Below are 57,671 nucleotides of genomic sequence, written 5' to 3'. Positions count from 1 at the left end.
CATACACTTTGCTCTACTCCTTTCTGTATGTACGGTGGAGCCATTGCCGATACGGACGATATTAAACAAACACTTGAAAAATTTGCGTGTGATTTGGCTGAAAAACTTCAGGTTGATTATTTAGAACTGCGTTACCAAACAAAGCAGACAAGTGTCTTAATAGAAAAGTCACAGCATGGCTACTTCATCAAAGAATTACCTGTTACTGAAGATGAAATTCTACTTTCTATAAAGAAAAAGCAACGAGCAGTGATAAGACATTCATTAAAAAATGGATTATCAGTAACCGTAAACAAAGATATAGATTCTTTATACGAAATTTATTCCACCAGCGTCCGGAATTTGGGTACTCCTGTTTTTCCAAAAAAACTATTTAGTGCTTTGGTTGCTGAATTTGGAAACAATGTTGACGTTCTGACTGTTTATAAAGATGATATGCCTTTGTCTAGTGTGATGAGCTTTTACTATAAAAATACAGTTATGCCGTATTACGGTGGGGGATTGAGTGAGGCTAGAGCTTCCAAGAGTAATGATCACATGTATTTTCAACTAATGTGTCATGCAGTTAAAAAGGGGTGTTCAATTTTTGATTTTGGCCGCAGTAAAAATGATAGCGGAGCATTCAGTTATAAATCTACTTGGGGTATTGATCCATCTCCTTTGTATCATTACTATTATTTGGTGAAATCTAGAGAGTTACCTAATCTTAGCCCTAACAACCCTAAATACAAAACTTTTATACGTATGTGGCAAAAGCTACCTTTGCCAGTTAGTCAATTTATTGGCCCATTTTTATCTAAATATCTAGGATGATATAAGTTGAAAGAGCCTATTCTATTTCTTTGTCACCGAATTCCATTCCCTCCAAATAAGGGGGATAAAATTACCACATTTAATTTATTAATATTTTTGTCTAAACGCTATCAGATTCATCTTGGATGCTTTATTGACGATCCTTTTGATCGACAGTATATAAGCGAACTGAACAAATACTGTGAGTCTTTCAAAACTGTTGATATTTGCGCACGTAGTCAGAGTACTAGTGGCTTAAAGGCGATGTTATTTGGCAATGCTGTATCAACTGAACATTATCGAAGTTCTGATTTAGAACAATGGACAGATGAAACTATTAATAAATTCGATATAGATAAGTTATTTGTTTATTCATCAGGAGTTGCTCCCTTTATCGACAAAGATAAATACCGTCACAAAACTAGAATCTTAGATATGGCGGACATAGATTCAGATAAATGGCGTCAATATGCTGAAAATAAGCCTTGGTATACGCGTTGGATTTATTCAAGAGAATATCGAATATTAGCAAAATTTGAACAAAAAATACTTCAAGATTTTGAGGCGATAACTTTAATAACAGAAGAAGAAGCGGCTCTTTTTAAAAAGATGTCACCTGGTGATTTGCGTCAAAAAATTTACACTTTATCTAATGGGGTCGATACTGACTATTTTTCACCTGAAGCTAATTTTGATTTTACAGGTATAACAGACATTAAAAGCCCTTGCATTTGCTTCACTGGCGCTATGGATTATTGGGCCAACGAAGATGCGGTAGTTTGGTTTTGTAAAAGTGTATGGCCCTTAATAACAGATGAGTTTCCGAATTGTCATTTTTATATAGTCGGTGGGAAACCATCAAATAAGATAAAGCAGCTCGAATCTTTGCCAGGGGTTGTGGTGACAGGGCGTGTCGTTGATGTTAGGCCTTATATTGCCAACTCTATTTTGGCGGTAGCGCCACTGCGGATAGCTCGTGGTGTACAAAATAAGGTTCTTGAAGCAATGTCTATGGCTAAACCTGTTGTCATGACGAGTATGGGGCAGGAGGGGATTGCGATTCCTTCTGAGCAACAAGACTTAGTGCAAGATGACCCCATAGCAATGGCACACGCTATCCTGAATTTACTTAATGAAAAAGAAGTGAATTTTAGTGTTAATCGTGAGTGGATCGTCCATAGATATAGTTGGAATGGTGCGTTGGAAAAACTTCCAAATCTACTGGATTTAAAACCTGCTCATTAATATATCTACGAAATCATCTTCTCAAGGAATAGACGAAAAACCTTGATTATTAAAGGACGAATTAAATGATCGTGCGTTCTAGAGCTCCATTACGTATTGGTTTAGCTGGCGGTGGTACAGACGTTTCGCCATATAGTGACGTTTATGGTGGTTGTATTCTTAATGCCACAATAAATATGTATGCATATACTACTATCGAGACTCGTGACGACGGACGAGTTTACTTTGAAGCTTCGGATATAGAAAAATGTTATCAAAGCGAGGCAGTTAGTCAATTAACCCTCGATGCTGATCTTATATTGCACAAAGCGATTTATAATCGAATAGTTCGAGATTTTAATCAGAATAAACCACTTTCCTTAAGCGTGACTACTTATTCAGATGCGCCTCCAGGTAGTGGACTCGGCTCGTCTTCCACGATGGTCGTATCAATTTTAGCGGCCTATAGAGAGTTACTAAAGTTACCCTTGGGTGAATACGATTTGGCACATTTAGCTTTTGAAATTGAGCGTGAAGATTGTAAGTTATCCGGGGGCAAACAAGACCAGTATGCAGCGACGTTTGGTGGCGTTAACTTTATGGAATTCGATAAAGAGCGTGTTTTAGTCAATCCACTAAGAATTAGAACAGATATCTTGAATGAATTAGAGAGCCAAATTCTTTTATTTTTTACTGGTGTGTCAAGAGACTCAGGAAAGATAATAGATGATCAAATCCGTGCAGCGTCTAACAGTAAGGATGACAAGTCCCTAGAAGCTTTACACAAAGTTAAACAACATGCTTTTGAAATGAAAGAATGTTTGCTACGTAAAGATATTGAAGGTATGTCAAATATATTAAAACGCTCCTGGGCCGCTAAAAAGGGCACTTCAGATTCAATTTCGAATTCATACATAGAGACAATATCAATCTTAGCGCTAGAAAACGGAGCAAAGTCACTGAAGCTCTCCGGCGCGGGGGGAGGGGGGTTTATGATGCTTTTTGTTGAACCGAAACAAAAACTAAAATTAATGAAGCTGCTTAGTCAACACGCGTCAAATGGGCAGGTCAATCAATTTCAGTTTACTCAAATAGGAGTACAAGCTTGGACAGTTTAGGCTACATAAAAACACATTTTGAAAACTCTGTTGCTACTAAGAAAGCAATCTTAGAAGATCTAGACTTACAAAACAGAATTGTAGCAGCTGCGGAAATTTGTATTGCTGCTTTAAAAAATGGCAACAAAATCTTATTTGCTGGTAATGGAGGCAGCGCGGCCGACTCTCAACATTTAGCCGCTGAATTAGTCAGTAGGTTTAATTTTGATCGCCCTGGGCTTCCATCGATTGCACTTACTACAGATACTTCAATGTTAACAGCAATTGGTAATGATTATGGTTTTTTGCAATTGTTTGCCCGTCAAGTTCAAGCTAATGGCAGAGAAGGAGATGTTTTTATTGGAATTAGCACTTCGGGTAATTCTGCTAATATTTTAGAAGCAGTTAAAGTGGCTAAAGAGATGAAAATTGTCACGATTGCCTTGTGTGGTAATGCAGGGAAATTACCCGAAGTTTGCGATGTTATTTTAAATGTACCCTCTAAAAGTACACCTTTTATTCAAGAGTCGCATATTTCAATCGGTCATGTTCTTTGCGGTTTGATCGAAGAAGCTATGTTTGGACACTTGAAATAAATGGAAGCGATACTTTTAGCTGGTGGCTTAGGTACTAGGTTGCATGGTGTTACAGGAGATGCTTACCCTAAATCCCTCGCTGAGATAGCAGGGCGCCCATTTTTGCATTACGTAGTTAAATATTTAGAGAAACAAGGGATCACTCGTTTTATCTTTGCTGTCTCTCATCATTCTCAAATGATAATTGACAATATAAAAGCAAATTTTCCTAATTTAGACTGCGATTTTTCACACGAAGAACAGCCTTTAGGTACGGGGGGAGCGATTAAGTTAGCCTTGAACAAAGTAAAAGGCTCTCAAGTGCTGGTGGTAAATTCAGACTCATTTATGGAATTTTCATTGTCTGACTTTTTGTCTTTTTCAGAGGAGAACGATTCAAATTTAAGTATCGTTTGTACGGAAGTAAAAGACGTCAGTCGATTCGGAGCTGCGGACATTGATGACAATGCACAACTTATTAAGTTTTTTGAAAAAGGTAAACAAGGAGCTGGTTTTATTAATTCTGGTATTTACTTACTAAAAAAAAATCACCAATTACTCAGCAAGTTTTTCGGCAAGTTTAGTTTCGAAAATGAGATCTTGGCAAATGAAGATGTTCCCGTTTTTGCGATGAAAAATAAGGGATTATTTTTTGATATAGGAACCCCTAATGATTTTGAAGGTGCACAAACGTTAATAACTTCACATGGTCATCTTTTTATCAATTAGTTGAGCTTGGCAATCAAATTTAATAATGATGTATGGAAAATATGAAAATCGCCTCAAGTAAAATTTATCACCTATTTTTTCTGTCATTATTGATCGCTTGGTTCTGTGTGTATTTTAGTACTCTTAAAAGTATGGTTTCTGTCTGGCAAGGCTCCGAAACTTACACTTATTGTTTCTTAATTTTACCTATTGTCATCTATCTTATTTACGAAAAAAAACAAACATTATTTACTATTCCTTTAAAAAATTGCTTTTGGTTTCTTTTTCCTCTTTTTATCGGCCAATTTGGATTCTTACTTGCTGATTTAGCAAGTCTTGGAGTGGTTACACATTTAGCTGCTTATGGTTCATTAGTGTGTATTGTGGGCCTCGTTTATGGTTGGCAAATATTCAAGTTCCTTATTTTTCCATTAGCTTTTCTTATATTTGCAGTGCCGATGGGGGAGGAACTTGTTCCTTTCTTGCAAAAAGTCACTGCTGATATTAGTGTGTTTTTTGTGCGGCTCGTAGGCATTCCGGTCTACAGAGAAGGTTTATACATCTATATCCCGAATGGTACCTTTGTTGTTGCAGAGGCGTGTTCAGGAATTCGGTTTTTAATCTCTATGATTTCAATCGCTGCGCTTTATGCTTACTTATTTTACGTTAGTTTCTGGAGAAGAACTGCTTTTATAGTTTTCAGCATAATTTTGTCAATTGTCGCTAATGGAATTCGAGCTTTTGGCATTATTTATATTGGACATGTATCTAATATGACTCATGCAGTTGGGTTCGACCATTTAGTTTACGGATGGTTTTTCTTTGCATTCGTACTTATCTTGTTACTTTTTTTCGGGAATTTTTGGCGTGAAAATAATTCAAATAAATATGCAGAATCATCAGGCATTAATTTAACAAAGAGTATTAAGGTCCCTTCGTACTTACTGCTTATGTTTACCTTTTTACTATTGAGTCTTAAGCCTTTATATCAGTCATTTGTTATTGGAAAACTAGACTCAACATTTAATTTTAGACCGTACGTAAATCAATTAGCAACTCTTTCAGAATCTGAGCCGAGGAATATTGCCTCTTTTGAGCCACATTTCCCTTTTGCGGACAATCAATTTACTGTGATTTTGGCAGGTAAAAATGTCAATACTGAGATATTTGTGGCTCAATTTCAGACTGACAGCCAACAACAAGAACTAATTAGCAGTGTAAATCGCCTCTACAATATTGAAAAGTTTTCATTAATAGATAGCCATAAACTAACATTAACCATTTTAGATACGCAAGTGCCCGCAAGTGTTGTGTCTTTAGTAGCCGTAAGTGGATTAAAAAAGACTTTAATTTACTGGTACGAGGCAGAAGGTGTGATATCTAGCTCTTCTTTGGATATTAAGAAAGCCCAATTATTTACCAAGTTAAAAGGAGGCGTAGGAGCTGGAATGATTACTATTATCAATATTGATGGGGATAGACAGAATCTGAAAGAGTTAAAACACATTGTCGAAACTTTAGATATCTTTAGTAAATAAGGCAAGGAGGAAGTAAAAATTTGCTCAAGGGTTTTATAAATGGCTAAACAAAATATACTTGTTGCACATTTAATCTATCGCTTTGATGTGGGGGGGCTGGAGCGGGTGATGGTGAACTGTATCAATGCCATGACATCGCAAAATTTCCAACATGTAGTGATTGCCTTAACGAATGTCTCAGACTTTTCAAAACATTTAAAACCAAGTGTCAAAGTCTACCAACTTGATAAAAAATTAGGTAAGGATCTAAATAGTCATTGGCGTTTGTTAAAGTTATTGCGCAAGTTAAAGCCAGACATACTGCACACTTACAATTTAGCTGCTATTGAATATCATCCAATTGCTCGACTAGCAGGCGTTAAAGGGCATGTTCATGCAGAACATGGGCGTGAAATTTCCGACCCTCTTGGTTTAAATCCCAAACATAATGTATTGAGACGATTTGTTTCACCTTTTATTCATTTTTTTGTTCCAGTATCAACAGATTTAGAACTTTGGCTAAAGAATGTTGTAAATATTGACGAAAAAAAGGTAAGACTTATTCGTAATGGAATTAACACCGACAGCTTTTCAGTGGCGAAGCATGAATCAACCTGTTTGCATTTTATTCATATAGCTCGTTTTAACCCTGTAAAAGACCAAGCCAATCTACTTAGGGCTTTCGCAATATTGATCAATAAAACAGCTGCATCAGTTGGGCAAATCAGATTAACTCTAGTGGGTGATGGTGAGATAAAAAACTCTTTAAGTGATTTAGTTCATGAGCTTAACCTTGACAAATTCGTCATTTTTACGGGGGTGAGAACCGACATTGCAGAACTATTATCTGGCTCCGATATTTTTGTTTTATCTTCAATTGCCGAAGGTATTCCAATGACGGTGCTTGAGGCAATGGCATCAGGTTTAGCTATTGTTTCAACCAATGTAGGTGGATTGTCTGAGTTGGTTATCGATGGTAAAAATGGTTACTTGGTTGAAAAGCAGAACGCTGAATCATTGGCTTTGGCTATGAAAAAATATGTTGATGACAGAAGCTTGGTTAAGCTGCATGGGGATCGCGGGCTTAGCATTATCGAAAATCAATTTGAAGAATCTGCCGTAATCAAGGCGTATACAGGTTTATATCAAAAATCTCTGGGGTTATAAGTATGTGCGGAATTAGCGGCGTTTTTAGTTTCGATAATAGCTATATTATTGATGAGATTTTGTTGCAAAAAATGAATAACGCCCAAGCACACCGAGGCCCCAACGATCAGGGTTATCATATCGGTGACGGGGTTGGATTAGGGCACAGACGTTTATCGATTATCGATTTATCCGGTGGTCATCAACCTATATATAATGAAGACGATACTATTGCGGTTGTATTTAATGGCGAGATTTTTAATCATCATGAAATTGCTGATGAACTCAAAGCCAAGGGACATGTATTTAAAACTCACAGCGATACCGAAACTATTGTGCATGCTTGGGAAGAATGGGGTACAGACTGTATACACCAGTTTCGGGGCATGTTTGCTTTTATTCTGTGGGACAACAATAAAAAAGAATTATTTGTAGTACGAGATCGCTTAGGAATAAAACCACTACACTACAGTCAATTATCAGACGGCTCGGTTATTTTCGGCTCAGAATTAAAAGTACTAAGACAGCATCCGCTTTGTTCAAATGAAATTAATAATCAAGCAATAGAAGACTACCTTACATTTGGCTATGTGCCTGATCCTAAGACAATTTTGACTGACGTGCATAAATTGGCTGCAGGCTATTATTTGCACTTGAAACAAGGCGAGAACCAGCAAAATATTAAGCCAACCCAATATTGGGATTTACCTTGGCAGACTTCGCAAGAGTTATCCAAAGCAGAAATCGACAACGAACTAATAGGGCGCTTAAAAGAAGCGGTAAAAATCAGAATGGAAGCCGAAGTACCGTTAGGCTCGTTTCTATCAGGGGGAGTCGATTCTGGTGCAATTGTCGCTATGATGGCACAGCTGAGTGATAATCCTGTTACGACCTGTTCAATAGGTTTTGATGTCCCTGATTTTAATGAGACAGAATTCGCCCAACTCGTTGCTGAACGTTATAAAACCGTTCATCAGGTAGAAATTATAAATCATGAAGATTTCGGTTTAATAGATCAACTCATAGATATATATGACGAACCTTATGCCGATAGTTCAGCCTTACCAACCTATCGTGTTTGTGAATTAGCGAGAAAATACGTTACTGTTGCGCTTTCAGGCGATGGTGGAGATGAATTATTTGCGGGTTATCGCCGTTATCGTTTTCATATGGCCGAGCAAAAGTTACGCAGTAAAATACCTTTGGCTATTAGAAAGCCAGTATTTGGTTTATTAGGTAAACTTTATCCAAAACTTGATTGGGCTCCTCAATATTTGAGAGCGAAAACAACTTTGCAGTCTCTAGGCATGAGCAGCAGTGAAGCTTATTTAAATAGTATGAGTAAATTGCGAAGTGATGAACGTAATCGTCTGTACAGTGATAGTTTCAAAAGTAAGCTAAAAAATTATTCATCTAAAAGTGTTTTTGCTAAGGCTCTAGAGGGTAAAAGTTTCGATGACCCATTAAAAGAAATACAGTACTTAGATTACAAAACTTGGATCACGGGTGACATCAATACTAAGGTTGATAGAGCTAGTATGGCTCACGGTTTAGAAGTGAGGGTGCCGATTTTGGACCATAAATTTGTAGAATGGGCCTTTAAAATTCCCTCATCAAAAAATTTAGTTGGCTCAGAGGGTAAAGCTGAATTTAAAAAGCAATTAGAAGCTCATGTTCCACATGACAATCTCTATCGCAAGAAAATGGGGTTTAGTATTCCTCTGGCCGAATGGTTGCGTGGACCATTAAAAGAAAAAATGAAAAAATTGCTGTCATCTGAAGTATTTACAAGTACTAAAATTTTTAATCAAGATAAAATCAATGCGTTGATAAATGAGCATGTTTCAGAAAAATATGATCATTCAGCCTCTTTGTGGACTTTAATGATGTTAGGACAATTTATCGAACGAGAGAGACAACGATAAATTATAATATTTTACAGAATACGACAGTCGACGATGCTTGAAAATTAACTATTAGGCACATAAAGAAAAGTTTTGCTTTTCACCTACCAAACTTATTACTGAAATAAAATGCAATGATTCGAATCGGAAACACAATGATAATCGAAAAATTAAATAGAGTGTTTATGGTTTCACATAATCACCATAACACTATTGTCCCTATGGAAGGTTTAAGAGCATTTGCAACTTTTTTAGTATTTTTGGTTCATTTTGCAGCGCAGTCAGAACCTTGGGTTGCACCCGGATCCACATCCGATTTTATTTTTTATCTGAGGTTTATAGGTGCGACTGGCGTTGACTTCTTCTTTGTATTGAGTGGTTATTTAATTTATGGAATGTTAATTACAAAAAAACAAGATACTTTTTTATATTTAAAACGCAGGTTTATCCGAATTTATCCAACTTTCTTTGTAATGATGATTTTATACCTAGCTTTGGGGTTTGTGTTTTCGGCCGAGAGTAAATTACCAAAGGATAATGTAGATGCAATTTTCTTTGTGTTTTACAGCTTTATATTGTTGCCTGGTATTTTTGATATAGAACCAGTAATGACAGTAGCATGGACGTTAAGTTATGAAATGTTTTTTTATATTATTGCCCCCTTTGTTATAGGTGTTTTTAGATTACGTTCAGTTAATCCGGTGCAGAGATTATTTTTTTTATGCCTAATTGCTCTAGTAGGTTTTGTGTACGGCTTTGAACACGACTCGCATATAAGGTTATTAATGTTTGTATCGGGCATGGTTATTTTTGAATTAAGAAAACAAAAATTATTACTACCTAATATTAACGCTTTACTTTTATTACTATTAACTTTTTCAATGATGATTTTAGTTAGGTATATTTGGGATATGAAGTTTCAATGGTTTTTAACTCTAATTATGTTTTTTGCCTATGGATGGATTTGTTTGAACACGTTTAGAGAAACTAATTATGGGAGTGTTTTTTTTAGTAAGTTGCCATTTAGATGGTTGGGTAATATGAGTTACTCGTATTATCTAATTCATGGTTTAACACTCAAATTTTTATTTTTAATACTCAATCAAATTATCCCGGCTGACGATACTCAGACGTGGGTATTCTATGTAATGTTAGTACCTTTTTTTGTTGTCACCCTGTGCGTCTCAGCTTTTTTATTTTTGGTCATTGAAAAACCATTGTCATTTTCAAAAATTAGGAAGGCTTAGAAATATGAAACATAGTGTTAGTTGCAGCGACGTGATGGAGGGGTTGTATGCATTTGTTAACGATATCCAGTCTTTATCCCAATAATAATGATTTAAAACACGGTGTGTTTGTTGAAACCCGTTTGCGCCATTTGATTAAAGACTTTCCTGATGTAAAAGCGACGGTTATCGCCCCCGTACCTTGGTTTCCATTCAGTTCAAAAAAATTCGGTGAATATGCTAAATATGCTGGCGTAGTACAACAAGAAACTCGTCACGACATTGAAATATACCATCCCAAATACTTAGCTGTTCCCAAAATCGGCATGTATTTAACGCCAATTTTTATGCAGTGGGCAATTACGCGAAGCTTGAAAAAACTACAGCAGCAAGGTAAAAAGTTTGATTTAATCGACGGCCATTATTTTTATCCTGACGGTGTAGCGATAGCCAAAGTTGCTGAAGAATATAATTTACCTTTTACTTGCACCGCCCGTGGCACCGATATCAACTTGATACCGCAAATACCTAAAGCTCGTGTTATGATCCAAGCGGTTTTTAAAAAGGCGGCCCATATGATGACCGTATGCCAAGCATTAAAAGATGAGATGCTGACCATAGACGCGGCCCCTGAAAAAGTTACCGTATTACGCAATGGTGTTGACTTAAACTTATTTACTTCTTCAGATGAAAGCCAACAACAGCAACTAAAAACTGAGCTGGGTATTAGCGGAAAATTAGTGATGTCAGTAGGTTGGCTAATCGAACGCAAGGGCCATTACTTAGTGATTGATGCAATTAAAGATCTTGATAACACGGTATTGGCGATTGCGGGTAACGGCCCTGACTTAACTAAATTACAAAACCAAGTGCATAAGCTTGGCTTGCATGACAAAGTGATATTTTTAGGGGCTTTACCTCAACCACAATTAAACTTTTGGTTCAAAGCAACTGACGTGAGTGTATTAGCTTCTAGTCGCGAGGGATGGGCAAATGTATTGTTAGAATCAATGGCTTCGGGTACGCCAGTGGTTGCGACCCGTGTTTGGGGTACTCCTGAAGTAGTTACCTCAAGCGAGGCCGGTGTATTAGTTGAGCGCACATCTGAGTCAATTGCAAAAGGTATAAAAGATTTACTAGATAACCCTCCACAGCGTCAATCCACACGCCAATATGCTGAAAACTTTGATTGGTATGCTACATCCTTAGGCCAGTATGAAATATTTAAAACAGTATTAGAGAAATCGTGAAAATTCTTTATCACCATCGTATTGCTTCTAAAGATGGACAATATGTTCATGTTGAGGAAATTATTAAAGCGTTCAGAAAGCTTGGTCATGAAGTGGTTATTGTTGCCCCTAAAATAGCCGAGCATTCAGAATTTGGCAGTGACGGTGGATGGGTTGATGTACTAAAAGCCAAATTACCTGGTTGGTTTTATGAATGTTTAGAATTTTCTTACAGCTTTTATGCGTTTTTTAAATTAGCAAAAGCAATAATTAAACATAAGCCTGATTGCATTTATGAGCGCTGTAATATCTTTTTACTTGCGGGTATTTGGGCGAAAAAACTCTTCAAAATTCCCTTGCAACTAGAAGTTAACTCACCACTTTATAATGAACGCAAAAAATACGGCGGCATTTCCCTTGATTGGTTAGCTAAATGGTCTGAAAACTACGTATGGCGGAACGCTGATCGTGTATTACCGGTTACTAAAGTAATGGCCAGTTATATTAGAGCGGTTGGCGTACCTGCCGAGCGTATTACTGTGATCCCGAATGGTGTAGATATTGACATTTTTACGCCAAAAAATGCGGCTAATCGCGCACCAGAGTTTAAAGATAAATTAGTGGTCGGTTTTGTCGGTTTTTGCCGTGAATGGCACAAGCTCGATCAAGTATTAGATTTATTAGCGAAAGTTGAACAAGGCAACTTGTTCTTTTTAGTGGTTGGCGACGGCCCAGTAATTAATGATTTAAAAGTGCAAGCGGCTAGCTTAGGTATTGCTGACAAGTTTAAGTCGACCGGTTTAGTTAAGCGTGAAGAAATGCCTTATTGGCTTGATCAAATAGATATTGCGCTGCAACCGGCAGTAACGCCTTGGGCTTCACCATTAAAAATGATTGAATACCTCGCCAAAGGTTTAGCGATAGTCGCGCCAGATTCCGATAATATTCAAGAGTTGTTATCAAACAACAACAGCTGTTTATTTGCCGAAGACGACCTTGCCGGCATGATTGAACAAATTAAACGATTAATTGAAAGTGAAACTCTGCGCCAACAATTATCAGCCAATGCTTTTACAACCATCGAACTATTACAGTTATCTTGGCTGGGTAATGCTAGTAAGATTATTAATAATTTTGAACTATTAATAATTAACAAATAATAGATATCAGAATTCAGTGGATAATCATCAGGTGTTTCATAATGAAGATTTTACAACCAATAAGTAACTTAATCTCAAAAAAAACAGTGAAGCGAGTAGCAATATTTTCAATAATATTTTTTTTATTGATTATGTTTATTGCCCATGTTTTATTGCCTAATCGTTTTTCTGAACTTAAGTTATTAATTCATAAGTATACAGACTTAAATATTCGGCAAAATACAGGATTACACCAATACGCCTTAATAATTATACGCAAGGTAACATTTTTTTTACCTGAAATAACCAAGACAACAATCGTTCGTGATCCATTTCAGCTTGGAACAAAAGATAATTTTACTCAAGAACTACCAGTCGATTATTCACCAGATGAAATATATTTTGTCGCATCGGAAGATGAGCTACTTAAAACCTTACGTATTGCCAAAGCTGGAGCGATTATTACTATTGAGCCGGGTGAATATCATATTGTTGAAAAATATATCAAGCTTGGCAACGCTGGGGAAGTATATAAACCGATCATTTTAAGAGCTGCTAAATATGGCACAGTCACTTTAACATTAGGTACACAACAAGGGTTTTACGTTGATAAACCTTTTTGGGTGTTTGAAAACTTAATAATTAAAGGAGAGTGCTCTTTTGATGGTTGGTGTGACCATGCTTTTCACCTTGTTGGTGATGCCGATTACACCATTATTCGTAATAATTATGTAATGAATTTCAATGCACATATCAAAGGTAATGGTTTAGCTGTTAAAGGAGATAGTACGCAAAAAGCATTTCCTGATCATGTGCAAATTATTAATAACTCATTTGTGAATGAATGGAAGCGTAACACGATTAACTCAGTAACTCCGATTGATGTAGTAGGCGGTGATTATTGGTTAGTGAAAAATAATTTTATTGCCGATTTTGGTAAATATGGACGTAATGGTCATGGTGTTACTTATGGTGCTTTTTTAAAAGGCAGTGGACAGCATGGCATAATGGAAGAAAATTTAGTTGCTTGTGAATGGAAAGTTCCCCATACATCAACAACGGACATTCGTATTGGTTTATCACTTGGTGGTGGTGGTTCGGGGCAAAAATTTTGTGTTGATGGTGAATGCAAGTACGAACATACGCATGGCATTATCAGAAACAATATTATCCTCAACTGCTTAAATGACGTGGGTGTGTATATTAATAAGGGATTTGATAGTAAAATTTATGGCAATCATATTTATGGTTCTCTTGGAATTGATGTGCGTTTTAAAGAAAGCAGTGCAGAAATTTACAATAATTCGATGGATGGGCGAGTTAAGACAAGAGATGGCGCTACTCTAATTCACTACAATTAGAGTTCTATCGTTTATTAAAAATAAATCTGTTAAAAATGTAGCTAATATTCAATTGAATTTTTTAACGTTTACTTACCAAATAAATAGAGTTAACTAATGGGTTCATATTTCTTCTTATTCAATATTGTTGTCGCACTATTATTAGCGCGGTATTTCTCAAATTTAGAAGTGAATGATAATGATAAAAGAGAAAATAAAAATGCAAAAAATGTTTGAATAATGCGTGATTCTTTATTTTTACTCTGTTTTCCTTTTTTTATATATTATGGACTCAGAGCACCTGTAGTTGGACTATGTTTGTGGTTTTGGACATCTATGTACCCAATGCAAAATTGGTTGTATGGCTTTGGCTTGGATTTACGTATTAACTTAGTTTTTTCATTGATAACTATAGCAAGTTATTTTTTCATGAAAAATAAACCTGAATATAGAATTACTGGTTTATTTGTTTTGGTAGTGATGTTCTGCCTACAAAGCAGTTTGGGTTTAATGTTTTATTCAGTTTATGAGTTTCAATGGGAGAGTTTTAGTAACTTCGCTAAGGGAATAGTCTTCTTTTTATTTTGTACGTTGCTAATTCGAAAGAAACAACATTTTGAAGCTGTGTTAGCCTTTTTATGTTTAGCCCTATGTTTTTATGGCTTTATGGAAGCGCTTAAATATATTTCGACAGGAGGAGGGCACAAAATAATAGGGATACAAGGACCCTTGGGGGACAATAACAAAGTAGCTCTTGGCTTAAATATGTCAATACCGCTTATGTTATATATGGCTTCTGAAATAAAAAATATTCGTATAAAACAATTTTTTTGGACAATTATAATAGGCTGTATTATTGCAGTTTTAGCGACAGCCTCTAGAGGTGGTCTATTGGCTCTGCTATTTATGGGGGTCTATTATTGGTGGACTACGGGTAAGAAGTTTTCAATTATATTCGTTGTAATTATTGTGATAGCTATAGTCGCTCCATTGTTACCAGATGCTTGGTTTGAGCGGATGGATACTATCCAAAGTGCAGATAGCGATGGTTCTTTTTTATCTCGAGTCACCTTTTGGAAGATAAACTTTCTAGCAGCTCTGGATCACCCATTTACTGGAATGGGCTTCAATACAACAGCGATCCAGTCAATTTGGCAAGCATACGTACCTGATTTAGATAGTTTAAACTTTTTCTTTGAAACGCCAGTACCCGAGATAGGATTCGTGGCTCACAGCATATATTTTGAAGTCTTGGGTAATCAAGGATTATTGGGTTTTGTATTGTTCATTCTGATGTTGTTAACTGCAATTAGAAATATTAATCAAATGTTGACGCATTTTGAAAAAATAGAATGGGAATATCGCTTACTGAAAGCTATAAAAATATCACTATTGACTTTTTGTGTAGGTGGGGCTGCTTTAAACGCTGCTTATTTTGAATTACTTTATCTATTATTTGCCATGATTATTTGTTTAAAAATATCTGTTGATGTAAATAAACAACCAATTGGGCGAAGATTCGTAAAATAACATGCTAAATAAAGAAACATCGCTGTACTTAGATCTTATAAGGTTTTTAGCCGCATTCGTTGTACTTATTGTACACGCATTTGATATACGGCTTACCGGTGGTTTTTTATGGCAACTAAGTGGCTATGGCCAAACTGCAGTGATGGTTTTTTTTGTTATGTCTGGTTATGTAATTACTTATGTGGTCGATAATCGGGAAAAAAATGCCAGAGAGTATTTTTTAGCTCGGGCAGCCCGCTTATTTTCCGTAATTATCCCGGCTCTTATACTGACTTTGGTGCTTAACCAGTTAGGTACTTACTTAGTTACTGAAGATTACCAAGGCCCATGGAATGCCAATCAGCCTTATTATTTTTGGCGTTACCTTATTACGTTGTTTTTTTCACAAGGCATATGGCATGGTGGTCTGTCACCAACTAATAATGGAGCCTTTTGGTCTATTACGTTTGAAACAGTTTATTATATTCTGTTTGCTATTTTTGTCTTTGTCCCTAAGTTATCAACTAGGTTAGTTTTATTAACCCTTGTCGCTCTATTCGCTGGTCCAACGATTTTATTATTGTTTCCTATTTGGTTAATGGGGGTATTGGTTTATAAACTACATAAATGTGACCATAAAATTCCTGACTATATTGCAGTATTAATATTTTTTATAAGCTTTGCAATTATTATTTTTAGTGAAAGTTATAGGAATTATTTTGAATATGAAAATCAATGGCTCTCTAGAAATAATATAGTAGGTGATTATATTGATGGTGCTATGTTTGCGTTACATTTAATGTGCGCGCCACAAGTACTAAAGTATATCAAAACGCTCCTCCTATTTTTTGAAAAGCCAATTACCTTTTTCGCTAGTTTAACTTTTTGTTTGTATTTATTTCATTTGCCTATTGTTCGTTTTTTAGGTGTTATTTCTCCTTTTGATGACGTTAGTAGCTGGCAGCAAATATTCTATATTTATGGCGTTACTATGTTGATTGTGGTTATTTTAGGGCGACCTATCGAGCGGAATAAATATCTATTTAAAATATATTTAAAACGATATTTGAAATTTATTCGTATTGCTTAAGTATCGTGGGCTTGCCCTGGTGCTGGATAGCATAAACTAGGCTCTTCCTCGTTTATTTTATCCAGTATATGGAACATTAAAGAAATACACACCATGTTTGCAGATTAATGTATCACTTTGAGTGGATATCAATGTATCACCGTAATGTTTTTGTAGAGCCTATCGCTGACAGATGAAGGCACTAATTAAGAAAATTGATTATGACTATAATTTAGATATACAGGAATTAGAAACACCTGAAAATCATATTTATATGGTTGTAAAGTGGAGCCAAAGTTGGCTCTTAGTCATGTAACACAAATGAGTAAGAGCATTTCAGAAAGGAAGTTTATCAAGTTGTGCCCAGAAATACGCAAGCGTTACTTCTGGGGAGGTAAACTTTGGAATTAAAGTTATTTCGTTGAGGCTATTGGCAACGCCAAAAAAGAAACGACTACGAAGTATGCAGAATCAATTGATTGAGCTTGATAGCCAAGAAAAATGCTAGGCAGTTAGTGCTCATTTAAAACTCGGTCGCTTGCGGCCGATTCTTTTATCCGACACAATTAAAATAACTAATCGTTTTTTATAAAATTGTAACAGCTTAATATTGTAAATATTATCTAAGGCAAAATGAACACAATTAGTACGCTCAAACGTAGTTTAATCTGGTCATTCATTGGTAAATGGTCATTAAGGTTATTAGGCATTGTCTCTACACTAATCTTGGCGCGTTTATTAACTCCTGATGATTTTGGTCTTATTGCTACCGCTTCAATTATCACTGGTTTTTTTGAATTATTTGCACGCTTAGGTACAGATCAGTACATCATTCAAAAAGAAAATTTAACCAAAGACGACATTAACACCGCGTGGTCGTTACAATTCATCGTTAAGCTATTTGTTGCATTAATTATTGTTATATTTGCATCAACTGTTGCAGAATTTATGAATGAAAGTCGCTTAGAAAATGCTTTATACGTACTAGCGACAATCCCCATACTGGTTAGCTTAACTAATGTCGGTAATTCTTTATTGGTAAAAGATGTAAATTTTAAACCAATAATGAAATTAGAAATATTGGCAAAAATAGTTTCATTTATCAGCATTGTTTCTTTAGCGTTCTGGCTGAAAAACTATTGGGCTTTTTTATACGGTAGTATTATTAATCAGCTGTTTTTAACGCTTGGTAGTTATTATATACATAGTTTTCGGCCAAAATTCGCATTGGTGCAATGGCAAGATCAGTATAAATTTTCGAAATGGGTATTTTTAAAAGGCTTTGTCAATTACGCAAAAGGTAAAGTGGACCAAATTCTGGTCACCAAATACCTTGGGGTTGCGAATACCGGTACATATAATATGGCGCAGAAAATTAATGCGCTACCAACAGAAATCGTTATCTCGCCATTAGCCGACGTTTTGGTGCCTTCAATTGCCAAATATAAATCTGATCCGCAAGCATTACTTAAAACCACCGAAACTATTCTAATGTCGCTAATGCTTATTTCCTTACCAATTATTATTACCATAATATTATTTTCAGATTTAATCGTATTGGTGATGTTGGGTGATAATGAAAAATGGGCTAGTGTTGGTATTTTAATGCAAATTTTATCACCACTGATATTAACTAGTTCTTTTGGTGGTATTTTAACCGGTGTGTTAACAATTAAAGAAAAGGTAAAGTTAATTTTTTTCTTTGAATTAATAACCTCTATATTTTTTGTTATCTGCTTGTTTTTTGCTATTCAACAGAATGATTTAGCGTTTTTTCTAAAAGTCAGAGTGGTTATAGGTATAATTTCATTTTTGATCATGTTTTTTATTTGCCGAAAAGAAATACAGCTATCTAGTAGTAAGCTCTCTATATTTTTATTGTTATTGATACTACCGGCAATACCTGTTGCTATAATTACTGTGATGTTAGAGAACTTGTTCAGTAGTAATTTTTTGATCAATGAAATAATTAAATTATTTATTTTTTGGTTTCTGTATATCGTGTTGACGGGGGCTTGGTTTATGTTAATTCAGCATCAAAGCCTTAGTGTCTCTCAGGTATTAACTACCTTTAAAGAAGCTAGAAATAAACGGGGTGGCTAAAACCAAGTTTATTGTGTTTTGAGGATGTTGTAATTGTTAGATTCTTCCGATTTACATGGATGTAATTAACTTGATTAAGCTATTCACATTCCATTTTGGGTCTATTTCATCGCGTTTAGCGTGTTCAATAACGGCTTTTTTGTATTCACCATTAGTATCATACCATAGACGACAAAACGCTTCATTCCAATCATCTATGCTGGAGTTTGCGGGTAAAGATATACCGCCAATTCCCACGGATTCAGGAAGACCACCATTATTACTGGATAACACGGGTATCGAAGAATAATGAGCCTCGGTTGCAACACGTCCCCAAGTTTCATTCCATATACTAGGCATTAAAATGACTTTTGCTTGTTTGTATACCTCTTTCATATTCGAAAAAGGCCCCACTATTTCAATGTTTTTTGTTGGCAGATGTTGTGCCAAAAAATCTATCTTTTTTGATTTGTTATTGACCACAAATAAAAAATCAACATCGGGGTTTTTATTTGCAAGCGCTAAAGCAATTTCGACACCTTTATGTATTGACGGATTAACTAATACAGCGTAATTGCCATTTGCGTTATCTACTATATAGTTTTCTTTAAAAAAGAGCGGCGGTAAAACTAAATCAATGTTTTTATCAGCATGTAAATTTTTTGTGTATTGTGAATTGGCAATATATTTAAATTTTTTAGGTAAGGCGGCTGCATTATTTAGTGGTAATGCATCGGGAGTATGAAAGTAACTAATTACTTTTAGCGTTTCAAAATTAAGCGCTATTTTGTCTAGTAGTTCGTAGTAATTAGCGCCGCCTTGTAATATAACACAATCAGGTTTTTCTTTGTTAATAATATCAACAACATCATCAATAATATTGAAGCTTCTATAAACATTGTAATTTGTGTATTTAGATTCTACCCACTGGTAGCTTTTTAATAGGCGATTAATACGTGATTTTAAACCTAAGATCCCCCCGCCTAAAAAACCTGCGCATACACTGACATGATGGCCTTGTTGCATTAATAGCTTGATCATATCGTGGGTGTTAATTTCCATGCCACCACAAAGTTCAGGTAAATATTTATGAGCACTTAAAAATAGAATTCGCATAGTTATTTAATTAACTTCCTGTATTTAGATTCAACATAGGTATAAGTATACTTGGAAAGCACAACGGTAATGATAACTAGACTCAGCATAAGAATGCTTTCCATGATTAAGCCTAGGCTTGGTGGGGCATTAAAAAAATGTACCCTTAAATCACGATATACCATCATAACAATGACATGTATTAAATAGATTGAATATGAGACCACACCCAAAAAATGCAAAAATTTATTTTTAAGTAATTCAGCTAAACCACCTTGATCATTTGATAGGCTAAAAATCAATGGGAACCACAACAGCATAACCCAACTATCGCTTACCTCAGAGAATACTAATAAAACAATTAACAGTAATAAACTGTATTGAATAAATGTCGTTTTTAGATAGGATAACTTTATCGTTTTGAATAATAGGTAGCCAGCAACACCTAAGTAGAATCCTATTAAACAACGGTATATCGCTTGGCCATTTCCAATGGTGAGCTCGTGTAAATGCGGATAAATTAATATTAAAGTAATTGAAATTAACAAAACGAGACTTTTAATGACTTTATGAAACCTTATAACGGCAAGCATTATAGGAAAGGTTAAATAGGCAAAAAACTCAGCGCTAATTGACCAAGAGGGATAATTCCAGCTAACGTCATTCCATGTGCCCCAAGCATGTATTAAAAAGATGTTATAAAAGAAAGTTTCGCTATTGTTACGTGAGTTTAATGTATGATCAGTTACTGTTAATAACATGATTAATTGCCACAAAACGAAAATTAATAAACAAAAAAGATGTAACGGATATATTCGAGCAATTCGTGCTTTAATAAAGCGAAAATATGTAGGTACATTATTATTTTCATCAAATGTTTTAGCGTATACCAGTGCGAGTATATAGCCACTTAAGACAAAAAATAAATCAACGGCAAGATAGCTTCTTTCTAGCATTGTAACCGAGCAGCTAACACAGGCAACATCGCGATTAAAAGGGATTAAAAAGTGGTATAAAATCACCCAGATTGCTGCAATTCCTCGTATAGAAGTTAAAGCGATTAATTCATTCTTATTTGACATAATTATTTAACAAATTTGTTAGTGAAAGGAAGTTTATTTAAAAACCAAATTAATATTAATGAAATTACCGTAACGATTAGTATAAAAATAACATCCCAATAAACAGATAAATACAGTTTTTTATATGTACTCAATTTACCAATGACAAATAAATGTCTCGCGTATATGCCTAATGTATATTTACCTAAGCGACTTAAAAATACCGATTGTAAATAATGGCTATTACTAATCGCTAATAAAGATATACCAAGGCCCATGAAATAGGTACCAATAACATAATCATGTGTCGGGTATATTCCTCTAAAAATATACAAGCTCATGATTTCAGTAAAATGTAATACAGTGCCACTAACAAATATTAGGATGCCCAACTTTAACGTTTTGTTATTAATTTTAAATTGATTTAATAAAACGCCAGTAACAAATAATAAAGTACTGAAATAAGGGCCATTGCGATAATAGGTACTTTCTACCAAGTCGATATTAAGCTGATAAGCCCCAGCTACAACACCATATACATACAGGAATATTGAAAAGAAAATTAAGCTTTTAACTCGCTTAAGGTATAGAAAAACTGCTGTGATAAGTGCCGCTATGATTAATGAAGGCAAAAACCATAAATGAACTTTCGTCCCCTCCAAAGCTAGCTTTAGTAGATCGTTAGTAAATAAAGTGTATGTATTAGTAATGCTAAACCCAATGTTGTCATTACTGCCACTAAGCACGATGTCAAAAAAATAAAAAATCGACCAAAATATAAAAATAGTGAATATTTTTATACAAAAACGGTAAGTGTGATTAAAGCTTTTCAACACTAAATTTTTATTTAACTTACGCCCCCAAAAGTAACCACTAATAATAAAAAAATAAGGTACCGCAAATAGTGATAATTGGTTAAATAATATATAAATATAACCAGAATCAAGATTTGAAAAAGGGGAGGTATGAATTATGATAACCGCAAAAACAGCAATAAATCTAAAAGTATCTATGGCGTTATTCCGTGCCATTAATTATTGACCCTTGAGTTTCTTTATTTGTACAAAAGTCTCTTTATTAAGAAATATTCTAAGTTTCTTCTTAATGGCCATTACGAAAGATTTTTCTTCTAATGGTGAGGCTTTCCATGGGGTAGTAGCTAAGTATTGCAGATATTTTTGTTGGTAAGGATGATTACAGCTGAATAACCAAGGCCGTGCTTTACCGTTAAAATGAACTATTTTTACATTTTTTCTAATTGTGCTTAGTGCTTCTCTCGTTAGAGATGGGAAGCCTGCTTTTCTAAAAAATGGTGAAATAGCGTTGTAAGTATAATCTAACGTAATTCGGCGATTATAAAACAACCCGTTTAATGCGTCTTGATCTGGGTTTAAGGCGATTGCTTTATTATCATTGAGAAAAGTAATAATTTGTTCTAGGCAGCGTTCTTTTTTCCAAAGCGGTACGTTAAACAATAAAACACCGGAATTAAAATAACCTATATCTAAAGGAAGGTGACATCGGTTATGGCTTGTTGAATCAGGTATGTCTACTGCAGCAAGTAAGTTATCTTGCATATCTAGTTGCCATAATTCGTCTAGTGAATCCACGGTAATGGTATCTGCGTCTAAATACAATACTTTGTCTGGCGTCGAATCTGCGAAGAATTCATCAACCCAAAGGCGTAAATAAATATCTTTTGAGTAATAACCTATTTGTGGTAATGCATCCAATTTATTTTTATCGAATTCAACTAAGTTAATTGAGCATCGATTAGGTTCTGTCATACTTGACAGCTTTTCTTTTGTGTCATTTGACAACTCAAGTGAAGCAATTACAATACTAAAAAAAGTATCTGAATTATTGGCAATTAATGAGCTTATACAAACAGCACAATGCTGTGCAAAAGCTTCATTCGTTGTTAATAAAATATATTCAATATTCATTTTAAATGTTATCACTTTTAATAATTTGAATGCATTATGTTTTCATAGTACTAAAATTAATATTATGAAAAGACTTTTTTTAGTCATTAATGATATTTCTATTTACAGAGGTTGGGTTGATAAACATCAAAGCTCTTTATTTTTAATGTATTTTTTACAAATTTTAATTATTCCCAGTTCTATTAATTGTTGACTGTTTTTATAAGCAATAGAGTTTTGATAATACAAAGTTAAATCACTTTTAATATCTAATACTTCTTTATATTTTTTATACTTTGCGCCACCATTAAAATATACATCACGAGTGGCCTCTCTCGTGGTTTTCTTAATAAAATCAGAAAAAAAGTTGAAATGAAAAACTACCGACGTTGTTTTTGCATAATTAACTTTACCATTAACTCGATGAAAACCTTTGTCTATGTACATACCTTTTTGATATTTTATCAAAGGTGTTTTATCAAATTCTGTTCGCCAACCAAACACCCGTGTATTGGGGCTTTCACTGATGCAATTAGCATCAAAATAGTGACAAGTGTCAAAAAAGTCAGTGCCTATTTTATAATTGGTTTGTGATATAGGTTTGTTCGAATATATATCAACCCATAAAGCTTTCATAGCATTGTAGTTATTTTGCTCTAGGTAACCTATAACATCACGCAGGTTTTTTTGCTCGTAGTGCGCATAAACATAAATGTCGTCGGCATCAACCGTTACACACCAATGTCCTTGGCCATATTTATTTAATAAAAATAAACGCCAATTTAATTGCTTTATATAGCTTTCGTTCGTAAAAAATAAATTTACATCAGGTTGTGTTAATAAATATTCTCTGGTTCCATCATTTGAGTCGTTATCGAGAATGAAAAAATTCTCAACACCGAGAGCTCTATAATATTGTAGAAAATAAGGCAATCGAAGGCATTCATTCTTCATAATAGAAAACAATCGTATCTCTGCTTTATTTTTATTTATTTTTTTATCAGTGATTTTTTTTATTTTCAATTTACTAATAAGATACTGTGTATTAGCGTTAATTAAGTTTGTACATTTTTTTATCATATGTTTATTTCACCACAGCAAGAGCTAGGCTTGCGAGTATTGTAATAGTTTTTTGATAAAGCTCCCCAAGCTCTTGCTCTGCCGGGGTAGAATATACAGGTGTAGGCATTATTTTGGCTTGTAATTCACCCTTCGTCATATTCTTAGAGCTATCACCGGCACCTTCTTTTCCCGTTTTTTCGAATAATTGATATTTTTTATTTATCGGCGTTTTTAGTTGTAAGTAATTAGTTAACTTAGGTAAAACAGTATCGGGCGTTTGAGTTAGGTCATCAGCATTTAAGAAATAAAATTTTCCCTCTAAGCGCCGTGCAAGCTCAGTAAGTTCTTTAAGCCGTTTTATATAATACTCTGTCGCGGCGGTCTCTCGGTTGCATTCATGTGTTTTGTCAACATTTGAAAAAAGTTGCTGAATGCTTTTTATAGTTGCTAATGGTTCGCGTACCATGATTATTATTATGTCATCATTATCAAACAGATCGACATTAACCGTATGTTCGTTATGTAATACTTTGTCAAAAATATAAACTGCTTCTTTTTTCGGTTGATGTTCAGCAAAATAAACTAACTTCTGTCTAATAAAGCTTTTCCAGCTATAGTAGCCTATATGCAATTCGTAGTAGCCCTCTATTTCAGGGTTGCTTCCTAAGATATGGCCAAACAAACTGGTGTTAGCACGCATGTGGCTTAACAATAAAATACGTTTATAAGGGCGTATTATTGTCGGATGGCGTAATACTGTTTTTAAATGGTTATATAATTCCATGTTATTTTCTCACTGTCGCTAATATCTGCAGATATTGAGTATACAGCCACCATTTAACCGTACTGTTTAATGCCAAAGCTTTTTTTGCAAAAATTAGTGCGTCACGAGTTTTATTTAAGCGTATATATTCTACTGTAATATGTTTAAATATATTGGCCAAACCCAATTGGCTATGGCTAACGATACAAGATTTTTGTGACAATAATATCGCTTTTTCATAAACAGTAATTTGATATAAACGTTTTTCAAATGTGCTCACTAAAGTTGACATATTGTCTGATTTTTTAGGATCGGGAATATGATGTTTAGAAATAACCGCAGGGCAATATAAAATATGCTCAGCCGCATCAACCGTCCGAATAAAAATATCGCGATCACATTCATAACGTATATTTTCATCCATACCTTTTATTGCTAAATATAAACTACGACGAATTATCGTACAGTTTAAATGGGCAAAGCCACCGCTAGAAAATAAAAACTCAGCATTAACCATAAAGGCATTAAATTCATCAACAGCTAAACCAGACGTTTTGTTAGCTAAATCTTCAATCCACACATTGTTTAGTTGTTTTTTACCATCAGAAAAATAAGCGTCTTGGTTGGTATAATAAGCATCCACTGTATTTTTAGCATTGATGATTGAATTGTAAGCGCGTTGTAAATGTTCAGCGTCAATCCAAAAATCGTCATCATCTAAAAAACAAATATATTGTCCATTGCCAACATAAGCACCAGTATTCATAGAATAACTTTGGCCATGGCCATTTGGCCGACGAATTTGATAACGCCAATGTATATTTTCATCATATTGGCTTTCAAGTGCTTTATAGGCAGCGAGAAACTCATCAGTAGTACCATCATTTACAACAACCACTTCTATGTTTTTAAAGCTTTGCGCAAGTACTGAATCTAACGCTAATTTGAAGAGGTCTGGCCTATTACGTGTTGGTATTATGACTGTAAAAAAAACGTCGTTATTTACGTTTTTCATGCTTCGTTTGCTCCGTATTCCTTTTCTTTAACAAGAATAAATTGGCCAGAATTATGTGAGTGAAACCATTTGATATAGTCGATAGTTACCGTTAACAAATGGTCTTCGTCTTTCTGCTCTTTTACGTAAGGGGTTAAACCTGCTTTTATGCTGGGTGAATGGAACGATAAGATAAAATCCTTTTGTCCTAAGCGCATCTGTGCTCGCGTTATTTTTTTTAAATCTGCCAGTGCAAAACCTTCAGGTGATAAACGTTGGCGCTTTACGCGTAAAACTTTCATCAGTAAACGACTGATAAAATTCTTTTGATAGGTTTCGAAACGAGAGGGCTTTTGGTTAAACCACCTTTCTAGTGAGGGAGTAATTGCCAATACAGATGTGGTATGAGGCCAGTATAATATTTCATTGTTGACAAAAATATCGTTATTGTAATTACTGAAATTAGGACCTTCTTGGTGAGTGAAATCGCAAAAAGGACTAATACTAACGTCTGTTTTGTATCCTAATTTTTTGAGGTTAGTTACTGTGTGTTCACTAATGCCGTAACGCCCTGCTAAATAAGTGGTTGGTTTTACACCACATACTTCGGCGATTATGTTGGTTAGGCTTTTTAGTTTTTCAAATTCTAGTTGTTCGCCTAAGTTGCCGGGGTAAGAGTTAAAGTTTGTTACTTGGTCTCCTTCGGCAAAGGGAGGGTTTACCCAGGGGTGTAAGTGCGTGGCAAATTCTACGTTGTTGTACTGAGTTTTAAAAAAATCAATAACTTTATGGCCTTCTTGACTATTCACAAACGCATAATCTAAGGCAAATGTAATTTTTGCTCCCTCAGCAATAAGCGCTTTACAAAACTGAGTTAGTTTTTCTCCGTGAGTAACGTTATCATTTGCTTTAAAGAAACCACCGTTCCAATCAAACTCTTCTTCTGTATGGATCACGATAGACAACTGCATTTGTGCTTTACCTTTGCTGCAAATAATTATTTGTTAACTTTAAAATTGTCATGTTTAGTTTGATAAACACACAATCTTCAATTATAAAGCGCCTGAGAAAACATCACGCTATTACGAATGTTCTTGCTCTGTATTTTAAAGTAGAAAGAAGCAGATTAACGACCTAATTCTGATGCCACATTAAACTTGTTGATACTACTATATAAACTGTTATGGTCAAGCCTGACTAAGGTGGTAATAAATACCGTTTGCCTTAACTTATTTGTATAAATGGGACACAGGTTTTCGCTGTAGTTTTTTTATTTATTTAACGGATAAAAATTTGTAACGTTATCGGCATTGTTATTTATGCTGTGAAGGGTTGAGAACGATTGGGAAATTGCCTATGCATGCACCTACAAACAATAATAATAAGATAATTAAAAGTATTAAATGGGTTGTTATCGTTAATTGGATTAATCGATTACTAGGATTTATTTCAATCGTTATCTTAGCTCGTTTACTGACCCCTGAAGCTTTTGGTATAGCAGCTATTATTATGCTAGCTATCCAATTAACTGAGACTTTTACTAACGTAGGTGCAGAGCAATATTATATTCAAAAAGAACATTCAACTCGAGAAGACCTAAATTGTGCTTGGACTACTAATCTGATAACAAAAACGGGGGCGACAATAGTATTGGCTGTTCTTGGTCCCTTTGTTGCCTACTATTATGACTATGCTTCGTTAATACCCGCTTTACTTCTCGCATCATGTCTCCCTTTGATAAACGCTTTAGTGAACGGTGAGATTATTCAATACAAGAAAGACCTTGAGTATAAAGCATTTTCGATGGTTTTTTTGTATAGCAAACTTGTATCTAGTTTGGTTACCATAACACTAGCTTTTATTTTTCATAGCTACTGGGCCTTATTAATCGGAGCTATTTTCGCTTCAGTTGCAAATTGTTTACTTTCTTACATGATGATAAGTGATAGAACGCAATTCGGTTTATTAAATTGGCGAGCACAGTTTCATTTTTCTAAGTGGGTAATGTCTAAAGCGGTGGTTGGGCATTTAAAGTCTAAATTCGATACTTGGTTTGCAGTTAATATCTCGGGTTTAGCTGGTCTTGGCGGTTATCATTTAGCTAAGGATCTTGTTTTATTTCCAAGTCGAGAACTCATTTCGCCTATTACGGGGGTTCTATTCACTTCGATTGCCAAAGCACAAAACTACAGTGAAGATCAACGCTCTCAAATTACAAAATCAATTGCGATAATTGCGCTTATTGGTTTTCCGATATCGTTCGGATGGGCGCTAATTGCGGCGCCACTGGTAGAATTGGTTTTAGGTGAGCAATGGATACCCTATACCGCTGTTATTGCGAGTTTGGGAGGATTAGTTGTTATCTTTGCATTAGGTGATTTTTTTGCTGATTTGATGGTGGCTGTAGGAAAAGTGAAACAATCATTCTACTTCGATACTGTTACTCTTCTCATGGCTTTTTCAACATTATTTTTGTTTAGTTCGAGTATCAACAGTCTAATTGAAATGGCCCAGATTAGGGTGTTCATAGCTCTGTTGGTTACCTTTACAGGTTTATGGTGGATCAGTTATCTTGGGATTATTTCTATCAAACGTATTTTTAAGTGTATTTTTTGTCCTCTAATTGTTGCTGTAATCATGAATCAAGTTACTTTATTTGTAATTGAAGATTTAGCCTTTGGCGCTTTTGCTATATTTTTTACAACTGCAATAACTGCAATAATTGTGTATTTTTCTCTAATACTACTGGTATTAAAATTTGATTTATTAGGAAAACAAGAGTCAATGTTTTTCAAAAAAATGCTTAACGAAGGACTGCGGCAGATCACTGGTAAGTTGTACTAGCTCTAATATTTGAAAGTGAGCCTTAATTAATTCGGTACTAACCAAAACTGCATATTTGGAGTTATTATAAAAAAGTTTGATGCTCTTAATACGTTTTACAAAAAAGAAGATTCAAAGTTTTAATACGGGCTTCTATCCACTCTGTTACGAGTAGTGAGCTTGGATTTGACTAACTAGATTATCAAGCGCTTGATCGATCAGTTGGTAACAATAAGCTAAATATTCTTGATTCCGCTCATAAGGGTCTTCAATTTGCGAATGGTAGCCTTTGGATTCAGGAATTAGTGCCGCGAGAGATATCGCGTTAAATCCTTCATAATATTCGTCTAATATATACTGATTTTTATGGTCAAATATCAGTATGAGTTGTCCCTCAGGTTTCATATCTTTTTGCTTGATCCACTTAGACCGATGGGAGCTTAAATCTAACTGCCACGATTTAGCTAATTCGACACACTCAGTAGGGCAGGATCTATTTTCGTGTTGATGAAAACCGTAAGAGTCGACTTTAATATGCTGTAAGTCCGCATCGTTTAGTTTCTGTTTTAATAACTCTCCTGCAAAAGGGCTTCGCATTATATTACCGTAGCACACGACTAATATTTCATTAAGTGGCTCAGTCAAAACTTGTTCTAAATCCAATATTTTGGATTTTCTTATGTTATTTTTTATGATTGGTAAGTTGTCTACTTTGTCCTGAAATAACGATTTAAACTCAGCAACAAATGGTGCCCTATCTTGCCAATCAAAAGAATCTATTTTCTCTTGCCAAGTCAATAAACGGGTAAAGCCAACCAAACGTTTTGCAAGTTTTAGAGAAGCTTTGCCCAAACCAAGTTTTTCACGTTGTTGTTCGAAGTCAGATTTAATGTCGTAAATATCGCTAGTAAAATTACGTGCGTAAGCATAGGGATTATAAGTAAACTTTGGATCTATTGGATAATCTAGCAGAGTCATCGCATACATGGCTGGAAAGTTGACTCCGGCAAAAATAGCAAGAGGCAAAGACCCCCAAAATCGAGCGTTTATTTCAATTAAGATCCAATCTTGCGTATCGGGGTTAAATTTAAACTCGAACATTGCAACACCATCAAATCTTAGCTTACTACATATTTTTTGACATGCATCGAGCATGCTAGGATCAATTTTACTTGCCTTTCTGTAGGTACTTCCCCCTCCGCTTTCAGGCTCTGCAACTCTTTCATGTGCAAAAGCAGCATAGAGCTCTCCTTTTACAGCTAAAATAGAAATGCCTACACCGTACCCTGCATTGTAAGTTTCGATTAAACAATCAGAGTAATGTTTACGAAAAGCGTCAAATCCATCTTTGTCTTTAACGATACTAACACTGTTCCTTTGGTTAAGATGCTCAGAGGTGTAAGACTGGACCGGTTTTAGAACCAAAGGGCTCCCAAATTGTTCAGTTAGTTCGTTATAGCTGATTGAAGTTAGATTCAATAACGCCCCTTTTGCCACAGAAACACCGCATGTTTGCGCTATCAGTCGAGTCTCTACTTTGTTGAACAATGGAGCCATGATAGCTGTGTTAGGAATAGCAAAACGAGTCTTAATGTTTAACGAAGCTTGAAAGGTTTGCAAAGGGTAGAGAGCCCTCTCATCGCAGGGAATCGCGATGTCGTATTCATTAGTTAACAGCAAATCAGAGACTTTAGCATTCCAGTCTGCTGGGTCGTAGGCTTGGTAATTAAAGTAGTAACGATTTCTTATGTATTTTGACTTTAAAGAAGGGGTTCGATTTGAGAAAGTGACTACATCCACATTCATCTCCACTTCGCCTAGCGAGCGAATTACTGATAAAAAACTACGGGTGTCTTCCCCAAATATTAAAACGTTTTTGTTCTTTAATTGTTTAAAAGCTTTGATTGTTGTTTTGTTAACTTGCATTAGTTTCCATTAGCCTTGCAAACGTGTATAGGTTTTCGCACACACAACTGACATATTCAGGTATGTTTACAGGCAAAGCATGCCCACTTTTCACTAAAACCGGTGTTGTGATGTTCGCAGACACAGCAGCTTCTACATCACTCACTTTATCTCCGATCAAAATACTTTTGCTTACATCAACATTATATTTTTTAATTAGTGTATTTAGCATGCCGGGTTTAGGTTTTCTACATTCACAATCAATAGCGTATTTACCTTTTCCACTTTCAAAATGATGGGGGCAATATTGAACATCTGATATTACAATACCTGCAGCCTCGAATTTAGCTAACATCCAACTATTCAGTTTGTTAAAATCATGTTCGGTGTAATAACCTCTTGCTATGCCTGCTTGATTAGTAACGATAAATAGTAAATAACCTAGGTTTTGTAATATTTTTAATGCTTTTACTGTATCTGGTATAAACTCAAAATCTTCAATTTTATATAAATAATTGATTTCTTTATTGATTACTCCATCCCGGTCTAGAAATATGGCTTTTTGTTGATTCATTTTTTTCTTTCTTCGCCTATCTTCATTTGGAAGTCTTACGGGTAACAATTTAACATCATATTTAATTTTTAGGCATAGGTATAAGTCTTGGATTTCTATATGTGTATTGCCTGTGACTGTCTTTTCTCGATAAGTAATTACTAACGACTAATCAGTCATTAGTACAATTTGAAATACTCTTCTGATTGGTAAAGCGAGACTTCAGTTTATGGATGCAGTAACTCAATAAAAAATGGGGTTTTTTACGGCGTATGCTAGAAATAATCATTTTATTAGAGTGGCTGGAGAGTGATTTTTTATAGCGTCCTTCTCCTCCCATATAGTCATAAGTCGAATAGCCTTTTTCTGCGTAGTAAGCAGTCGCAAGACTGTGAATCAATAAACCTGGTTTGATCCTATTGTCTTTCTCATAATTTATACCGGATAAATAAAAGTAAACTTGATCTTGATATATTAAGTTATATAAATATCCGATAGTCAATTCTCCAACAGTTAACTTCAGAATATCGATTGCCTCGGAATTAAAATTGTCTTTTATTAATTGCACATGAAATCTGAAAAACTCTGGGTTTTCAAAGCCGCTATTAATCTTTCCCCATCGTGCTAAATGTAGAATACTGACCTCATTTAACATCATAAGGGCTTCTTCAGCACTACTAGCTTTAGTTAATTTTATAGCCCCCCGCTGACTATAGAGTTTTTGAGTTCGTCTTATTTGTGAGCGAGTATTTGCAGATAATGTGTTTAAAAAGCAGTCCAAATTTGCGAAGGCAGATTGTAGGTGAGTAGCATAGCTAACTGTTTCCCAACTCGTATGTTGCATTAGAGTAGAGGCTCTTGGTATTTCTATCAACTCGCTGTTGCTAACACCTACCATTAACTCGTCACATTGGTGTAAGGCATGTTCAAAATAATCAGCCAATGCCGCACGAACTGCCCAAGCTCGATGCTTGGCGCAAAGCACATCATTATACTCAAGCCATATCTGGTCTTTTACTCCGTCTCCGGTTCTATTTAACCAAGCTTGTCGCGATGTTACTCCATATTTTCTATTTGATTTAAAACATAATAAACCTAAGCCTACTACCTCATCGCCATCTAACACTTTAATTAAGTCAGTTTTGAAGTTTATATATTTCAACCAAGTAGAAATCCAATGCCAACTAGTAAAAAAACTTTGTTCTGAGTTTTGTTGTAGCTCTATCCAGACTTTTTCAAGTAGTGGCATTTGATGTTCACTAAACTCGGTCAACGTTACCGTAAGGCGTGACATAGGCTCCTAATACGAAATTCAATATGAAAATAAGCTTTATTCTAATCATATTTAATCGTTAATTAATACTTTTTGTTCGATCTCAAAAGATGGTATTAAGTTAGCTAACTTTACAAAATTTAAAATCATACTCCGAAAAAGTTTCAAATAATAATGGCCAACATTGCCTGACCACTGCAAACACGAACTTTTTGCATTTGACTATTTTTTTTCTTGATGATCTTTTATCCACTTTTCTATTATTGCAATTTTTTTCATTGAGTCCACATTACGAACTTTTATACTTGCAATGATTTCTTTAGCTAGTTCAAACTCACCTGCTTTGGCACTAGTTTCGGCATAATTTAAAACAACGTTGCTGGAAAGGCCAATATCCTTTGGAATCATCTCATAATATTGTAAAGCAGAATTGTAGTTATTTTGAGACATATAAATTGTACCCATAGTATCTAATACGTCTGCGTTCTTAGGTGCAAGTTGCAATGCTTGATTGCCGTATGTTAAAGCAGAGGGTATATCATTTTTTGACAAGTAGATATTTGCAAGATTATTTAAAATTACCAGATTGGGCTTAGTGTCTGTCACAAGCTTCAAATACGTGTTGATAGCTGCATCGGGGTCTGAAAACAACTGTCGCTCTGCCAATAACATTCTTATATCTATATCGTTGGGATTAGCCTCAGTGTATCGTTCAAGTAATTTTAATGCTGCACTGTAATTTGAAATTTTGTCATAGACGAAAAGTAAAAAAATAAAATTTCGTTTGTTAGGCAGTGAGCTATATGCAACCAATGCATTTGGAAGAGCCTCGTTATATTTACCTTTACTTGCTTGTATACGAGAAATAATCCCTTTCACTAAGGGAATATCTAATGCTTCCTTCGGAAACGTGTTTAGCAGCTTTTCAGTTTCCTCAATTCTATTGTCCATTACCATAAAATATGATTTCAAAATCTCTAATTGTAGGTCATATTTTTTTTCTGCGGTTCGAACTTCAATAGCATTTGCAGCGTCTTTGAATTTTTCTTGAGCATCCATCGCCATAATAAAGCCCATAAAGGCATCCCTATTTAATGGAGATAACTTCTGCCATTGTTGATAATGTTTTTCTGCTAATTCTATTTGGCCTGAATTTATTAGGATATAGCCTTTAAAACTCCATTCTTCAGGAGAACTATTTGGGTCAATGTTTGATAGGTCTTCCATTATGGCCAACGCTTCGCGATAGCGACCTTCTTTAACTAACACTTGCCCCGTGAACAACCTAAGAGCATTGTTACTTTTATCGTCTTTATAGGTTTTCACGATCAAATCTACGATAGATTCCACCGGGTTTGATTGACTCTTATTCATATTGTAATAAGCAGCAAGACCCGGAATATACTTAGAATTTCTCTCTATAATATCTTTCACTATTGAAAGTGCTTCTGTGAAATTACCCCTATTAACTTCTATATTTGCAATCCCTAGCAATAAAGAGGGATGTTGTGGAAAAATTGTTAGTCCACTCTGATATTCTCTCAGTGCATCATTTAGCTTATCAGTTTTAAGATACGATTCAGCAGCTACAAGATAAGGGCTGATATCGTCAGGTAATTTAGTCTTCCAGTCTAACGATAACGCTAGTGCTTTTTCATATTCTTGGTTATCTAGATATGCTGTGGCTAGAGCCTGCAACGCTGCTTTTGTCGGCGTTTCATTAAGTGAGTTTTCTAAGTCAATAATGCCCGATAGATCGTTAATTGATAATTTAAGAAGACCTAATTTTGCGAGTTTTTCGCTTCCCAATTCCGTTTCAGATGCCTTGCCTAAAATAGATTTAGACTCTTCTACTTTACCTTCCTGCTGTAATTTAATAGCCGCGCTACTAAAAAGTTCGAGACTATCATTTTTCTTGATTTCCAAGTTCATCAGCGTTTGTGTTGCCTCGGTACTCAAACCTAGCTTTAGCTGTGTTGATGCTAATACTCTCAAGGCAAAGTGGCTTTTGGGTAACTCATCGGCAATCGCTGACAAATAGCGATTTGCTTGTTCATAATTTTCTAGTCTATAAGCACAATAACCCGCTATGACGCGAAGTACAATGTCATCACTACCATACCTTAGGGCTGTTTCAGCGAATAATTTAGCATTTTCATAATCGTTTTTCGCTGCGCTTAAAATGCTTTTGTGTCGATTTATGATGCTGTTATTGGGGTATAATGTTAATAAATGATCGATAAATGGTTCAGCATCGTCATAACGCTTTTCAGCAACTAAGATGCTTGAGTATATAAACTCTGCCCCAGTGTCATTAGGGTTTGACTTGATGTAAGTTGAGAATAATTCAGCCGCTTGTTTTAATTGATTTGTGCTTAAATATATCTGACCTTTTAGCTTTACTACTTCTTCATGTTGCGATTCACTTTCTGACAAACTTTCGAGTTTTATAAGTGCTAAACGGTAAGATTCATTCTTAACATTGAGTAAAGCTTCGGCCAAGGTTGTATAGAAAGTGTGATTATTGATTTGTTTAAGTTGGTAAATCGTATCTTTAGCATTTTGTACTTTATTAAGTTCGGTGTAAGCAACAAACTTGTAGTACAGAACTTCAGCCAGTTTTTCATCATTTTCTATTATTAAACTGGTGTCTAGCTTTGTAATTGCTATAAACGACTCTGTTTTTCTGAGCGCTTTAGCAAGAAGAGGGGTTGCTTGGCTTTGTGAGTAACCTAATTCAATAGCCTTATTTAATTCTTTGATCGCATCTTGATATTGGCGATTTGACAAGTAGGCATTTGCAAGTTGAAAGCGTGCTTCTGCCAAGCTTGGATCCTTATTTAGAATACTTTTTAATTCAAAAATTGCATTTGAACTATCGCCTGACTCCACTAGTTTTTTAGTAATGTCTAATCGTTCTTCAAGGGATTTTCCTTCGCAAGAGTATAGTATGGCTGTTAGGCAGCATAAAATTATAAACTTCATTGAATTGTGAGCCTCTATGCAATTTAAAAAGTAAGATTGGATACGGTGTGTGTTATCGAAGTTTAAACTATCACTTTGTTTGATGACTAATCAATGTTGCTCAGATAAATTTAGATGACGACTAATAAAAAACCGACACAAGGTCGGTTTTTTATAAACAAACTAATTGTTATTTTTTAGATATTTTTCTAAAGCCAGCTAGGCCAAGCAAAGTTAAGCCAAAAAATGTAAGTGTAGCTGGTTCTGGAACATTAACCGCTTCCACTGCAAACTGAGCATTTAACGTACTAGTTAAATTTTCAGGTGTAATCAAACCGAAAGTTGCTCCTCCAGGAATAGAAATAACTTGAAGACCACTTAAACGAGTAGTTACTTGGTAATCAGTGTGATAGCCGTTATTCACCAACCCAGTTAAATCCATTGCAACGGTGAAATCAATAAAGTCTATACCAAACCCACTAACAGCAGACGCACCACCACCAGTCAAATCCACAATGAATGCATCGTCTGGAGCATACGGGAATAATGAACCAGCATTATTAAATGTTTCATTAAAAATGATATCAAACTTAAGTTCTGGCAATGTATATGTACCGGCAATTAAATCAGCACTTGCTAACTCTAGACCATCGAATAAATCAATAGAAGTTAATGACGGTATACCTGTTGGTAAATTGCTGTGCGTCATTTGAGTACCTTGGTTAAATAATAAACCGCCGTACATACTGGTTGTCGCAGAACCTGTAACGCGCGAGGTGTCGTTACCGCTTGCATCAGTAAATGACAAACAACTAGGGCCAGTTCCCCAGCAAACATTGTCTATCAAAGTACCTGTGGATAAAATGCTTGGTCCAGTTCCACCGACAGTTCCTGTATTAGAATCTCCATTTACATAGCCCGCAGTACCTAAGTCATAATATAAATTATCTTCGGAATTTAATACCCAGTTATTGCCATTAGTGGGCGATGCAGCGCCAGTAGATGCCGTTGGGTTATAGTTTGGGTCCAGAGTTGTATCGGCACCGCCAATATTAACAGAGTTGCCGGTAGTAACATTTGCAAAACCAGCTTCGTTTACGTAGCCCCAGCTAGATATTACAGTTCCAGCATTTGCTGCTGCTGACATTGTCAGTGCAATTAAGCACGCGGAAATTTTGTTTAACTTTTTCATCGGTAAGTCCTTTGGTCGGTAAGGTTAGTTCAATTAAAATAAAGCACAAAGCGTGCCTAAATATTTAATCCCTTTATAATCAATGGTATGGCGTTTTTGCCTTTTTTTTACAACACGTTTTTGTAAACAAAACTGACACCTAATCTGTAAAAAGGGCTGCCCTAATTCGAATCAACAAACAAGCTTAGTTACTATGTAAATCTTTAAGCGTTGAAAAACCCCTTTATTACCGAACGGTAGGTAAGTTTTTTTTAATTTATTGCGATAAGCATCAAAATGTAAGCCATATGGGGCTGATAATACTTTGCCTCTATTCAGTAGTATCTTGAGTGCATACGTACCAGCCAAACCTGCGCAGAGTTTTACAGCCATAGGAACTGATGGACCAGTTTCTGCTTTAAAATCAGCTTTTTGTGGAACGACCAAGTAAGGTTTTTGTAACATGGAGGGCGATAATCCAACTAGAAATCTAACAAGTTGTTGTTGTTTGCTATAACCGCCGAAGCAAAAGTATTGTTCAAAACTCATTTTTCCGGGCATAAAGCACAAAAATGCTACGCCCATTCCAATGGGAGCAGCTGTAATCAATGGGATTTTTTTTTCTTCGCATTTTCGGAATACTAATTTCCTTGCGTCTAAAGCAAAAAAATCAAGACTATCTATGTATAAATCAACTTCATCTAAAAATTCATCTACGTTGCTTTCATTTATTCCTTCAGGAAAAGATCTTATTTTTACTTCGGGATTTATATCTCTGACTATTTCTTCCATGACTTCGCATTTAGGGCGACCAATGGTTGACATAAATGCGCCTGCTTGACGATTAAAGTTGTGCACCTCAAATGAATCGAAATCAGAGATGTTAAAATTGTTGATACCCAATCTAGCCATAGTTATTAGGTGCTCTCCACCAACTCCACCAGCGCCAGCGATGGCAATTCTTTTTGATTTAAGTCTTTGTTGCTCTTCCTCCGAGACCCATCCGATATTTCTTGAAAATGCGTTACGATATTCGAACATCTTAATTAATCTCCTCAATTTCGAACTTTAACTGCCTCTGGCTATTTAGTTGCAAGTACTTTTTCTTATTCTGTTTGTTTGAACTGGAAGGCAACACGCTTTTCGATGTTTTGCAGCATTTTTTTAAAGCCAGGGCTAAGTCCTTTCATTAACAGTTGTCTACTAATGTAATACGGAGCTCTTCTGCCGTGATATTCAACTACCGGTCCTACTTGCTGAAAAGGAATGCCGACAAATCGTAAGCTTCTTGCGAGTCTCGGTTCCATCATTACAAAGCAGTGTTTTATTCCATGGTGCTGTGTAACCGAAGCAGCAGATAAATATAGTCCGACTGCTATGAAGGGAAAGCATCTTAGCTCTCTCTCGGAATAATTATGTTCATTTATTGAACCAGTAGCGGAGCCGGTAAATCTATCTGTCGCACGTTTTCTGAACTGAGCTGGAATTGCTAATCTTGAAATTTCACAAATTTCCTCCCGGGGGAAGTCACCGGGATGTACGCTTTTTTCATCTATTGAACTGATGCAATATTTCTCTATAGGCAGTAATTGTTGTGGGCTAGATGTTCTTACAATCCTGACTGTTCCGGCATAGAAACCTGTTGGAATATGTTTAATCAAACAATGTGTTGAATGATTATCAAAGTCGTCAGTTTCAAGTTGACTTTCTTTGGGAGGTTCAAATTTAAGCTCTTCACAATAAACATTGTGGCGAATTTTATATGATTCATTTTTTAATTCTTCAGTCGAAGCAACGACCGGATGCAGGTATTCAGAAAAGTGATGTGAAATTTGATTGGCTTTTCGACTCACAATAACGTTCATAAGCTGCTTAATAAATATTCCTATAACAGGTTTGTCAGCATATTTTTTCAAAATGTTCATTAAAAGCTTTCCAGATCAACTAGTTTCGTTTGAACTATATTATTGGCGATTACAAGCAACGTCGGTATAAAAGTATCTAAGGTCTTGTAAATGAAGATTGAAATGTAAGATGCTCGTTCAATAAAAGTGCTGGTAAATTCGTTTAAGTAAACTTCTTTTATACGCACTATTTCAATTTCACCAAAAAATTTAGCCATAAAGACCATTCCCTCATTATCTTTCTATACCCTTGTTGAGATAATTACATATTACGCCGTCGGTCGGTAACCTTTATTAAAAATAAGGGTCATGAACCTCTATAGGACTAAGCCTAACTATAGTTGTGCATTTTTGTTTACCTACAGTGGCACTATATATAATACTCAGGCTGAGAATAGCACATTTAATTCAAGGTACTTTTTATAAAATAAGAAACTCGATTTGGAGATAAGGAGTTAGAATTATTTTTGTAATTACCTACGCGAACCAAATTTTTACCTTTACTCAATAAGCAGGAATCACCGTAGTTTCGCAAGCTAGTGGTCAGGGTACCCCACTGATCTAACAAACGCCTGAGAATTAATTGTTAATATTATCTCTTTTGGGCCCATACTTTGGGTAAATGCATCAATCTCATCATGCTAAGTTGTTTTCATTTGAAGCATTATTATCACAAATTTCAAAAATTGTAGTCTTTGTTGAACTTAGTAAACAGCTATAAAAAATAATCCTGATAGATTAAGCCTAGATATTCGTGAATTGCTCGTTCGCTGCGGTAAAGATTTTTGGCGCTCGGCAAGCCAATGGTAAATGAAGTATGCCTACGACTAAGATGTTCTACTGGGATGGCAATTGTTTCAATATCGAATGCATCAAAATATTTAATTGCTCTTGTTAAATGACTAGCTGAAGTAACCAGAGCTACTTTATTCCCATTTAAAATACTGGCAATTGCAGCAACTTCGGTTTCTGTATTTGTACCCTTTGATATGGTGTGAATAGATTGAGTTGGCACACCGAAGTACTCAAAGAAGGATTTATTATGCTCTGCTTGAGACTCACTGTCAGTACGATTAAGCACATCTCCAGCCAAATATATGGGGAGGGGATAAGTTTTGTACATTAAAACAGCTTGTAAATTTCGTTGTAAGGAGCAATTGGGCCATCTTGAAACGTATGGGAAATTTTCTTCTTCATAGTAGTTGCACGCTAACACTACTATCGCATCCGCGGACTTCCATTGGTCAGATTCAATATTAACGGTCGGATGAGGTGATTCTAAATACTTAATTAATTCGATGCTAGGATACGTCATGCTGCACAGAAAAAACCAAATTATTGGAATAACAGAAAGACAATTATACAGAACTCGTTGAGTCCCTAATGTAGCTACCACTCTAAAGATTAAAAACAAAAGAGGTGCATGAACTAACGGTGAGCTTACAACGGAAGCAAGTAAGGCTAGAAGCATACCACCCCTTTTTTCATTAACATAAGCAAGATTGAGTTCCTATTTTATTGGACTAATTATCAGTAGTTATTCACTTTAGCTTTTATGTCGACGCGTTAAACTCCTAGTCCTTGATTAATACATGTTTATGGCTGAAATAATAGTCATTATTATTGTTAAACTTGTTACTTGACTTTCCTGCGACACAAAAAATTGAGTAACTCGGATTCCTTTCAAATCAGCAAGTTCTTACAGTAAGATTTTCAATAATTTATATCTACTAAATTAAAAATTACCTAAGTACAGTCATAATAAAGTATATTGTTTAGCACTGTCGTTATCCATCTTAAACTTAATTGATTCTAAATAGTTTTCTTATTTCTAGGGGCTAGAATAAAGTATGAAACGCACTTTGGTGTACTTAACTGTAGTTTGCCTAATTTTTATCTCTTTCCTTAAACCTATTTCGGCACACTCTCACATCGATGTTATTGCTAAAGTCAAACCTTCAGTAGTAGGTGTTGGATTATATGATGCGCTGGGGGCACAAACTCATCAGCTTAAAGGAACTGGATTTGTTTTTGGTGATGGCACTCTTATTGCCACAAACTACCATGTGGTTGCCCAAGAACTTGACCCTAAATTTGTCCAATATCATATTGTTTTTTCAGGAAGTGGAAGGCATCCAGCAGTTGATAGAGCTGAAATTATAGCGTCGGACCCGCTCCACGATTTAGCTATTTTGAAAATTAGCAGAAAGCTTCCGCCTGTTACTTTGGGAAGCGGACAGATGAAAGACGATGGAACGGAAGTACTTCTAACAGGATTTCCTATTGGGGCTGTGCTGGGGCTGTATCCAGCGACCCATAGGGGGATTATTGCCGCTTCAACTCCAGATGTTATTCCAAGCGTTAATTCTAATCAATTGACGACTCATTTATTGGAAAAACTTGATAAGCCGTTTTTGATTTATCAACTTGATATCACCGCCTATCCTGGTAATAGTGGTAGCCCCTTGTATGATGCTAAGACGGGAGAAGTATTAGGAATTTTGAATAAAGTGTTTATTAAAGAATCGAAAGAAACGGTATTAGAGAAACCGAGTGGTATTAGTTACGCCATTCCCATTGAATATTTAAGAAAGCTCGCAGTTAGAAATAAAATAGCGTTATAATAATGAAGGCTAGTGTCGGTTTGTTTTACACTATATTTGTTTAAACTTTATAAGCTTTTAATTATCAACAGGTTGGTATTTGGATCGTTTTTTGCATTGATTTTACAAAATGTAATTTATAGGGGTTTTATATGGATCATCTAGAACAAAAAGACAACAATTGTTCTAAAGTCAACAATATCGAAAAACGCCGTGCTTTTATCAAACAAGCGACTGTGGGTATTGTAGTTACCTCAATACCTGCTAAATCTGCATGGGGTGCGTGTAACGCCTCTGGTATTTCTGGCGGTTCTAAATCGACAACTACTTGTGAGATGCCAGTTTTATCTAACGGGCGATCTCCAGGCAGCTGGTGTAAATTTGTTGAAAATGATGTCACTCAACAAGTTCATAAAAACAAAATAAAAGCGATGTTCTCTCTATATTCCCATGCATCTGACGGAGTTCTTAAAGCAAAATGTAAAGCTTTAAAACAATATATCTTAGATCTTCCCCCTGTATTACTCAGTAAAAGTTTTCCTCAGGTATCGTTGAATGTCGCAGAAGCACTTCTCGATGGCGGTGATATTGCTAATTTGGCATCGTGTTATTTGAATGCTCGTTTGGGTTTTTATAATATTCCTCCACAATTCACTGATGCGGATGAATTGATGGAACACATATATGGGGTTATTGAATACAAAAAATCCTTGAGTCGCTCAAGAAGAGCCTCGGACTATGGTGATATTTTAGGGACATCTTTTAATGATGGTGTTTCTAGTCGTTCGATCCGTGGATAGCCAATTTTTAACAGAGTTATAGCGCATTTTGTATCAAATCTCTGAACAGTATCTAATTGTTTTTCCACCAGATATAAGTGGAGTAATTATTTTTTCTAAAATCGATTATTCCACAATCTTTGTTCAGTTTAGTCTTACTTCGGTTACTGAATATGATAATTTAACTGGAGAAGGGTTAAATCTAGAGCGATTCGTTAAATTGTGTGCGAATAATGTTGAGCTTGAATCAATTAAAATTGATCTTCTTAAAAAATGTATCCTAGTGAAAAAATCTTGAATTCAATTATAGATGTTGGTCCTTATCGGTTTAGTATTGAAGGTTGCCCTAAATACATTTTAAGTCAGCTCAAAAAACTTTATGACGATAGTGTTGGTTTCGCACCTGAAAAGCCGATTGACTATTGTTTAAGCATCAAATCCACTTCATTTATCCGTAAGTTTCTCAAGCCGCAAATTTGCATTTATATCGATAATCATCGACCTTTTAATCCTATTGCACCTAAAATGTTGCTACCTTCTTTGGAATGGGGTATGAATTGGTGTATTGCTTCCCATGATTATTCTCATTTACTCATACATTCGGCCGTTTTAGTTAAAAATGGAAAAGCAGTAATTTTTCCTGCGGTTCCTGGTTCTGGTAAAAGTACACTGGCAGCATATTTTAGTTTACGTGGGTGGTCGGTATATTCTGATGAAATGGCGATTATTCCGCTTAATTCAAATTTAGTTGTGCCAATGCATCGTCCTGCGTCATTAAAAAATCGTTCAATTGACATTATCCGTAAAAACGCTAACGGGCAATTTATGTCTACAACTACCTATGGCACTCATAAAGGCGATATTGCACATTTAAAATTAAGCAACCGCTCGTCATTTGAAAAGCTATCAGAAGCTAAAATCGTTGCTGCTATATTTCCAAAATATAGAGAAGGAGGTAGCTTAGCCATTGAGCAAATTACTCAGCTGGAGGGATTTGCAAAATTTGTACATCATTCATTTAACTACAGTATTTTAGGAGAACAGGGTTTCGAAACCTTAAAAAATGTAGTTTTTGGTGCTCAGTTTTATACCGCTAAATATTCATCTTATAACGGGATAGACCAGTTTTTAGAGGAGCTAGTCATTTAATGTCACAGACTTTAAATTACGACGCAGTATTCGAGGTGTTTTCGGATCCCGTTATTATTCGTCAATTCTCGTTAAAACAGTGGGAAAATCTTATCAGAATTTTAAGAGGAAATGATTTGCTTGGTTCCTTTTATTATTTATTGGCTCGTTCAAAATTAATAAATGATGTACCTGAGTTTGTGTTTAAACATATAAGCTCTGCGAAAATTTACGCTGATCGGCAGTCGCACCAAATTAAACATGAAGCTAAAGAGTTGGCTTCTTTTTTAGCAAGGGATGGAATTAGCCCTATATTTTTAAAAGGGGCTGCGTATGTTCTGAATAATGATACTAATCATTATGGACGTATTATGTCCGATATCGATATTTTGGTAAAAAAATCGCAGTTAGAGCAAGTAGAAAGTGTACTTAAAAAGAATGATTGGGTAGTTAAACCGTTAGATGAATATGATGAACAATATTATCGAAAATGGGCTCACGAAATTCCACCTTATACCCATTTTTATAGAGGAACAACGTTAGATGTTCATCATACTTTGATTCCGCCGGTATCAGGAATTTTTATTGCTGAAAGTTTATTATTTGATGAATTGCATAATACAAGTTCGTCTCTATTGATTTTAGCTGATGAAACCAAAGTATTACATTGTGTTATTCATTTATTTTTTAATGAGGACTTTTCTAAAAGCTTTAGGGATTTACTCGATATTCATTTGTTGCTGCTTGATATTGAAACCAATAAAAAGAGTTTGAAAGATTTCTTTTTGTTAGCCCATAAATGCGGATTTAAGAGAGAAATTTATTACGTCATCAGATTACGTGAGCTGATCTTTAAGAGAAAACTGTCTGACGACGAATGTGAATTTGTTGATAAATTTTCATTTGCTCACAGCGCTGATATTTTTATTAAACTAATTCTATATCGAGCTTTCATGCCCAGCCATGATCTTATCTCTAGCAAGAGCATCCACGTTGCAAAATTTATTATGTATTTTAGAGGCCATTTTTTGAAAATGCCCTTACATGTATTAATTCCGCATTTTTTCATTAAAACAAAGCGCGCTATTGTAATGTCAGTTTATGGCGCGCATCACTATGAAAAATAGCTTTAGCTGTACGTAGCTTTCATTTTCCGTCTTTTTGCATGCAGCACCGGCTCTGTGTAACCATTAGGCTGTTCTTTTCCCTTAAATATCAATTCTTTGGCTGCTTCGAAGGCTATAGAATTTTCAATGTCGTCGGTCATTGCAATGTACTCTGGATCACTGGCATTTTGCTTATCTACCAGTGCTGCCATTTTTAACATCGAAGCGTTTACTTGCTCATCTGATACGATCTTATGTTCGAGCCAATTAGCAATATGTTGGCTTGATATGCGCAATGTGGCACGGTCTTCCATTAAACCTACGTTATTGATATCTGGCACTTTTGAGCAACCAACACCTTGGTTTATCCAGCGAACTACGTAACCTAAAATACCTTGAACGTTGTTGTCTAGTTCCTGCTGTATCGTGTTTTCATCGAGCACCACATTAGGATTAAGCAATGGAATATCGAGTATGGCGTCCAACATACCGTCACTCGCGAGTTGTAGATGTGCTCGTTGAGTAAATACATCTACTTTATGGTAGTGCAGGGCGTGTAGCGCTGCGGCAGTGGGGGAGGGCACCCACGCTGTATTGGCACCAGATTCGACATGGCCAATCTTAGCCTGCATCATACTTGCCATTTGATCAGGAATGGGCCACATACCTTTACCTATTTGTGCTTTACCCGACATGCCAGTTTGAATGCCGTTTATTACGTTTAACTTTTCATAGGCCGTCAACCAGGGTCTTGTTTTTATTTCGGCTTTTGGGGCAAAGGGGCCCAATAACATAGAGGTGTGAATCTCATCACCGGTTCTGTCTAAAAAACCGGTGTTAATGAACACTGCACGGTCTTTAGCAGCAAAAATGCAGGCTTTTAGATTTACGCTGGTGCGACGTTCTTCATCCATAATCCCCATTTTTATGGTATTAAGTGGTAACGCCAAAATTTGTTCAACTTTGGCAAATACCTTGTCACTGAAGGCAACTTCTTCAGGTCCGTGCATCTTAGGTTTAACGATATAAATGCTATTCGCTTGGCTGTTTTTATATTTTCCGTGGTCAAGTAAATCGTGTTTGGCAATCAAAGAGGTAATAACCGCATCCATTAGTCCCTCAGGCACTGGTTCGCCTGCATATAATATGGCGTCATTTGTCATTAAATGTCCGACGTTACGGATGAACATCAAGCTTCGCCCCATCAGACTAAACTGATTACCGCTAAAGTCACGGTAGCCCCGGTCTGGGTTGAGTGATCGAGTGAAGGTTTTGCTACCTTGTTGAACATCAGCACACAGGTTGCCTAAAATGAGTCCCAGCCAATTTTTATACACCAAGGTTTTGTCTTCGGCATCAACCGCTGCCACAGAGTCTTCACAGTCCATAATCGTGGTCAATGCGGCCTCAACGATGACATCTTTTATTTTGGCAATGTCGCCACTGGCATTGGGTTTATCACCATCAAAATCAATTTCAAAGTGCAGATTATTATGCACAAATAGCAAGGCGGTGGGTTGCGTTAAACTACCAGTAAATCCCTTTAATTGACTTGGGTCTTGCAAGGTCGTTGTGCTGCCGTCCTTAAGTGAAACTGTTAGCTCACCGTTAGATAGCGCATAGCGAATACTATCAATATGGCTGCCAGACTTAAGCGGGAGCAGGGTATCAAGCCAATCGCGCACATGAGCGACGACTGCCTTGCCTCTTGTTGGATTAAACGCTTTCGTTTTAGCCTTGCCCTCATCTTGGTCGATGATGTCTGAGCCGTATATCGCATCATATAAACTGCCCCAGCGGGCATTAGCGGCATTAATCGCAAACCGAGCATTGTTGATTGGAACAACAAGTTGAGGGCCTGCCATGGTGGCGATTTCGGGATCAACATTAAGCGTACCAATTGAAAAGTTCTCTGGCTCTGGCACCAAATATCCGATATCTGTTAAAAATGATTTGTAGTCAGTCAACGAAGGCGTTTTGTGCGTGACGCAATATTCATCAATTGATGCTTGTAAGGAATCTCTTTTTTTCAATAATTGTTTGTTCTGCGGGATCATGTCCGCTAACAGTGTTTCAAAACCTTGCCAGAAAATCGGCTCAAGCAAGCCAGAATTGGGCAATACTTCTTGACTTAAAAATTCGTGTAATTGTTGCGCAACGTGCATTTTGCCAAATTGGATGTAATTTTTCATGACGTACTCATCTTGTGGTTACCCTAGGTCCATACTATGCAAGTTATGCTATATTGTTTAATTTATGCTAAGCATAATAAGTATTTTTATTGTGAATGAAGGTGGTGGCCCTAACTCTAACTTAGTTCTGCACCAATATCGGTGATGAGCCGTCTTAACCAAATATGCCCTGCGTCATGTTGCAAAAGTGCGCTCCACGCCATTTTTAACGCAATGGGGGGGATGTCAAAAGGGGGGGGCAATATCACCATTTCAGGATCATTTTTATAAAGATTAGCGGCTTTTGAAGGTAAGGTTGCCACTAAGCTTTGTGCCTTTGCCAGCTGCAGCGCCACATGGTAATGGCGAGTGAATACACAAATATCTCGTTTTTTGCCGATTTTAGTTAACTCTGCGTCTACCCAACCAAGTTTTTGTACTTCGGTAGGATCTATGCCTACACCCACTCCAAAGCCTGTTTTACTCACCCAGATATGGCGACTGCCCAAATAGTTATTTAAGTCAAACTGCTTAACAATCGGGTTGTCACTTTTTACAACACAAGAGAAACTATCGTACCAAATCACTTTTTGATGGAAGGACAAAGGTAATTCTTCAAAGCGATTAATTGCCATGTCTACCCGGCCTTGTTCAACATCATGGAAGGTGACATCGCTTGGTGTAATTAAATCTAAGGTAATATGAGGTGCAAATACACTTAAGCGACGAATAACTTCGAGTAGTAAAGTCGACTCGGCGTAGTCACTGGCCATGATGCGGAATGTTCGGGTACTGGTTTGCGGGGTAAACTCAGTTTCGGGTTGAATCGCCGACTCCAATTTAGACAGCACATCTCGGATAATCGGCTGAAGTTCTGCGGCGCGTTTGGTGGGAGTCATGCCGTCGCTGGTACGCACCAGTAAGGGGTCTTTAAACACATCACGCAAACGTTTTAAACCATTACTCATTGCAGGTTGAGTGATACTCAGATGATTTGCAGCTTTAGTGACACTGCCTTCTCTGAGCAAAACATCGAGATAAACCAGCAAATTTAAGTCTATTTTAGCTATATTCATTTACATGATGCTCCGCAATTTAGTATTTAGTTGATGAATTCTACTAGTCTAGATAAGGATTGCCAGTAAAAATAGTAATTTTTATTGGTTTAATTAACTTTATTAAAAACAACAGTTTAAGTTTTATTTGAAAAATGTTCTGTGTGAGGAAGTAGAAAATAACGAGCGATAGATTGAATGGCGAGAGTAGAAATAATAAATGTAAATGATAGCGAGCTAGTAGTCGCTCGCCATCAAAATAAGTGCTAAGAAATTATGCGATCATATCAAATTGGTTCATGGTGTTGTCTTTGCCTGACGCTTTAAGGGCTTGTTCACCAGAAAAGTATTCTTTGTGATCATCACCTAAATTAGAACCCGCCATTGCTTGATGTTTAACGCAAGCTAAACCTTGGCGAATTTCTTGACGTTGTACGCCTTTCACATAAGCCAACATACCTTCTTCACCAAAATACCCTTTTGCTAGGGTGTCAGTAGACAGTGCTGCAGTGTGGTAGGTCGGCAAGGTAATCAAATGATGGAAAATACCAGCTTCTCGAGCCGCATCAGCTTGGAAGGTTCTGATTTTGGTATCAGCTACAATAGCTAACTCAGAATCGTCATAGCTTGAAGACATTAACGCATCACGTTTGTAAGCGCTTACGTCTTTCCCTTCTTCTAACCATAAATCAAAGATCTGCTGGCGGAAGTTTAGTGTCCAGTTGAATGAAGGTGAGTTGTTATAAACCAGTTTTGCATTTGGAATTGTCTTTCTTATCGCGCGTACCATGTCACCAATTTGACCCACATGCGGTTTTTCAGTTTCGATCCACAGTAAATCCGCACCATTTTGTAAAGAGGTAATGCAATCCAATACAACGCGATCAAAACCACTGTTGTCTTTAAATTTGTATAAACCATTAGGCAAGCGCACTGGCTTAACAAGTTCTCCGTTTTGTTTTAATACCGAATCGCCTTCATTAAGATCGGCCACAGAATTCACTTTCGATGTTTCTAAAAAGCTATTGTACTGAGCGGCCAAATCGCCAGCACTTTGTGACACCGGAATTTTTTGCGTTAAGCCAGCGCCTAATGAATCCGTGCGAGCAACAATCACCCCATCATCTACACCAAGTTCTAAAAATGCATAACGTACGGCGTTAATTTTTGCTAAAAAGTCTTCGTGAGGAACCGTGACTTTGCCGTCTTGGTGACCACATTGTTTCGCATCAGATACCTGATTTTCAATTTGTATACAACATGCACCCGCTTCAATCATCTTTTTAGCGAGTAAATATGTAGCCTCTTCGTTACCAAAACCTGCATCAATATCAGCAATAATTGGCACCACATGAGTTTGATAGTTTTCTATCTTTGCTAAAACATCGTCATATTCAGCGGAATTTTCGGGTGCTTTATCTAACTGTTTGAACAATTCACCAATTTCACGAGCGTCGGCTTGACGTAAAAAAGTGTACAGCTCTTCAATCAAGGCTGGCACAGTGGTTTTTTCGTGCATAGATTGGTCAGGCAAAGGACCAAATTCAGAACGCAGAGCTGCAACCATCCAACCAGAAAGATATAAGTAACGTTTGTCTGTTGTGCCATGGTGTTTTTTAACCGCCAACATTTTTTGTTGACCAATAAAACCGTGCCAGCATCCTAGTGACTGGGTGTACTTGGCCGAATCTTGATCATAATCAGCCATGTCTTTACGCATAATAGCAGCGGTATATTTAGCAATGTCCAAACCTGTTTTAAATCGGTTTTGCATTTTCATACGAGCTGCATACGTAGGGCTAATTGCATTCCACGTACCGTTTTGTTCAGAAACTAATTTCTCAACTGTAGCCATATCTTGTTGATATTGTGACATAAGGATGGTCCTTTAATAGTAGGGTTAAACAGCTTGGAGAGCTGATTCACGTTGCGAAGCTCTCCGCGTTGGAAACATCCTATGTCAAAAATAAGGTATACAGGAAGGGTATATGTTTCATTTTCAGTATTCATAGTGTGAATGTTGTGGTGTGGTCCATGAAACTATTAGGTAAATAGTGAAATCAGTGGCTACTATTTATTAATGAGAATGTAGCTTAATATTCGATTACTATTAGGCATCAGCGAATTCGATGGTGGAAAAATATGTCAGAGTTATTAGCATCAATTGATTTAAGAACCCAGTTAGTGGGCGAGAATCGACTAGAATTATTGATGTTTAAATTAGGAACAAGGCACACTTTTGCGCTAAACGTGTTTAAAGTACGCGAAGTGATCACCGTGCCCTCACTAAATCATTTGCCGGGCTCTCACGCTAATTTAAAAGGTGTCACAAATTATAGAGGCGCTTCAATTCCCATTATCGATTTACGCGCAGCTATCAAGATGGGTGGTAAAGATGACTACCAGCCAGGCAATGTAATCATCACCGAATACAATCGTAGTGTTCAAGGCTTTTTAATCGGCCAAATTATGAACATTATTAATACGTCTTGGAGCAATATACAGCCTCCTCCGACAACAGCAGGGAAAAACAATTACTTAACCGCTATTACCCAAGTCGATATCGAAGGCAAGCGAGAATTAGTTGAAATTATTGACGTTGAGAAAGTACTCGCAGAAATCATTGAATACGATACGTCTATCTCTGCCGACATTCTTGATGATCCTGTCTCTAAACATTTGAAAGGCAAAAAAGTATTGATAGTAGATGATTCAGCCACAGCCCGTTGGCAAATAAGAGAAACGTTGCAGCAACTTGGTATTGTCATCATTGAAGAAAAAGACGGTTTAAAAGCCCTAAATAAACTCCGACAATGGGCTGATGAAGGTAAAAAGGTCACAGATGAAATACTTATGATGTTCACAGACGCCGAAATGCCCGAAATGGATGGGTATCGCTTAACCGCCGAGGTGCGTCAAGACCCCCGTATGAGCGATCTATTTATTGCTTTAAACACATCCTTAAGTGGTAGTTTTAATGAAGCGATGGTGGAAAAAGTTGGCTGTAATCGGTTTATCTCAAAGTTTCAACCTGATTTGTTAGTTGAGGTGGTACAACAGCGAATGCGCGAAGTCCTCAATTTAGATGGGCCCACAACGCCGTAGATTTTTTACTATCAGACTGGCGTTACTGAAAAATTGTAAACATGTTTGTTTTCAATACCTTTTGCTGCACATCCTAGCTTATACTCCGAACTGATTACTATCTAAAACGTCACGGAGAATCGATGAAAAAGAGTGCGATATTATTGTTGGCGGGGCTGTGTAGCCAGCTAAATGCCAATCCGATGCCCAAAAATATCATCATGGTGGTTGGCGACGGAATGGGGCCAGAATACACAACAGCTTACAGAATGTTGATGGATGACAAAGCCACTCCTGAAGTCGAGTTAACCATTTTTGATAAACTACTTGTTGGTATGGCAAGTACTCACCCAGTGCACACCGAAGGTTTTGTAACCGATTCGGCCGCAGGCGCAACAGCCCTCGCAACTGGGGTAAAAACCTATAATGGTGCTATTGGCGTTGATGCTAATAAACAGCCTGTGCCAACTGTACTTGAATACGCAAAACTACAAGGCCTTAAAACTGGGGTTGCGGTCACATCGCAAATTAACCACGCTACGCCTGCTGGATATTCTGCCCATAATGTCAGCCGCCATAACTATGATGAAATAGCCAATAGCTATTTTGATGAAAAGTTAGATGGCAAATTTACACTTGATGTCATGTTAGGTGGTGGCTGGAAATACTTCATTCGAGACGACAGAAATTTAGTCGAAGAGTTTAAAAATGCAGGCTATCAATATATTGATAAACTGCACGATGTAGAGCAATTGAAAGCCAATACTCCAACCCTTGGGTTATTTTCTGACGTTGGTATGCCTTGGGCCTTAGATACCCCAGAAAAACAGCGTTTACCTTTGTTAGTTAAAACCGCTGTCAAGCAATTAGAAAATGACGCGGGTTTCTTTTTACTGGTTGAGGGAAGCCAAATCGATTGGGGTGGGCACTCTAATGATATCGCCGCATCAATGGGCGAGATGCACGATATGGCATTAACGTTGATGTGGTTGTCTGAGTATGTCGATGCACATCCTGATACCTTATTTGTTGTGACAGCCGATCATAGCACTGGGGGCATGACGATAGGCGCGAGGGGAGAATACAACTGGCAACCTGAATGGCTAAAAAATCTTAAAAGCTCACCAACTACTATCGCTATGCAGTTAGTTAAAAGCGAGGATCGTATTGCTACTGCTAATGAGCAATTAGGATTTGAGTTAAATAAAGAAGAACAAACCCAGCTTAACAATATTGATTCGAGTGACTACAAGGTGTTTTACTCTGCATTAAAGTCTATTTTAGATCAGCGTACTATCACGGGTTGGACGACCACAGGCCACACAGGTATTGATGTGCAAGTATTTGCTAAAGGTCCAGGAAAAGATTTATTCAAAGGGCATGTAGACAACACCGACATCGCTAAAAATGTGTTTAGATTATTGGGTAAAAAGTAAAATGTGAGTTAAACCGCAATTGTAAAAAAGCCCCCAGAAGTTGAATATTCCAACTATTGGGGGCTTTTTTATATGTGCTATTTTTTCGTATTATTTTCCATCCACTAAGAAGTGATCGAGATCTTGTCCAGTTAACTTTTTGATTTGCGAAAACACGTACCATAGCGCCCCAAGTAACATAACCATGCTAGGAATAACGATAACGGGGTAACTCAAGGCCGTCATATGGCCAAGCTCTTCGGTGTACTCAGTACTTCCAGGAGGGCTAACGAGTATGACTTTTGCTAAAATATAGTTCAGTGCTGAGGACATAAAAAACGAACCCGCAACAATATAAGAGCCAATAGCCAGCTTCTTTTCGAACAAGGCTGATTTACCGCATGCCGCAAGAGACTGATTGAGATTGTGCCAATTTACAATCTGCTCATTCAGCACAAGTACTTTGAGCAAGGGTTTACTAGTACGTTGAGTGATTAATACTGCTAATCCAATCAGCGCTGGGATCGCCGCCTCTTTTATTGCGATGTATTCAGCAGGCAATTTCAATAAGCTAATACCACCTGTGAGTATGACACTGACGATGCCAAGTACCGAGAAAGCGTTTACTTTGCCCGATTGTTTTAAATCCCATAAACCAAAGCCAATAGGAAATATTAACGCCACTACAATACTCCAAGCGGGCCCGAGGCTATCTTCACCGCTGAGTTTGGTCATAATCAATACAGGAATTATGATGTTGAAGGCTAAATTACCTAACATTCCTCCTGGTTTCTTTTCGTTCTTTTCGCTCATTGAATACCTATTTAACAACGCTAATTACCTTTTCATTATAGGTTTTTTGTTGTACCAGACCTATTAAAACTTTTAGTTAATCGCTAGGATTAATTTGTAGGCTTTGCCCATAATTTCGCGGCTATGATGCCCGTGATAAAGCCAAACAAATGTGACTCCCAAGACACAAATGAACTGGTTGGCATCACTCCAAAAATGAGTCCTCCGTAAAAGAAGGCGACAACTAACGAGATGATCAACAATTTAAAACTTTTGCTCAAAAAGCCCGCGACCAATAAAAACCCAAAATAACCGTAAATGAGTCCGCTGGCACCGATATGACTAGCGGAGCGGCCAAATAGCCACACTAAGATGCCAGACAACACTATGATCCAAAGGGTAACAAGCCAGTATCGTTTTGTACCGTATTGCAAGGTTAGGTAGGTAAAAATAGCCAAAGGAATAATATTAGAAAAAAAATGCTGCAAGCTGCCATGTAAAAATGGACCAAAGATAATACCTTTTAAACCCGGAACATAGCGCGGGATATTACCAAATTGATTGAGCGCCCTTGCACTTAACAGGTTAATAATTTCAATAGCCGAAACGAGCGCTATTACCGTTACTACCCACTTTATTTGTTGCTTAGTGTCTAGATTTTTCCAACGTAGATTCATGTTACAGAGTTCAATACCGTTTGCTGACTTGTTTTATATTTTGAGCGCATTTGCATTTAAAAGCAGTGTCAAATTGTCACAAAATAATATGGGGTAAATACCGCGATAAATCTTGGGTAATAAGTGATTTATCTTCGCGAATCGAGATACCTGCAGGTTTGTCATCCACTAACCATGAGCCGATTAATGTATGATTTTGACTGAAGGTAGGTAAGGCGTGAAAGGCTTGATAAATAAAGCCTTCTTGGCCATAGGGGCCTTGCCCTTCAATTGTGGTGCGACCTTGTTCTATTACGCTGATATTGGCGCCTTCACGGGAGAACAAAGGCTTTTTAACCAGCTTTTGCTCTTTTGCCAAGTGTAATTCATCTTCAAAATATGAAGGGAGTAGATTGGGATGATTAGGAAACAGTTTCCATAACATGGGTAATAGGGCTTTATTTGACAAGATCGACTTCCATAAAGGCTCTATCCAATTGACTTGGGCAGGTATAATGAAGGAAGCAAACGCTTCTCTTTGCATAAATTCCCACGGATACAGTTTAAATAATGTATCAATGACGCAGTCGTTCAAATCGGTAAAGTGCTCACTTTCACTGATGCCAATATCTTCAATAAACACAAATTGACTGATGAGCCCCGCCTCTGACGCGCAGTCTTGTAAATATTGCACGGTGCCTCTGTCTTCTACTGTGTCTTTGCAGCAAGCAAAATGCATTGAATCAATTGCATAATGCTTGGCCATTTTAGCAAACTGGTTAATCAGTTTTTCTTGTAAAGAATTAAACTGATCCGCTCGCCTACTGAGCTTGCCTTTGTCTACTTGCTCTTCTAACCACAGCCACTGCCAAAAGCCTGACTCATATAAAGAGGTGGGGGTATCTGCGTTGTTTTCAAATAATTTAGCTGGGCCGTTTCCGTCGTAAGCAAAATCTAAACGCGAATAAAGACTCGGGTCTCTATTGGTCCAAGAATCTAAGATAGGTTGCCAAAACAATTCCGGTATTTGAAACTTCTTTAGCCATGCATCGTCGTTGACGACGTGGTCGACCACAGCCAAACACAGTTGGTGAATTTCTTCGGTGGGATCTTCAAGATCTTTTTCTATTTGTTTGAGAGTAAATTGGTAATAGGCGCTCTCATCCCAATAGGGCTCGCCTTGCATGGTATGGAACGTAAAACCAAACTCAGAGGCTTTTTTACGCCAATTATCCCTTTCCTGAATGTCTACTCTAAGCATAAATAAACGCTATTATTAGCTGCCCCAACTACTTTTTGATGAGCTGCTACCCCAACTAGATTTTGCTCTTACACTGCTACCAAAACCGCCTCGGCTCATGGTTTTACTGACCGCAGGTTTTGCTTTAAAGGCGTCTTTATTAACCCGCATATTGCGTTTGCGGGTGTCACCAAAATCATAACCATCTGAGCCAACCCAGCGATTTCGATACGAAGAGTAGGGTGAGTAAGAGGTATACATTGGCTGGCTATAATAACCGCGAGGCGATAGTAAATTACTTAACATGTAACCGGCCATGAAGGGCATAAAAAAAGAGCCACTTTCTTGGCGTACTACTTGGCACTGATTTGCCCCAAATTCTGCTTCACAATCTCTGGCTGAAGCGTACTTTGGCCCGGTGCGCTGTGCTTCAACAAGTGCGTCTTGATAGGCGGTGTTGCATTGTTCAACCATACCTGGATTGGCTTGGGCACACTCATCTGCATTGGTGTAAATGGTCGCGTCTTGTTTTTCTTCGCCACATGCACTTAAAAAAATGGCGGCAATACCTAAGGCCAAAGGCTTAACGGTAAACCCTTTGCGCATTCTAGACAGATTAATAGACTTTGAGCGTTTAAGCGTAGCTGGCATAAACCCTCCTAGTAGGTCATGCAGGCAGCGTTTAGCAGCCCTACTGAAATCGACATTGCCGCTAACATGGTTCCTGCAGACACTTCGTTTTGATTGATGCGTTCAGCAATTTTGGGCATAAAGGTAAAGCGAAGCAAAGCAAAGGCAACAGATTGAGCCAATATGGCCACGATCCCCCAGATGATAAAATCAATCAACGATAAGGAATTGGTCGCGGCACCTGCTAAGGCAATACTAAAACCTATCATCGCACCACCGAAACCAACGGCAGCGGCGATATTTTTGTCTTCTTTAACCAGTTTCCACTCATCGTGTGGTGTGACAAAAGCATAGATAATTTTGAAGACAAACAACAAGGCAATGGAAATCGCAAAATATAAAGCAAAATTTCCCAAGCCTGCAATTGAATGTAATATCGTGTCCATGTGTATTCCTCTTAGCTGTCTATATTTTGTTGGGGCATTATCCGTTGATTGTTATATCACCTTGGGTCAGGTTGAAGCCTGTGCTTAGCACTAAACAGCGATCAAAATTGCCGTTTATCAACTTTTCTTCACCACAAACCAGCAAGGTTTCAACTTGGTCGTCATCCAAGGCGCGTTCATAAAGCATCACAAATTGGTCGGTTTCGCTGACATCGCCATCTTCTTCGTAGGTACGCTCAGTCATTGCTACGGGGGGGGACTTATCGCCAATGGCTTCCCACACCCTCGAAAACTGATATCCCTCAACATTATAATGAGCTTGTGAAATGCCTTCATTAATAAGCGTTTCCCACTGTTTATCACTACCAACGGTTTTCGTCTCATAAAAGTACCACAGCTTTACATCGGTAATGTGACTCTCAGTGTCACCGCCGTCTAAAATAACTTGTAAAAACGCATCGTCGTCAGTGTAAAAACGCAAAATTTTACCGCCAGTGTCGAGATTCACTTCGCCTACCGCTTGAATAATATGAGTTGAAGCGGCCTTGTTCATGACTAATTGTGGCTCTAATACTCGCAGCTTCAAGGGTTCTATTTGAAATGAACCGCCCAAATACAGACCCATAATCTCTGGCGTTTTTGCTTTTTCTGGGGCTTTTTTACCAAACAAACGGCTAAACATAGGTTTCTCCTACAAAGGCCTGCCAATCAAACTTTTGGATTCTTTCATCAGCAATGTAAAAAATCTTATCATCGCCAAATACATCTTCGGATAAATCTGGGTTTACCTGAATTGACAGCTTGTCGTTGGCTCGCGCTAGACCAATCAGGGTTGCTCGATAGTCTCTTTTTAAACCCATAAATAATTGCGCGATTTTAATTGGCGGAATATCAGAGGGTAGGGTAACAGAATATTGGGCATTGCCTTCATCCACATCCAGCAAATCGTGATGCAACAAACTAGAACCGGGATCAAACGCGGCCTTTGCTAGCATTTCTACTGCCACGCTCGGGGTGCACTCAATATTCGGGCAGTGTCTTTGTAATAAAGGAACTAAGCTTTCGTCATTAAAATAAGCCACCATTTGTGCATTTGGGTTGCGCTGACTGCAATAAAGGGCGGTGGTCATGGTGAGATCATCTTCAGGGTTATCCATCAAAATGACTTTTGCGCTTGCCACACATGCTCTGTCCATATCGATGTCATTACTAAAGGTGGAGACTTTGACAAACTCAATTTCGTCCGGCAAAGGGTTGGTAATATCGGCCCTGACACATAACACAATAGCGGGATTACCCTCTACTGAGGCCCGTTCGCGCAGCAGTAATTTTAATAATCGTAAGGTGCGGTGCCCGTTCCAGCCTAAAACGAGTATGTGATCTTCAATATCTAAATCTTTCAAACCTCTTGCTCCTTTTTGCCACTGATTTGAAACCCAATTGGCAACGCGGCCTAAGACTAAAGCAAAAATACTGAGACCTAAAGGAATGACGTAAAAAGCGACGAGATACTTACCCGCTTCGGTAGAAGGAGAAAAATCACCATAACCGACAGTGGAGCCTGTTACTACAAGCCAATAAATAAAATCAGTACTTTGAATGAGAGCTTTCTCATCCGCTAACCATAATAATATCCAAGTACTTGCGGCATAAAAAGCAAGCGCCAGTACAATGGTGTACCAGCGCATCTCCGAAAATACTCTCGTTATAAGTTTACGAAGTTTTCTGCTAACCATTTAGCGCGAAGACTCCTATTATTGACCTAATATTCGACTTAACTCATCATCAGCAGACACTTTACTGCCCCTAATCCCTGCAGCAGCCAAGCGTTTTTCTAAATCATCACTGCTTTCATCTGCAGCAAGTTCTTCAGCGGCCTGCAATTCAGCATTACGCAAAGTTTGTTTTTCTTGAATACGTTGCAACGATTCAGTCGCTGTTTTCATTTTACTGTTGGCACCTAAGTGACGCGATGACACCGCCACTTGGGCTTTTTGTACCGATTCAGTGGCTTTGACCATATCAACTTGTTGCTCAAGGCGTTTTAAATTTGCTTTCGCTTGACTGATATTGTTTGCCAATTGCTTTTCTGACTGGCGGAATTGCGCTAAGTATTGGTTTTCCGCCTCTTGTTCAGCTTTTAACTCAGCTACTTTTTGAGCGCAATCAAGAGCCAGTTGGCGATCAGTATCCACCGCTTTACGAGCATGAGCTTCGTACTGTTCAATCGAACCCTGCAAGCTGTCTACTTTTTGCTGCGCTAATTTACATTTAGCCAAAATTTGGGTTCTGGCATGGTCAGACTTACGCAACTCGTCTTTCGCTTCACGGATTTCTTGTTCAAGAATACGAATGGCTTGACCATCCACCACGCTCTGGGCTGCTTCTGTTGCGCCACCTTTAATGGCTGTAACTAATTTTCTCCAAACTGACATAATCGTTTCCTCAGTTATTTTAGATGTATCTGGTAAGCATCAATAAATGCTTCCACATTCTGGAACAGGGTATTCAATTCA

Annotated in this window: 50 protein-coding genes (2 of these 50 cut by a window edge); 22 read left to right on the top strand and 28 right to left on the bottom strand. The window is 37.0% G+C overall.

The window, feature by feature from the left end; translation table 11 throughout:
• The 15 genes from ACEN2L_RS16240 to ACEN2L_RS16170 all read left to right on the top strand — a co-directional run.
• A protein-coding gene (locus ACEN2L_RS16240; RefSeq protein WP_441745201.1) for a FemAB family XrtA/PEP-CTERM system-associated protein crosses the window boundary here: on the top strand, positions 1-813 show its 3' portion. It extends 180 nt beyond the left edge of the window; the window shows 813 of its 993 coding nt (coding positions 181-993); the start codon falls outside the window, past its left edge; it ends in the stop codon at positions 811-813.
• Between the two features lie 6 nt (positions 814-819).
• Positions 820-2,037, top strand: a complete 1,218-nt coding sequence (locus ACEN2L_RS16235; RefSeq protein WP_441745199.1) for a TIGR03087 family PEP-CTERM/XrtA system glycosyltransferase — start codon at positions 820-822, stop codon at positions 2,035-2,037.
• A gap of 65 nt (positions 2,038-2,102) precedes the next feature.
• Positions 2,103-3,134: a GHMP family kinase ATP-binding protein gene (locus ACEN2L_RS16230; protein WP_441745195.1), complete on the top strand. Its 1,032-nt coding sequence runs from the start codon at positions 2,103-2,105 to the stop codon at positions 3,132-3,134.
• A complete protein-coding gene (locus ACEN2L_RS16225) occupies positions 3,122-3,709 on the top strand; it encodes a D-sedoheptulose 7-phosphate isomerase (RefSeq protein WP_441745193.1) in 588 nt (195 codons plus the stop codon). Before ACEN2L_RS16230 ends, ACEN2L_RS16225 begins: the two co-directional genes overlap by 13 nt.
• On the top strand, positions 3,710-4,417 hold the full coding sequence (locus ACEN2L_RS16220; RefSeq protein ID WP_441745191.1) for a sugar phosphate nucleotidyltransferase: 708 nt from the start codon (positions 3,710-3,712) through the stop codon (positions 4,415-4,417).
• Between the two features lie 41 nt (positions 4,418-4,458).
• Positions 4,459-5,934, top strand: coding sequence for an exosortase A (xrtA, locus tag ACEN2L_RS16215; protein WP_441745190.1), 1,476 nt, complete (start codon positions 4,459-4,461; stop codon positions 5,932-5,934).
• Between the two features lie 39 nt (positions 5,935-5,973).
• Positions 5,974-7,080: a TIGR03088 family PEP-CTERM/XrtA system glycosyltransferase gene (locus ACEN2L_RS16210; protein WP_441745189.1), complete on the top strand. Its 1,107-nt coding sequence runs from the start codon at positions 5,974-5,976 to the stop codon at positions 7,078-7,080.
• Between the two features lie 2 nt (positions 7,081-7,082).
• Entirely contained in the window at positions 7,083-8,984 is a 1,902-nt protein-coding gene (locus tag ACEN2L_RS16205) for an XrtA/PEP-CTERM system amidotransferase (RefSeq protein ID WP_441745187.1), read from the top strand.
• A gap of 134 nt (positions 8,985-9,118) precedes the next feature.
• Positions 9,119-10,210, top strand: a complete 1,092-nt coding sequence (locus tag ACEN2L_RS16200) for an acyltransferase family protein (RefSeq protein WP_441745185.1) — start codon at positions 9,119-9,121, stop codon at positions 10,208-10,210.
• Positions 10,211-10,257: 47 nt separating this feature from the next.
• Positions 10,258-11,439 carry a glycosyltransferase family 4 protein gene (locus ACEN2L_RS16195; protein WP_441745183.1) on the top strand — a complete coding sequence of 394 codons (1,182 nt, stop codon included), beginning with the start codon at positions 10,258-10,260 and terminating at the stop codon, positions 11,437-11,439.
• Positions 11,436-12,578, top strand: coding sequence for a glycosyltransferase family 4 protein (locus ACEN2L_RS16190; RefSeq protein WP_441745181.1), 1,143 nt, complete (start codon positions 11,436-11,438; stop codon positions 12,576-12,578). Before ACEN2L_RS16195 ends, ACEN2L_RS16190 begins: the two co-directional genes overlap by 4 nt.
• A 41-nt stretch (positions 12,579-12,619) precedes the next feature.
• Positions 12,620-13,918, top strand: a complete 1,299-nt coding sequence (locus ACEN2L_RS16185) for a hypothetical protein (RefSeq protein WP_441745180.1) — start codon at positions 12,620-12,622, stop codon at positions 13,916-13,918.
• A 219-nt stretch (positions 13,919-14,137) separates the two neighbouring features.
• Positions 14,138-15,427 carry a putative O-glycosylation ligase, exosortase A system-associated gene (locus tag ACEN2L_RS16180; protein ID WP_441745178.1) on the top strand — a complete coding sequence of 430 codons (1,290 nt, stop codon included), beginning with the start codon at positions 14,138-14,140 and terminating at the stop codon, positions 15,425-15,427.
• Position 15,428: 1 nt separating this feature from the next.
• Positions 15,429-16,496, top strand: a complete 1,068-nt coding sequence (locus ACEN2L_RS16175) for an acyltransferase family protein (RefSeq protein WP_441745176.1) — start codon at positions 15,429-15,431, stop codon at positions 16,494-16,496.
• Positions 16,497-17,108: 612 nt separating this feature from the next.
• On the top strand, positions 17,109-18,578 hold the full coding sequence (locus tag ACEN2L_RS16170; protein WP_441745174.1) for a lipopolysaccharide biosynthesis protein: 1,470 nt from the start codon (positions 17,109-17,111) through the stop codon (positions 18,576-18,578).
• Between the two features lie 51 nt (positions 18,579-18,629).
• On the opposite strand, the gene ACEN2L_RS16165 is transcribed toward ACEN2L_RS16170, so the two are convergent.
• The 8 genes from ACEN2L_RS16165 to ACEN2L_RS16130 form a co-directional block, all read right to left on the bottom strand.
• Positions 18,630-19,673, bottom strand: coding sequence for a glycosyltransferase (locus tag ACEN2L_RS16165; protein ID WP_441745172.1), 1,044 nt, complete (start codon positions 19,671-19,673; stop codon positions 18,630-18,632).
• 2 nt (positions 19,674-19,675) lie between these two features.
• Entirely contained in the window at positions 19,676-20,734 is a 1,059-nt protein-coding gene (locus ACEN2L_RS16160; protein WP_441745170.1) for an acyltransferase family protein, read from the bottom strand.
• A gap of 2 nt (positions 20,735-20,736) precedes the next feature.
• On the bottom strand, positions 20,737-21,744 hold the full coding sequence (locus ACEN2L_RS16155; protein ID WP_441745169.1) for an acyltransferase: 1,008 nt from the start codon (positions 21,742-21,744) through the stop codon (positions 20,737-20,739).
• Between the two features lie 3 nt (positions 21,745-21,747).
• Positions 21,748-22,659: a glycosyltransferase family 8 protein gene (locus tag ACEN2L_RS16150; protein WP_441745167.1), complete on the bottom strand. Its 912-nt coding sequence runs from the start codon at positions 22,657-22,659 to the stop codon at positions 21,748-21,750.
• Between the two features lie 126 nt (positions 22,660-22,785).
• Positions 22,786-23,718, bottom strand: coding sequence for a glycosyltransferase family 2 protein (locus ACEN2L_RS16145; RefSeq protein WP_441745165.1), 933 nt, complete (start codon positions 23,716-23,718; stop codon positions 22,786-22,788).
• A 4-nt stretch (positions 23,719-23,722) separates the two neighbouring features.
• On the bottom strand, positions 23,723-24,484 hold the full coding sequence (locus ACEN2L_RS16140) for a hypothetical protein (protein ID WP_441745163.1): 762 nt from the start codon (positions 24,482-24,484) through the stop codon (positions 23,723-23,725).
• A 1-nt stretch (position 24,485) separates the two neighbouring features.
• Positions 24,486-25,478: a glycosyltransferase family 2 protein gene (locus tag ACEN2L_RS16135; RefSeq protein WP_441745161.1), complete on the bottom strand. Its 993-nt coding sequence runs from the start codon at positions 25,476-25,478 to the stop codon at positions 24,486-24,488.
• Positions 25,475-26,428 (bottom strand): hypothetical protein, encoded by a 954-nt coding sequence (locus ACEN2L_RS16130; protein WP_441745159.1) that lies wholly within the window; start codon positions 26,426-26,428, stop codon positions 25,475-25,477. Before ACEN2L_RS16130 ends, ACEN2L_RS16135 begins: the two co-directional genes overlap by 4 nt.
• A gap of 385 nt (positions 26,429-26,813) precedes the next feature.
• Between ACEN2L_RS16130 and ACEN2L_RS16125 the strand changes: the two genes are divergently transcribed.
• Complete coding sequence (locus ACEN2L_RS16125; protein ID WP_441745157.1) at positions 26,814-28,301, top strand: oligosaccharide flippase family protein; 1,488 nt, start codon at positions 26,814-26,816, stop codon at positions 28,299-28,301.
• A 144-nt stretch (positions 28,302-28,445) separates the two neighbouring features.
• Here the strand turns inward: ACEN2L_RS16125 and ACEN2L_RS16120 are convergent, their stop codons facing one another.
• The 8 genes from ACEN2L_RS16120 to ACEN2L_RS16085 all read right to left on the bottom strand — a co-directional run bounded on the left by ACEN2L_RS16120 (position 28,446) and on the right by ACEN2L_RS16085 (position 39,521).
• Positions 28,446-30,206, bottom strand: coding sequence for an arsenate reductase/protein-tyrosine-phosphatase family protein (locus tag ACEN2L_RS16120; protein ID WP_441745155.1), 1,761 nt, complete (start codon positions 30,204-30,206; stop codon positions 28,446-28,448).
• Positions 30,196-30,759 carry a D-glycero-beta-D-manno-heptose 1,7-bisphosphate 7-phosphatase gene (gmhB, locus tag ACEN2L_RS16115; protein WP_306023715.1) on the bottom strand — a complete coding sequence of 188 codons (564 nt, stop codon included), beginning with the start codon at positions 30,757-30,759 and terminating at the stop codon, positions 30,196-30,198. Before gmhB ends, ACEN2L_RS16120 begins: the two co-directional genes overlap by 11 nt.
• Before the next feature lie 151 nt (positions 30,760-30,910).
• Positions 30,911-32,032 carry a GNAT family N-acetyltransferase gene (locus ACEN2L_RS16110; protein ID WP_441745153.1) on the bottom strand — a complete coding sequence of 374 codons (1,122 nt, stop codon included), beginning with the start codon at positions 32,030-32,032 and terminating at the stop codon, positions 30,911-30,913.
• A gap of 201 nt (positions 32,033-32,233) precedes the next feature.
• Entirely contained in the window at positions 32,234-34,996 is a 2,763-nt protein-coding gene (gene prsT / locus ACEN2L_RS16105) for an XrtA/PEP-CTERM system TPR-repeat protein PrsT (protein ID WP_441745151.1), read from the bottom strand.
• Between the two features lie 169 nt (positions 34,997-35,165).
• Entirely contained in the window at positions 35,166-36,167 is a 1,002-nt protein-coding gene (locus ACEN2L_RS16100) for a PEP-CTERM sorting domain-containing protein (RefSeq protein ID WP_441745149.1), read from the bottom strand.
• 171 nt (positions 36,168-36,338) lie between these two features.
• The gene (locus tag ACEN2L_RS16095) at positions 36,339-37,187 is read right to left on the bottom strand and encodes a ThiF family adenylyltransferase (RefSeq protein ID WP_441745147.1); all 849 of its coding nucleotides are present in this window, start codon (positions 37,185-37,187) and stop codon (positions 36,339-36,341) included.
• Between the two features lie 65 nt (positions 37,188-37,252).
• Entirely contained in the window at positions 37,253-38,071 is an 819-nt protein-coding gene (locus ACEN2L_RS16090; RefSeq protein ID WP_441745145.1) for a PEP-CTERM/exosortase system-associated acyltransferase, read from the bottom strand.
• 694 nt (positions 38,072-38,765) lie between these two features.
• Complete coding sequence (locus ACEN2L_RS16085; RefSeq protein WP_441745143.1) at positions 38,766-39,521, bottom strand: YdcF family protein; 756 nt, start codon at positions 39,519-39,521, stop codon at positions 38,766-38,768.
• Between the two features lie 379 nt (positions 39,522-39,900).
• On the opposite strand from ACEN2L_RS16085, the gene ACEN2L_RS16080 reads away from it, so the two are divergent.
• The 4 genes from ACEN2L_RS16080 (at position 39,901) to ACEN2L_RS16065 (ending at position 43,687) form a co-directional block, all read left to right on the top strand.
• Positions 39,901-40,674, top strand: a complete 774-nt coding sequence (locus tag ACEN2L_RS16080) for a S1 family peptidase (RefSeq protein WP_441745141.1) — start codon at positions 39,901-39,903, stop codon at positions 40,672-40,674.
• 131 nt (positions 40,675-40,805) lie between these two features.
• Complete coding sequence (locus ACEN2L_RS16075) at positions 40,806-41,453, top strand: hypothetical protein (RefSeq protein ID WP_441745139.1); 648 nt, start codon at positions 40,806-40,808, stop codon at positions 41,451-41,453.
• Between the two features lie 273 nt (positions 41,454-41,726).
• Positions 41,727-42,581, top strand: coding sequence for an HprK-related kinase A (locus tag ACEN2L_RS16070; protein ID WP_441745137.1), 855 nt, complete (start codon positions 41,727-41,729; stop codon positions 42,579-42,581).
• On the top strand, positions 42,581-43,687 hold the full coding sequence (locus tag ACEN2L_RS16065; RefSeq protein WP_441745135.1) for a nucleotidyltransferase family protein: 1,107 nt from the start codon (positions 42,581-42,583) through the stop codon (positions 43,685-43,687). Before ACEN2L_RS16070 ends, ACEN2L_RS16065 begins: the two co-directional genes overlap by 1 nt.
• Before the next feature lie 2 nt (positions 43,688-43,689).
• Here the strand turns inward: ACEN2L_RS16065 and ACEN2L_RS16060 are convergent, their stop codons facing one another.
• The 3 genes from ACEN2L_RS16060 to ACEN2L_RS16050 all read right to left on the bottom strand — a co-directional run bounded on the left by ACEN2L_RS16060 (position 43,690) and on the right by ACEN2L_RS16050 (position 48,768).
• A complete protein-coding gene (locus ACEN2L_RS16060; RefSeq protein WP_441745134.1) occupies positions 43,690-45,858 on the bottom strand; it encodes a malate synthase G in 2,169 nt (722 codons plus the stop codon).
• A 116-nt stretch (positions 45,859-45,974) separates the two neighbouring features.
• Positions 45,975-46,913, bottom strand: a complete 939-nt coding sequence (locus ACEN2L_RS16055) for a LysR family transcriptional regulator (protein WP_306020671.1) — start codon at positions 46,911-46,913, stop codon at positions 45,975-45,977.
• Between the two features lie 253 nt (positions 46,914-47,166).
• A complete protein-coding gene (locus ACEN2L_RS16050) occupies positions 47,167-48,768 on the bottom strand; it encodes an isocitrate lyase (protein ID WP_306020669.1) in 1,602 nt (533 codons plus the stop codon).
• Between the two features lie 266 nt (positions 48,769-49,034).
• Here ACEN2L_RS16050 and ACEN2L_RS16045 point away from each other — a divergent pair, with 266 nt between their 5' ends.
• Both ACEN2L_RS16045 and ACEN2L_RS16040 read left to right on the top strand, forming a co-directional pair.
• On the top strand, positions 49,035-49,997 hold the full coding sequence (locus ACEN2L_RS16045; protein WP_306020667.1) for a chemotaxis protein CheV: 963 nt from the start codon (positions 49,035-49,037) through the stop codon (positions 49,995-49,997).
• A gap of 122 nt (positions 49,998-50,119) precedes the next feature.
• Positions 50,120-51,412: an alkaline phosphatase gene (locus ACEN2L_RS16040; RefSeq protein ID WP_441745133.1), complete on the top strand. Its 1,293-nt coding sequence runs from the start codon at positions 50,120-50,122 to the stop codon at positions 51,410-51,412.
• A gap of 90 nt (positions 51,413-51,502) precedes the next feature.
• Here ACEN2L_RS16040 and ACEN2L_RS16035 read toward each other — a convergent pair whose 3' ends face one another.
• The 9 genes from ACEN2L_RS16035 to ACEN2L_RS15995 all read right to left on the bottom strand — a co-directional run.
• Complete coding sequence (locus ACEN2L_RS16035) at positions 51,503-52,204, bottom strand: VC0807 family protein (protein ID WP_306020665.1); 702 nt, start codon at positions 52,202-52,204, stop codon at positions 51,503-51,505.
• An 89-nt stretch (positions 52,205-52,293) separates the two neighbouring features.
• Complete coding sequence (locus tag ACEN2L_RS16030) at positions 52,294-52,860, bottom strand: rhomboid family intramembrane serine protease (protein ID WP_306020664.1); 567 nt, start codon at positions 52,858-52,860, stop codon at positions 52,294-52,296.
• A 76-nt stretch (positions 52,861-52,936) separates the two neighbouring features.
• Positions 52,937-54,100: a glutathionylspermidine synthase family protein gene (locus tag ACEN2L_RS16025; RefSeq protein WP_441745131.1), complete on the bottom strand. Its 1,164-nt coding sequence runs from the start codon at positions 54,098-54,100 to the stop codon at positions 52,937-52,939.
• 15 nt (positions 54,101-54,115) lie between these two features.
• Complete coding sequence (locus ACEN2L_RS16020; RefSeq protein WP_306020661.1) at positions 54,116-54,730, bottom strand: DUF1190 family protein; 615 nt, start codon at positions 54,728-54,730, stop codon at positions 54,116-54,118.
• Between the two features lie 8 nt (positions 54,731-54,738).
• Positions 54,739-55,155, bottom strand: a complete 417-nt coding sequence (locus ACEN2L_RS16015; RefSeq protein ID WP_441745129.1) for a DUF350 domain-containing protein — start codon at positions 55,153-55,155, stop codon at positions 54,739-54,741.
• Between the two features lie 37 nt (positions 55,156-55,192).
• Entirely contained in the window at positions 55,193-55,837 is a 645-nt protein-coding gene (locus tag ACEN2L_RS16010) for a YjfK family protein (protein WP_441745127.1), read from the bottom strand.
• Complete coding sequence (locus ACEN2L_RS16005; RefSeq protein WP_441745125.1) at positions 55,830-56,891, bottom strand: potassium channel family protein; 1,062 nt, start codon at positions 56,889-56,891, stop codon at positions 55,830-55,832. Before ACEN2L_RS16005 ends, ACEN2L_RS16010 begins: the two co-directional genes overlap by 8 nt.
• Before the next feature lie 18 nt (positions 56,892-56,909).
• The gene (locus ACEN2L_RS16000) at positions 56,910-57,590 is read right to left on the bottom strand and encodes a PspA/IM30 family protein (protein ID WP_441745123.1); all 681 of its coding nucleotides are present in this window, start codon (positions 57,588-57,590) and stop codon (positions 56,910-56,912) included.
• 14 nt (positions 57,591-57,604) lie between these two features.
• Positions 57,605-57,671: the end of a YjfI family protein gene (locus tag ACEN2L_RS15995; protein ID WP_306020657.1), read on the bottom strand. The gene runs 323 nt beyond the window's last position; the window shows 67 of its 390 coding nt (coding positions 324-390); the start codon falls outside the window, past its right edge — the gene reads right to left on this strand; the stop codon is at positions 57,605-57,607.

The sequence above is a fragment of the Flavobacterium sp. W21_SRS_FM6 genome (assembly GCF_052119645.1).
Classification (GTDB): Bacteria; Pseudomonadota; Gammaproteobacteria; order Enterobacterales; family Alteromonadaceae; genus Paraglaciecola.
The sequence above is the reverse complement of the archived record's forward strand: the minus strand, read 5'-3'. Positions and strand labels throughout refer to the sequence as shown.

Bases quoted from the DNA above. Each gene is read 5' to 3' on its own strand.
- ACEN2L_RS16195 (WP_441745183.1), top strand. From the start codon at position 10,258: ATGCATTTGTTAACGATATCCAGTCTTTATCCCAATAATAATGATTTA.
- ACEN2L_RS16080 (WP_441745141.1), top strand. From the start codon at position 39,901: ATGAAACGCACTTTGGTGTACTTAACTGTAGTTTGCCTAATTTTTATC.
- ACEN2L_RS16030 (WP_306020664.1), bottom strand. From the start codon at position 52,860: ATGAATCTACGTTGGAAAAATCTAGACACTAAGCAACAAATAAAGTGG.
- ACEN2L_RS16060 (WP_441745134.1), bottom strand. From the start codon at position 45,858: ATGAAAAATTACATCCAATTTGGCAAAATGCACGTTGCGCAACAATTA.
- ACEN2L_RS16015 (WP_441745129.1), bottom strand. From the start codon at position 55,155: ATGGACACGATATTACATTCAATTGCAGGCTTGGGAAATTTTGCTTTA.
- ACEN2L_RS16050 (WP_306020669.1), bottom strand. From the start codon at position 48,768: ATGTCACAATATCAACAAGATATGGCTACAGTTGAGAAATTAGTTTCT.
- ACEN2L_RS16205 (WP_441745187.1), top strand. From the start codon at position 7,083: ATGTGCGGAATTAGCGGCGTTTTTAGTTTCGATAATAGCTATATTATT.
- ACEN2L_RS16150 (WP_441745167.1), bottom strand. From the start codon at position 22,659: ATGAATATTGAATATATTTTATTAACAACGAATGAAGCTTTTGCACAG.
- ACEN2L_RS16210 (WP_441745189.1), top strand. From the start codon at position 5,974: ATGGCTAAACAAAATATACTTGTTGCACATTTAATCTATCGCTTTGAT.
- ACEN2L_RS16165 (WP_441745172.1), bottom strand. From the start codon at position 19,673: ATGCGAATTCTATTTTTAAGTGCTCATAAATATTTACCTGAACTTTGT.
- ACEN2L_RS16125 (WP_441745157.1), top strand. From the start codon at position 26,814: ATGCATGCACCTACAAACAATAATAATAAGATAATTAAAAGTATTAAA.
- ACEN2L_RS16155 (WP_441745169.1), bottom strand. From the start codon at position 21,744: ATGGCACGGAATAACGCCATAGATACTTTTAGATTTATTGCTGTTTTT.
- ACEN2L_RS16000 (WP_441745123.1), bottom strand. From the start codon at position 57,590: ATGTCAGTTTGGAGAAAATTAGTTACAGCCATTAAAGGTGGCGCAACA.
- ACEN2L_RS16010 (WP_441745127.1), bottom strand. From the start codon at position 55,837: ATGTTTAGCCGTTTGTTTGGTAAAAAAGCCCCAGAAAAAGCAAAAACG.
- ACEN2L_RS16170 (WP_441745174.1), top strand. From the start codon at position 17,109: ATGAACACAATTAGTACGCTCAAACGTAGTTTAATCTGGTCATTCATT.
- ACEN2L_RS16045 (WP_306020667.1), top strand. From the start codon at position 49,035: ATGTCAGAGTTATTAGCATCAATTGATTTAAGAACCCAGTTAGTGGGC.
- ACEN2L_RS16025 (WP_441745131.1), bottom strand. From the start codon at position 54,100: ATGCTTAGAGTAGACATTCAGGAAAGGGATAATTGGCGTAAAAAAGCC.
- ACEN2L_RS16145 (WP_441745165.1), bottom strand. From the start codon at position 23,718: ATGATAAAAAAATGTACAAACTTAATTAACGCTAATACACAGTATCTT.
- ACEN2L_RS16095 (WP_441745147.1), bottom strand. From the start codon at position 37,187: ATGTTCGAATATCGTAACGCATTTTCAAGAAATATCGGATGGGTCTCG.
- xrtA (WP_441745190.1), top strand. From the start codon at position 4,459: ATGAAAATCGCCTCAAGTAAAATTTATCACCTATTTTTTCTGTCATTA.
- ACEN2L_RS16220 (WP_441745191.1), top strand. From the start codon at position 3,710: ATGGAAGCGATACTTTTAGCTGGTGGCTTAGGTACTAGGTTGCATGGT.
- ACEN2L_RS16175 (WP_441745176.1), top strand. From the start codon at position 15,429: ATGCTAAATAAAGAAACATCGCTGTACTTAGATCTTATAAGGTTTTTA.
- ACEN2L_RS16090 (WP_441745145.1), bottom strand. From the start codon at position 38,071: ATGAACATTTTGAAAAAATATGCTGACAAACCTGTTATAGGAATATTT.
- ACEN2L_RS16110 (WP_441745153.1), bottom strand. From the start codon at position 32,032: ATGTCACGCCTTACGGTAACGTTGACCGAGTTTAGTGAACATCAAATG.
- ACEN2L_RS16085 (WP_441745143.1), bottom strand. From the start codon at position 39,521: ATGCTTCTAGCCTTACTTGCTTCCGTTGTAAGCTCACCGTTAGTTCAT.
- ACEN2L_RS16140 (WP_441745163.1), bottom strand. From the start codon at position 24,484: ATGGAATTATATAACCATTTAAAAACAGTATTACGCCATCCGACAATA.
- ACEN2L_RS16020 (WP_306020661.1), bottom strand. From the start codon at position 54,730: ATGCCAGCTACGCTTAAACGCTCAAAGTCTATTAATCTGTCTAGAATG.
- ACEN2L_RS16180 (WP_441745178.1), top strand. From the start codon at position 14,138: ATGCGTGATTCTTTATTTTTACTCTGTTTTCCTTTTTTTATATATTAT.
- ACEN2L_RS16135 (WP_441745161.1), bottom strand. From the start codon at position 25,478: ATGAAAAACGTAAATAACGACGTTTTTTTTACAGTCATAATACCAACA.
- prsT (WP_441745151.1), bottom strand. From the start codon at position 34,996: ATGAAGTTTATAATTTTATGCTGCCTAACAGCCATACTATACTCTTGC.
- ACEN2L_RS16120 (WP_441745155.1), bottom strand. From the start codon at position 30,206: ATGCAAGTTAACAAAACAACAATCAAAGCTTTTAAACAATTAAAGAAC.
- ACEN2L_RS16040 (WP_441745133.1), top strand. From the start codon at position 50,120: ATGAAAAAGAGTGCGATATTATTGTTGGCGGGGCTGTGTAGCCAGCTA.
- ACEN2L_RS16065 (WP_441745135.1), top strand. From the start codon at position 42,581: ATGTCACAGACTTTAAATTACGACGCAGTATTCGAGGTGTTTTCGGAT.
- ACEN2L_RS16055 (WP_306020671.1), bottom strand. From the start codon at position 46,913: ATGAATATAGCTAAAATAGACTTAAATTTGCTGGTTTATCTCGATGTT.
- ACEN2L_RS16200 (WP_441745185.1), top strand. From the start codon at position 9,119: ATGATAATCGAAAAATTAAATAGAGTGTTTATGGTTTCACATAATCAC.
- gmhB (WP_306023715.1), bottom strand. From the start codon at position 30,759: ATGAATCAACAAAAAGCCATATTTCTAGACCGGGATGGAGTAATCAAT.
- ACEN2L_RS16075 (WP_441745139.1), top strand. From the start codon at position 40,806: ATGGATCATCTAGAACAAAAAGACAACAATTGTTCTAAAGTCAACAAT.
- ACEN2L_RS16160 (WP_441745170.1), bottom strand. From the start codon at position 20,734: ATGTCAAATAAGAATGAATTAATCGCTTTAACTTCTATACGAGGAATT.
- ACEN2L_RS16035 (WP_306020665.1), bottom strand. From the start codon at position 52,204: ATGAGCGAAAAGAACGAAAAGAAACCAGGAGGAATGTTAGGTAATTTA.
- ACEN2L_RS16005 (WP_441745125.1), bottom strand. From the start codon at position 56,891: ATGGTTAGCAGAAAACTTCGTAAACTTATAACGAGAGTATTTTCGGAG.
- ACEN2L_RS16100 (WP_441745149.1), bottom strand. From the start codon at position 36,167: ATGAAAAAGTTAAACAAAATTTCCGCGTGCTTAATTGCACTGACAATG.
- ACEN2L_RS16230 (WP_441745195.1), top strand. From the start codon at position 2,103: ATGATCGTGCGTTCTAGAGCTCCATTACGTATTGGTTTAGCTGGCGGT.
- ACEN2L_RS16185 (WP_441745180.1), top strand. From the start codon at position 12,620: ATGAAGATTTTACAACCAATAAGTAACTTAATCTCAAAAAAAACAGTG.
- ACEN2L_RS16130 (WP_441745159.1), bottom strand. From the start codon at position 26,428: ATGCAGTTGTCTATCGTGATCCATACAGAAGAAGAGTTTGATTGGAAC.